The sequence below is a fragment of the Agromyces sp. NPDC058110 genome (assembly GCF_042884735.1).
Lineage (GTDB): Bacteria > Actinomycetota > Actinomycetes > Actinomycetales > Microbacteriaceae > Agromyces.
In genome coordinates this window covers 1-56,923 of record NZ_JBHVTI010000002.1, presented here as the reverse complement: position 1 = coordinate 56,923, position 56,923 = coordinate 1, and the positions used below count along the sequence as shown (strand labels likewise).

49 protein-coding genes are annotated in these 56,923 nt (G+C 72.1%); 17 read left to right on the top strand and 32 right to left on the bottom strand.

Annotated features, from left to right (window positions below):
• Positions 1–86 precede the first annotated feature (86 nt).
• The 3 genes from rpsG to ACFVS8_RS04830 form a co-directional block, all read right to left on the bottom strand.
• A complete protein-coding gene (gene rpsG / locus ACFVS8_RS04840; protein ID WP_022889721.1) occupies positions 87–557 on the bottom strand; it encodes a 30S ribosomal protein S7 in 471 nt (156 codons plus the stop codon).
• On the bottom strand, positions 557–931 hold the full coding sequence (gene rpsL, locus ACFVS8_RS04835; protein ID WP_022889720.1) for a 30S ribosomal protein S12: 375 nt from the start codon (positions 929–931) through the stop codon (positions 557–559). Before rpsL ends, rpsG begins: the two co-directional genes overlap by 1 nt.
• Before the next feature lie 232 nt (positions 932–1,163).
• A complete protein-coding gene (locus ACFVS8_RS04830; protein ID WP_387058325.1) occupies positions 1,164–1,811 on the bottom strand; it encodes a spermidine/putrescine ABC transporter substrate-binding protein in 648 nt (215 codons plus the stop codon).
• Positions 1,812–1,915: 104 nt separating this feature from the next.
• Here ACFVS8_RS04830 and ACFVS8_RS04825 point away from each other — a divergent pair, with 104 nt between their 5' ends.
• Positions 1,916–2,557, top strand: a complete 642-nt coding sequence (locus ACFVS8_RS04825; RefSeq protein ID WP_387058323.1) for a YigZ family protein — start codon at positions 1,916–1,918, stop codon at positions 2,555–2,557.
• A gap of 55 nt (positions 2,558–2,612) precedes the next feature.
• Here the strand turns inward: ACFVS8_RS04825 and ACFVS8_RS04820 are convergent, their stop codons facing one another.
• The 16 genes from ACFVS8_RS04820 to rpoB form a co-directional block, all read right to left on the bottom strand.
• Entirely contained in the window at positions 2,613–3,086 is a 474-nt protein-coding gene (locus tag ACFVS8_RS04820) for a DUF6121 family protein (RefSeq protein WP_387058321.1), read from the bottom strand.
• A gap of 38 nt (positions 3,087–3,124) precedes the next feature.
• Positions 3,125–3,859 (bottom strand): hypothetical protein, encoded by a 735-nt coding sequence (locus ACFVS8_RS04815; RefSeq protein WP_387058318.1) that lies wholly within the window; start codon positions 3,857–3,859, stop codon positions 3,125–3,127.
• On the bottom strand, positions 3,856–4,293 hold the full coding sequence (locus tag ACFVS8_RS04810; RefSeq protein ID WP_387058316.1) for a hypothetical protein: 438 nt from the start codon (positions 4,291–4,293) through the stop codon (positions 3,856–3,858). Before ACFVS8_RS04810 ends, ACFVS8_RS04815 begins: the two co-directional genes overlap by 4 nt.
• A 10-nt stretch (positions 4,294–4,303) precedes the next feature.
• A complete protein-coding gene (locus ACFVS8_RS04805) occupies positions 4,304–6,124 on the bottom strand; it encodes a hypothetical protein (protein WP_387058313.1) in 1,821 nt (606 codons plus the stop codon).
• A complete protein-coding gene (locus tag ACFVS8_RS04800) occupies positions 6,124–6,408 on the bottom strand; it encodes a hypothetical protein (protein WP_387058310.1) in 285 nt (94 codons plus the stop codon). Before ACFVS8_RS04800 ends, ACFVS8_RS04805 begins: the two co-directional genes overlap by 1 nt.
• Positions 6,409–6,518: 110 nt before the next feature.
• Positions 6,519–7,409 carry a hypothetical protein gene (locus tag ACFVS8_RS04795; RefSeq protein ID WP_387058307.1) on the bottom strand — a complete coding sequence of 297 codons (891 nt, stop codon included), beginning with the start codon at positions 7,407–7,409 and terminating at the stop codon, positions 6,519–6,521.
• A complete protein-coding gene (locus ACFVS8_RS04790) occupies positions 7,406–8,020 on the bottom strand; it encodes a hypothetical protein (protein ID WP_387058304.1) in 615 nt (204 codons plus the stop codon). Before ACFVS8_RS04790 ends, ACFVS8_RS04795 begins: the two co-directional genes overlap by 4 nt.
• Positions 8,017–8,595, bottom strand: a complete 579-nt coding sequence (locus ACFVS8_RS04785) for a hypothetical protein (protein WP_387058303.1) — start codon at positions 8,593–8,595, stop codon at positions 8,017–8,019. Before ACFVS8_RS04785 ends, ACFVS8_RS04790 begins: the two co-directional genes overlap by 4 nt.
• Before the next feature lie 63 nt (positions 8,596–8,658).
• On the bottom strand, positions 8,659–10,053 hold the full coding sequence (locus ACFVS8_RS04780; protein ID WP_387058300.1) for a hypothetical protein: 1,395 nt from the start codon (positions 10,051–10,053) through the stop codon (positions 8,659–8,661).
• Between the two features lie 46 nt (positions 10,054–10,099).
• Positions 10,100–10,435 carry a hypothetical protein gene (locus tag ACFVS8_RS04775; RefSeq protein ID WP_387058298.1) on the bottom strand — a complete coding sequence of 112 codons (336 nt, stop codon included), beginning with the start codon at positions 10,433–10,435 and terminating at the stop codon, positions 10,100–10,102.
• 117 nt (positions 10,436–10,552) lie between these two features.
• Positions 10,553–10,840 carry a WXG100 family type VII secretion target gene (locus ACFVS8_RS04770; RefSeq protein ID WP_055860250.1) on the bottom strand — a complete coding sequence of 96 codons (288 nt, stop codon included), beginning with the start codon at positions 10,838–10,840 and terminating at the stop codon, positions 10,553–10,555.
• A 92-nt stretch (positions 10,841–10,932) separates the two neighbouring features.
• A complete protein-coding gene (locus tag ACFVS8_RS04765; protein WP_387058294.1) occupies positions 10,933–15,444 on the bottom strand; it encodes an FtsK/SpoIIIE domain-containing protein in 4,512 nt (1,503 codons plus the stop codon).
• A gap of 3 nt (positions 15,445–15,447) precedes the next feature.
• Positions 15,448–16,761, bottom strand: coding sequence for an RDD family protein (locus tag ACFVS8_RS04760; protein ID WP_387058291.1), 1,314 nt, complete (start codon positions 16,759–16,761; stop codon positions 15,448–15,450).
• Between the two features lie 161 nt (positions 16,762–16,922).
• Positions 16,923–18,188 (bottom strand): hypothetical protein, encoded by a 1,266-nt coding sequence (locus ACFVS8_RS04755; RefSeq protein ID WP_387058289.1) that lies wholly within the window; start codon positions 18,186–18,188, stop codon positions 16,923–16,925.
• 243 nt (positions 18,189–18,431) lie between these two features.
• The gene (locus ACFVS8_RS04750; protein ID WP_387058286.1) at positions 18,432–22,328 is read right to left on the bottom strand and encodes a DNA-directed RNA polymerase subunit beta'; all 3,897 of its coding nucleotides are present in this window, start codon (positions 22,326–22,328) and stop codon (positions 18,432–18,434) included.
• 43 nt (positions 22,329–22,371) lie between these two features.
• A complete protein-coding gene (gene rpoB / locus ACFVS8_RS04745; RefSeq protein WP_387058284.1) occupies positions 22,372–25,860 on the bottom strand; it encodes a DNA-directed RNA polymerase subunit beta in 3,489 nt (1,162 codons plus the stop codon).
• 407 nt (positions 25,861–26,267) lie between these two features.
• On the opposite strand from rpoB, the gene ACFVS8_RS04740 reads away from it, so the two are divergent.
• The 3 genes from ACFVS8_RS04740 to ACFVS8_RS04730 all read left to right on the top strand — a co-directional run bounded on the left by ACFVS8_RS04740 (position 26,268) and on the right by ACFVS8_RS04730 (position 29,023).
• Positions 26,268–27,212 carry a hypothetical protein gene (locus ACFVS8_RS04740; protein ID WP_387058282.1) on the top strand — a complete coding sequence of 315 codons (945 nt, stop codon included), beginning with the start codon at positions 26,268–26,270 and terminating at the stop codon, positions 27,210–27,212.
• 55 nt (positions 27,213–27,267) lie between these two features.
• On the top strand, positions 27,268–28,023 hold the full coding sequence (locus ACFVS8_RS04735) for a spermidine synthase (RefSeq protein WP_387058280.1): 756 nt from the start codon (positions 27,268–27,270) through the stop codon (positions 28,021–28,023).
• 139 nt (positions 28,024–28,162) lie between these two features.
• The gene (locus ACFVS8_RS04730; protein WP_387058277.1) at positions 28,163–29,023 is read left to right on the top strand and encodes a spermidine synthase; all 861 of its coding nucleotides are present in this window, start codon (positions 28,163–28,165) and stop codon (positions 29,021–29,023) included.
• Positions 29,024–29,113: 90 nt separating this feature from the next.
• On the opposite strand, the gene ACFVS8_RS04725 is transcribed toward ACFVS8_RS04730, so the two are convergent.
• From ACFVS8_RS04725 to ACFVS8_RS04710, 4 genes are all read right to left on the bottom strand, one after another.
• Positions 29,114–30,829 carry a glycoside hydrolase family 10 protein gene (locus ACFVS8_RS04725; RefSeq protein WP_387058274.1) on the bottom strand — a complete coding sequence of 572 codons (1,716 nt, stop codon included), beginning with the start codon at positions 30,827–30,829 and terminating at the stop codon, positions 29,114–29,116.
• A gap of 101 nt (positions 30,830–30,930) precedes the next feature.
• Positions 30,931–31,797: a biotin-dependent carboxyltransferase family protein gene (locus ACFVS8_RS04720; protein WP_387058272.1), complete on the bottom strand. Its 867-nt coding sequence runs from the start codon at positions 31,795–31,797 to the stop codon at positions 30,931–30,933.
• Positions 31,797–32,420, bottom strand: coding sequence for an allophanate hydrolase subunit 1 (locus ACFVS8_RS04715; protein ID WP_387058269.1), 624 nt, complete (start codon positions 32,418–32,420; stop codon positions 31,797–31,799). The genes ACFVS8_RS04720 and ACFVS8_RS04715 overlap by 1 nt, the downstream gene beginning before the upstream one ends.
• Entirely contained in the window at positions 32,417–33,178 is a 762-nt protein-coding gene (locus ACFVS8_RS04710) for a LamB/YcsF family protein (protein ID WP_387058267.1), read from the bottom strand. Before ACFVS8_RS04710 ends, ACFVS8_RS04715 begins: the two co-directional genes overlap by 4 nt.
• Before the next feature lie 52 nt (positions 33,179–33,230).
• Between ACFVS8_RS04710 and ACFVS8_RS04705 the strand changes: the two genes are divergently transcribed.
• From ACFVS8_RS04705 to ACFVS8_RS04695, 3 genes are all read left to right on the top strand, one after another.
• Positions 33,231–34,445: a PQQ-dependent sugar dehydrogenase gene (locus ACFVS8_RS04705; protein WP_387058264.1), complete on the top strand. Its 1,215-nt coding sequence runs from the start codon at positions 33,231–33,233 to the stop codon at positions 34,443–34,445.
• Positions 34,446–34,499: 54 nt separating this feature from the next.
• Positions 34,500–34,997: a SprT-like domain-containing protein gene (locus ACFVS8_RS04700; RefSeq protein ID WP_387058261.1), complete on the top strand. Its 498-nt coding sequence runs from the start codon at positions 34,500–34,502 to the stop codon at positions 34,995–34,997.
• 149 nt (positions 34,998–35,146) lie between these two features.
• Positions 35,147–35,824 carry a CGNR zinc finger domain-containing protein gene (locus ACFVS8_RS04695; RefSeq protein ID WP_387058258.1) on the top strand — a complete coding sequence of 226 codons (678 nt, stop codon included), beginning with the start codon at positions 35,147–35,149 and terminating at the stop codon, positions 35,822–35,824.
• Positions 35,825–35,907: 83 nt separating this feature from the next.
• Here the strand turns inward: ACFVS8_RS04695 and ACFVS8_RS04690 are convergent, their stop codons facing one another.
• Positions 35,908–36,582 carry a 2-phosphosulfolactate phosphatase gene (locus ACFVS8_RS04690; RefSeq protein ID WP_387058255.1) on the bottom strand — a complete coding sequence of 225 codons (675 nt, stop codon included), beginning with the start codon at positions 36,580–36,582 and terminating at the stop codon, positions 35,908–35,910.
• An 80-nt stretch (positions 36,583–36,662) separates the two neighbouring features.
• Positions 36,663–38,003, bottom strand: a complete 1,341-nt coding sequence (locus ACFVS8_RS04685; RefSeq protein ID WP_387058253.1) for a hypothetical protein — start codon at positions 38,001–38,003, stop codon at positions 36,663–36,665.
• Between the two features lie 207 nt (positions 38,004–38,210).
• Between ACFVS8_RS04685 and ACFVS8_RS04680 the strand changes: the two genes are divergently transcribed.
• The 6 genes from ACFVS8_RS04680 (at position 38,211) to ACFVS8_RS04655 (ending at position 43,722) form a co-directional block, all read left to right on the top strand.
• Positions 38,211–38,798, top strand: coding sequence for a hypothetical protein (locus ACFVS8_RS04680; RefSeq protein WP_387058250.1), 588 nt, complete (start codon positions 38,211–38,213; stop codon positions 38,796–38,798).
• On the top strand, positions 38,795–39,424 hold the full coding sequence (locus ACFVS8_RS04675; protein WP_387058247.1) for a DUF1684 domain-containing protein: 630 nt from the start codon (positions 38,795–38,797) through the stop codon (positions 39,422–39,424). Before ACFVS8_RS04680 ends, ACFVS8_RS04675 begins: the two co-directional genes overlap by 4 nt.
• 288 nt (positions 39,425–39,712) lie before the next feature.
• Positions 39,713–41,305, top strand: coding sequence for a DEAD/DEAH box helicase (locus ACFVS8_RS04670; protein WP_387058244.1), 1,593 nt, complete (start codon positions 39,713–39,715; stop codon positions 41,303–41,305).
• Positions 41,306–41,504: 199 nt separating this feature from the next.
• Positions 41,505–42,011 carry a GNAT family N-acetyltransferase gene (locus ACFVS8_RS04665; RefSeq protein ID WP_387058241.1) on the top strand — a complete coding sequence of 169 codons (507 nt, stop codon included), beginning with the start codon at positions 41,505–41,507 and terminating at the stop codon, positions 42,009–42,011.
• A 122-nt stretch (positions 42,012–42,133) separates the two neighbouring features.
• A complete protein-coding gene (locus ACFVS8_RS04660) occupies positions 42,134–43,090 on the top strand; it encodes a nucleoside hydrolase (RefSeq protein ID WP_387058238.1) in 957 nt (318 codons plus the stop codon).
• A gap of 110 nt (positions 43,091–43,200) precedes the next feature.
• On the top strand, positions 43,201–43,722 hold the full coding sequence (locus ACFVS8_RS04655) for a nitroreductase/quinone reductase family protein (RefSeq protein ID WP_387058236.1): 522 nt from the start codon (positions 43,201–43,203) through the stop codon (positions 43,720–43,722).
• Between the two features lie 185 nt (positions 43,723–43,907).
• On the opposite strand, the gene ACFVS8_RS04650 is transcribed toward ACFVS8_RS04655, so the two are convergent.
• The 3 genes from ACFVS8_RS04650 to ACFVS8_RS04640 form a co-directional block, all read right to left on the bottom strand.
• Complete coding sequence (locus ACFVS8_RS04650) at positions 43,908–46,106, bottom strand: discoidin domain-containing protein (RefSeq protein ID WP_387058233.1); 2,199 nt, start codon at positions 46,104–46,106, stop codon at positions 43,908–43,910.
• A 26-nt stretch (positions 46,107–46,132) separates the two neighbouring features.
• On the bottom strand, positions 46,133–47,569 hold the full coding sequence (locus tag ACFVS8_RS04645; protein ID WP_387058231.1) for a DUF1996 domain-containing protein: 1,437 nt from the start codon (positions 47,567–47,569) through the stop codon (positions 46,133–46,135).
• Between the two features lie 106 nt (positions 47,570–47,675).
• Entirely contained in the window at positions 47,676–49,928 is a 2,253-nt protein-coding gene (locus tag ACFVS8_RS04640; protein WP_387058229.1) for a discoidin domain-containing protein, read from the bottom strand.
• Between the two features lie 418 nt (positions 49,929–50,346).
• Here ACFVS8_RS04640 and ACFVS8_RS04635 point away from each other — a divergent pair, with 418 nt between their 5' ends.
• On the top strand, positions 50,347–51,387 hold the full coding sequence (locus tag ACFVS8_RS04635) for a LacI family DNA-binding transcriptional regulator (protein ID WP_387058227.1): 1,041 nt from the start codon (positions 50,347–50,349) through the stop codon (positions 51,385–51,387).
• A 78-nt stretch (positions 51,388–51,465) separates the two neighbouring features.
• Here ACFVS8_RS04635 and ACFVS8_RS04630 read toward each other — a convergent pair whose 3' ends face one another.
• Positions 51,466–52,050 (bottom strand): NUDIX hydrolase family protein, encoded by a 585-nt coding sequence (locus ACFVS8_RS04630; RefSeq protein ID WP_387058225.1) that lies wholly within the window; start codon positions 52,048–52,050, stop codon positions 51,466–51,468.
• Between the two features lie 35 nt (positions 52,051–52,085).
• Between ACFVS8_RS04630 and ACFVS8_RS04625 the strand changes: the two genes are divergently transcribed.
• Positions 52,086–52,739: an alpha/beta hydrolase gene (locus ACFVS8_RS04625; protein WP_387058222.1), complete on the top strand. Its 654-nt coding sequence runs from the start codon at positions 52,086–52,088 to the stop codon at positions 52,737–52,739.
• Positions 52,740–52,839: 100 nt separating this feature from the next.
• Here the strand turns inward: ACFVS8_RS04625 and ACFVS8_RS04620 are convergent, their stop codons facing one another.
• Positions 52,840–53,250: a DUF5997 family protein gene (locus ACFVS8_RS04620; RefSeq protein ID WP_387059729.1), complete on the bottom strand. Its 411-nt coding sequence runs from the start codon at positions 53,248–53,250 to the stop codon at positions 52,840–52,842.
• A 125-nt stretch (positions 53,251–53,375) separates the two neighbouring features.
• Between ACFVS8_RS04620 and ACFVS8_RS04615 the strand changes: the two genes are divergently transcribed.
• Positions 53,376–54,092, top strand: a complete 717-nt coding sequence (locus ACFVS8_RS04615) for a LysR family transcriptional regulator substrate-binding protein (protein WP_387058219.1) — start codon at positions 53,376–53,378, stop codon at positions 54,090–54,092.
• Complete coding sequence (locus ACFVS8_RS04610) at positions 54,089–54,832, top strand: glutamine amidotransferase (protein ID WP_387058216.1); 744 nt, start codon at positions 54,089–54,091, stop codon at positions 54,830–54,832. The genes ACFVS8_RS04615 and ACFVS8_RS04610 overlap by 4 nt, the downstream gene beginning before the upstream one ends.
• A 114-nt stretch (positions 54,833–54,946) precedes the next feature.
• On the opposite strand, the gene ACFVS8_RS04605 is transcribed toward ACFVS8_RS04610, so the two are convergent.
• Both ACFVS8_RS04605 and ACFVS8_RS04600 read right to left on the bottom strand, forming a co-directional pair.
• Entirely contained in the window at positions 54,947–55,951 is a 1,005-nt protein-coding gene (locus ACFVS8_RS04605; protein WP_387058214.1) for a sugar phosphate isomerase/epimerase family protein, read from the bottom strand.
• 48 nt (positions 55,952–55,999) lie between these two features.
• On the bottom strand, positions 56,000–56,923 hold a 924-nt coding region (locus ACFVS8_RS04600; RefSeq protein ID WP_387058211.1), incomplete at its 5' end, for a Gfo/Idh/MocA family protein.

The window sequence follows — 56,923 nt, the reverse complement described above, 5'->3', positions numbered from 1 at the left end:
GGGGGTTCCTCCGGATGTTCAGGAACGGAAGGGGGAAGGGGTGGAGCGGATGCCGCGACGCTCGGCCGCGGCATCCGCTCGGCCTGCTACCAGCGGTAGTGGGCGAATGCGCGGTTCGACTCGGCCATCTTGTGCGTGTCTTCACGACGCTTGACGGCTGCACCGAGGCTGTTCGACGCGTCGAGGATCTCGTTGGTGAGACGCTCGGTCATCGTCTTCTCGCGACGGGCCTTCGCGTAGCTCGTGAGCCAGCGGAGGGCGAGGGTGTTGGCGCGGTGCGGCTTGACCTCGACGGGGACCTGGTAGGTCGAACCGCCGACGCGGCGCGAGCGCACCTCGAGGGTGGGGCGCACGTTGTCGAGCGCCTTCTTGAGGGTGGCGACGGCGTCCTGGCCGGACTTGGCGGCCACGTTCTCGAGCGCTTCGTAGACGATGCGCTGAGCGAGGTCCTTCTTGCCGTCGACGAGGATCTTGTTGACGAGCTGGCTGACGACCGGCGAGCCGTAGACGGGGTCTGCGACGACGGGGCGCTTCGGAGCGGGTCCCTTGCGAGGCATTACTTCTTCTCCATCTTCGCGCCGTAGCGGCTGCGAGCCTGCTTGCGGTTCTTCACGGCCTGCGTGTCGAGGGCGCCGCGGATGATCTTGTAACGGACACCCGGGAGGTCCTTCACACGACCGCCGCGAACGAGCACCATCGAGTGCTCCTGCAGGTTGTGGCCCTCACCGGGGATGTAGGCGGTGACCTCGGTGCCGTTGGAGAGCTTCACACGGGCGACCTTGCGGAGCGCGGAGTTCGGCTTCTTCGGGGTGGTGGTGTACACACGCGTGCACACGCCGCGCTGCTGGGGGTTGGCCTTCAGGGCGGGCGCCTTGGTCTTGGTGACCTTGGGCGAGCGACCCTTGCGGACCAACTGCTGAATGGTTGGCACTGCTTCTCCTTGTTGGTGCTGCACGGTGACAGCGTTTGATGGATTTCACATCACGACCCACCGTCCGCGCGAAGCCGCGTGGACATGTGTTGGTGGGTATGCCGTGGGGGCGAGACGCCCTGAATGTGCACGCCGAAGCGCGCACACCCGATCTATGGTAATGCCGCGTAACGTTGCGGTCAAATGAGGGCGGATGCCGCGGGCGGCCGCCCAGCGGTCTCGCAGGCGTCGCTCAGCTCGGCCAGCCCGGTGCGTCGAGCTCCCGATCGAGGTCGGCGAGCATCTCGGCGACCTGCGGCTCGACGAGGCGCTCGATCGCGTTGCCGATGCGGTAGCGGTGCTGCGCGAGCTCGACGCAGATGCGCCGGCCGAGCTGCTTCGCGAACTCGTCGGCGAGGCGCACCTCCTCGCGGAGGGCCTCCTTCTCGTCGGGCGTGAACGGGCGCGGGGCCGGCTCGGCCGCCTCGGCCGCGGTCTCCTGCTCGAGCCCGCCCAGGGTGAACAGGAACGGCTGGTCGGCGACCGGCTCGGGGTCGACGTCGAGGCCCGCGAACTCGGGGTCGAGTCCCTCGCCCGCCCGGTAGGGCCGGCGCGCCTTGCGCTCCTCGGCCAGCCGGATCTCGCGGTGGAGCATCGGCAGGTTGCGCGCCGTGTAGTCGTCGACAGCGAGGTCGATGACGCCCTTCATGCGCATCGAGAACGAGTGCTGCACCGGATGCGGCACGTCGACGTCGAGGCCGGCCGCGGCGAGGATCGGCGATCCGAAGCAGCGCTGGCAGAGGCGCACGCGCGAACGGTGCGTGCCGGGGCGCCACCGCGGCAGCCACTGCAGCCAGCGGTCGACCTCGTGGCTCACGCGCGCCTCGACCGATCCCTCCACGTGGTTCACGATACTGCGCGGGATGCCGCCGCGTCGCCGTCGGGCGAACGGTCGGCACGCGGCGGGCGCAGGTCGGTCGGCCCCTGGTCGGGGAGAATGACGGCATGCACGCGGCATCCGGGACCTACACGACCATCTCGGCGAGCGTGCGGACCGAGCTCGAGATCGAACGGTCGCGGTTCATCTGCGTGCTCGCGCGGGCCACCGACGAGGATGCCGCGCGCGCCGTCATCGCCGAGGTGCGCGCCGCCGAACCGAAGGCCGGTCACCACTGCACGGCGTTCCTCATCGGCCCGCGCGGCGAGCTCGCGCGGTCGAGCGACGACGGCGAGCCGTCGGGAACGGCCGGGCAGCCCATGCTCGAGGCGCTGCGCGGCGAGGGGCTGAGCGACGTCGTCGCGGTGGTCGCCCGGTACTTCGGCGGCGTGCTGCTCGGCACGGGAGGGCTGGTGCGCGCCTACACCGCCTCGGTGCAGGAGTCCGCCAGGGCCGCGACCCGGGTGACCCGGAGCCTCCGCACGACCGTCGAGGTGCACGCGGGCTACGAGCGCGGACCCTCGCTCGAGGCCGAGCTGCGCCGCCTCGGCCACACTCCGCTGCACGTCGAGTACGGCGAGGGCATGCGCATCGACGTCGGGGTTCCGCCCTCGGCGACGGACGCCTTCGTGGCACGCGTCGCCGAGCTCACGGGCGGCGCCGCGCTGGCGGTGATCGGCGGCACCGTGCACGTCGACGACCCGGCCTGACGCGGCATCCGCCGGCCTCGAAGAGCGCCTGACGTCCGACGCCGCGTGACGCCCGTCACTCGTCGTCGTGCTCCCACGGCCAGCGGGGGCGCTGCATGCCGTGCTGCCTGCCACGTGCGACGAGCACCGCGATCGCCGAGACGATCGCGGCGGCGACCGGCACGAGCAGCCCGAACCAGCCCAGCCCGAACAGCACGCCGAACGCGACGCTCCCGAGCACGCCGCCGGTCGAGGTCATGAGGTGCCCGAGAACGGCCACGAGCACCAGGGTCGCCCAGCTCGCGGCGCCGGCGATGACCACCGTCGAGGTCAGCCGTTCGGGCCGCGCGAGGCGGAAGCCCAGCGTCACGAGCAGCGCCAGTGCGGACGCCCCGACCGCGACGGGCACGACGAGCACCCCGACCTGCGGATCGGCCACGACCTCGACGTCGGCCAGCAGGCTCACGAATCCGTAGGCGCAGACCACGAGCGCGAGGTCGAGCGCCGCGGCGAACCCGGCGACGGCCCAGGCGGTGCGGCGGGGATCCATGCCTCCGAGCGTACGCGCCGGTCGCGTCAGCCGACGCGTCAGCCGGCGCGCCCGGCGAGCTCGTCGCGGAGCGAAGGCGCTGCCCGCCACTCCGCCGCCGCGATGATGCGATCGAAGAGCTCGAGCATGAGCGGCTCCAGCGGGCCGAGCACGCTCGACAGGCTGACGAGCGCGACCTCGGCCCGGCCCGGGACCGTCAGCCAGTAGTCGGCGGTGAGGGACTCGGCGGCCTCGGCTCCGCGCTCCGGTGCGGCACCGTGCGCGTCGGCGGCGTCGTCGCCCGCGGGAGTGTCGGGTGCGTCGGGGGTGTCGGTGCCGTCGGGGCCTCGGCGCGTCACGCGTCGGAGCACGATCGAGTCGCCCTTCGCGAAGGCGGTGCCCCCATCGGCGGCGAACGCCGACCAGTGATCGCCGGCGACGTTCGCCAGCGCGCCGACGACGCGGTCGGCGAGCACCGACGGCTCAGCGCTCGCACCGAAGACCGCCGGGAGCGCGTACTCGGTGAGCGTCGAGGCGAACGCGATGCCGCCCTCGTTCGCCTCCGAGACGTGCATCTGCACGGCTCCGCCGCGTGCGGCCTCGTCGATCGCGCGCGAGAGCCGAGCCCGGTGCTCGGCGCGGGTGCGCGCCAGGTCGTCGCGGCGGCCGTACAGCTCCCGCACGAACTCGGCGATCGCCGCCATGCGCGCCTCGGCATCGGCATCGAGCGGCGCGCTCCACCAGGTTCCGGGCAGCGCGAAGTCGAGGCGAGGCCGACGGATGTCCATGCTCATCGGTCGGCGGCGAAGTCGCGCAGCGCCTCGACGAAGATGCTCGCGTACGTGTCGTCGAGCATGACCGCGCCGGCGACGCCGGTCTCCTCGACGACGGCCGTGAGGTCGAGCATCTCGCCCCCGCTGTCGCGCGCGACGATGCGGACGAACTCGTATCCGTCGGGCACGCTCCGCCCGGCCGCCGTGAGCGCGGCCGAGAGGTCGTCGGCCGAGAGTTCGTCGCCGGTCATGACCAGTTCGAGGTAGACGTACCTCGAGAGTCCGTCCTTGCCGCTCTCGACGTACACCTCGCCGAAGGCCGGCGACGCGTCGCGCACCGCCTGCTCGACCGACCGGAGTCCGTCTTCGGGGCTCGACCGGAAGCACGCCGACATCGTCAAGACGACCGAGAGCACGACGCCCCCGACCAGCAGCCCTCGAACCCGCTTCATCATCCTCCGTACCTTACTCATGGAATGCGTACTGGCCCTGTTCCGCGACCGGGCCGAAGAACTCCGAGAAGCCGTCGTCGATCGTGGGGTCGTCGGCCAAGAGGTCCTGCGCGGTCTGGTAGTACGCCTGGTTGTTGTGCGCCTGCGCGGCATATGGCTCGCCAGTCGCCGGGTTCGTGCCCGCCGGCACCGGCACCGAGTAGGTCGACCAGTGATCGGTGTCGGCGGGGCTCGGGGTGAGGTCGAGCTGGTGCACGATGTCGCCCTCGTGCTGCAGCGACACCACCTCGGTCTTCGCCGGGATGTGCATGTCGTCGATCGGCGCGCCGTAGGCGAGCACCGCCTCGAAGTTGAACTCGCTCGAACGGTTCGCCGCCAGGTGACCGGCGAGGATGCCGCCCTGGCTGAAGCCGACCAGCATGACCGGGTCGTTCGGCCCGATGCCCGCCTGCCGCATCGCCTCCATGACCGCCCGCTCGTACTGCGTGCGCACCTCGGGGAACAGCCGCAGCACGATGTTGGTGTCGAGGTCGTTGACCGCGCCGTCGCCGTTCATGTCCTCGCCGAAGAAGACTCCGGCGGCCTGCCAGTCCTGCGTGCTCGGCAGCGTCACCACGTATCGGGCCGGGTCGCCCTCGATGCGCTTGATGTCGACCACGGTCTGCGACTCGCCGCCCATGCTGTCGGCGAAGCCCTCGGCCTTGATGAAGTCGTCCATGCTGTCCATCGAGTCCTGGCGGTTCGCCTGTTCCCACGCCCGCAGCGAGTCGCGGTTCTCGGGGTCGGCCTCGAACGGCTCGACCTTCGGCGTCGGCGCGAAGATCTCGATCGCGACGCGCCACGCCAGCACCAGGCCGATGAGCGTGACCGTGCCGAGCACGAGCGCCCAGAAGAGCGGGCTGCTGAGCAGCAGCAGCACCAGCGAGCCCACGGCGGCGAGGATCACGCCGAGCGCGGCCGCGACGAGGAGCACGAGCGCCGCGGTCACGAGCAGCAGGCCGGCGACGAGCGCGATGGCCACGAACGCGAGGAGCGCCGCGGCAGCCACCACGATCACGAGCGCCGCGATCGCGACGGCCAGCACGATGAGGGCGGCGACGACGGCGAGCCCGAGCAGGAGGATCGCGGCGACCACGACGAGCAGGGTGGCGAGGATCACGGTCACCGCCTCGACGATCGCCTTCACCGCCGAGACCACGGCGGAGGCGATCGCGCGCACGACGTCGCCGATCGCATCGAAGACGGCGCCGATCGTGCCCTTGAGGTCGTCCCAGAAGGAGTCGTTCAGGTCGCTGCCGTCGACGACGTCGCGGATGCGGTCGATCGCGATGCGCGCGGCGCGGTCGCGATCGGCGGCCGCCTCCTCCCAGCGCTGGCGGGCCGACTCGGCGGCGCCCTCGCTGCGACCGAGGTCCGTGCCGACCGACGAGAGCGACCGCTGGAGCGAGCGGAGGTCGGCGGCCGGTGCGTCGTCGGGCAGTGCATCGAGCCGCGAGCGCAACGTGCGCTGCCTCGCCTCGAGCGCCGCCGAGTCGCCCTCCGCGTCCTGAGCGTCGCGGATCGCGCGGTCGGCGTCGTCCTGCGCGCGCTCGAGCGCCGCCGCGTACTCGACGAGCGCGTCGCCCGTCTCGCCGTAGCGTCGCTCGGCGGCCGCGATGTCGCGGGAGAGGCGCTCGGCATCCGCCCGGACCCGGTCGACGGCGACGCTCACCATGGCCGACGGCTCGGCGATGCGATCGAGCGTCGCGACGGCGTCGCGGATCGCGGAGGCCGTCTCGGAGTAGCGCTGGCCTGTACGGCGCAGCACGACGGGGTCACCGGCGAGCGGGTGCATCAGTTCTCCTCACGGGTTGCCAGCGAGCGGTCGAGCTCGGTGAACGCGCGATCGATCTCGCCGAGCACGCCGGCCAGCTTGCCCAGGTTCTCGGCGAAGCCCTGGCGTCGGTCGTCCCAGGTCGAGGCGAACCGCTCGATCGCGTTCGCGAGCCCCGGATGCCCTGCGGCATCGGCCGCGGCCTGTGCGGTGTGCTCGCTCTGCTCGAAGACCCGCTTGATGGCGCGGGCATCGCTCGCCGCACCCCCGATCGCACTCAGGTCGAGGGACACCATGTCGGCCATGCGCATTCGCCTTTCACCCAGCCAGTCGGAACGAGATGCTCGTCGAGGCCGAGACTACGGTCAGGGCCTCGCCGTGGGAATGGGGACCGCTCCCCTGCAGCGGGCAGGAGTCACCCGGCCCAGGCGGACCGGGATCGGACGAGCCGCTCGGCCTCGGCCCGCTCGGCGGCGTCGAGCGTGCCCCGCTCCGCGAGCAGGCGCACGGCCTCGAGCTCCGCGGCGAGCAGCGCGGCCCGCTCGTCAGCCGTGCTCACGCCGTACACGTGGCGACGCCACTCGGTGAGGCGGCGATCGAGCTTCGCGCGATACTGCGGCGACTCGGCGATCTCGGGCGGCAGCGCGGTCGACTCGCGCACCCTGCGACCCCCCGCCCACCGCGGACGCTCCCGGTCGTGGCGGAATGCGAACACCGCGAGCACGAGGCATCCGATGATCGACACGATCTGGATCACCAGGCCGAACAACGCCAGCGGCTCGTACGCCAGCTGGTCGCCCTCGCCGGCGACGACGAAGACCGCGAGCGCCCACACCACCGGGAAGAACACGAACATGCCCGCACCGAAGTTGCCCGCGTGGAACAGCGGGCTCGAGGTGCGCTTCGGCTCGAGCCACACGAAGAGCCCGAGGGCGGCAGCCATGAGCAGGCCCGCGGGCAGCGCTCCCGAGATCGGGTCGAGCGCGGCATTTCCGGTACGCCCGGACAGCACGAGCGCGGGTCCGGAGACCGCGAGGACGACGGCGATCACGCTCCACCAGCGGTACGGGCGGGACGTCTGCTTCGGCGCCGCGTCGGGCAGGGGGCGCACGCGATCGAGTTCGTCGCGCTCGAGCGTCGAGACGACCCCGCCGTAGGCCCTCGCGGCGTCTTCATGCGTCGCGATGAGCGCGATGACCGGGACCCGGTCGAGGGCCTCGCTCGCCGAGAGCTCAGACGGGAGCGCGCGCACCGCTTCGACCAGACGAGCGTGCGCCGCGTCGGTCGGGGCTCCGCGATCGCTCATCGGATGTCGCCGACCGGCGCGGTGGCCGAGCGCGGGTCGATGCCCGCGAACAGCGCGTCGATGTCATCGAGCCTGCGCGTGAGCACACGCGGATCCTCGTCGACCGAGACGAGGTACACCGCCCACTCGCCGGCGATCCCGACCCACTCGGCCTTCGCGAGCACGCCGGGTCCCGCCTCTGCTCCGGCATCGGCGGCCGGAGCCACCGGGGCGAGCGAGAGCCGGCGCACGGCGTCGTCGAACGGCCCGGTGAACGGCTCGAGGGCGGGCTCGATGAGCGTGCGCCCCGCATCGGGCAGCAAGGACGCGGCATCCGTCCCGTCGTGCTCGCGCTGCTGCACGTAGACGTCGACCCACCCTGCGGGATCACCGTCGACGGGGAACCACCAGAACCGCGCACTGACGTGCTCGGTCGGGAACGCGGCGATCGCGGCCGCCTGATCGCGGATCGGGTCGCGGAAGTCCTCCGCCGACTCGCGGCCCTGCGTGACCTCGTCGGCGATCCACTCGGCCCACTCCGCGCCGTCGGCCCACTGCTCGTCGGCGAACGCGACCGGCACCCGGATCCAGCGATCGGGGTCGAAGGAGATCGGGAAGGCCGTCGTCGTCATGCCGCGGTCACCCACTGGAAGGTCGACATGATCGCCTCGCACGTGAAGACGAGCCCCTTGGCGAGCTCGGCCGAGTTCTCGTCGTCGACCGAGAGCACCGAGACCTGGAAGACGAGCGAGCGCCGCCCGTCGCCGCCGGGCACGGGCACGACGTACATGAGCTCGTCGGTCTTCACCGCCGCCGACGCGTCGCGGAACTCCGAGCGGCGGCGGATGAGGTGCATGACGACGTCGGCCGGGGCGACCTCGACCTCGCCGCCCTTCGCGAGGCGGGCCAGCGCGGCCTCCCAGGTCACGCCCGTCGGGAGCACGAACGGCGACACCGCGATCATCGCGGGCAGGGGCACGCCCTCGCGCTCGGGTGCGACGTACACCTCGAACACGCCGCGCTCGCGGATCGAGGACCTGAGCTGCGACAGCATCGTGCGCAGCTCGAGCACGAGGTCGGCACGGCCGGCGCCCTTCATGGCATTCAGCGCATTCGCGGAGACGACGTCGTCGGTGAGCGCGGCCGGCGGCACCATGGTCCACCCGGGAGGGCAGAGCAGCGTGTACGACACCTTCGGTGCGGTCACGCCGGTGAGTTCATCGCGCAGCGAGCTCAAACGGGCCCTCGTCTTTCAGCGTTCAGGTGCAGGTCAGCGGCCGCGGATCGCGTCGACGCCGTCGCCGATCAGGTCGATCGCACCGCCGACGAAGTCGGGCATGTCGGGCAACGGGATCTGCACGGCCTGCAGGGTCTGGTACCCACCGTAACCGGTGTTCCAGAGGTTGAGGCCCTGGCCGGCGAGCGACGGCATCGAGCTGTACTGCGCGGCCCACGTGGCGGCGCGGCCGCCGGTGGGCATGACGCCGCCGCCCGTCCAGGCGGATGCGAGCCGCTGGCTGACCGTGTACGCCTCACCGTCGAAGCGCGAGCCGCCGCTGCGGAGCGCGTTCCACGCGTTGCCGTACCAGGTGCCGCGGGTGCCCCGCAGAATGTCGTCGGCGAGGCCCGAGGCCATGGCTTCGCGGAGTGCCCGGTTGCCGGCGCCGCGCCCCGCTCCGACGACGGTGCGGAGGTCGCGGACGACGGCGTTGCGCCCGATCGAGAGGAAGCCCTTCGCCGTGCCGCCGAAGCCGAGCCCGGCCTTGAACGCCCCGAGGGCTCCCTGCCCGGCCTTGAGGCCCTTGCCGAAGGCACCGAGGAACGGCAGCACGCCCACCAGGTCGAACGCGATGTCCGTCCAGCTCACGCGCTTGGACCCGGCCGCCATCATGATGCAGTGCGCGGCGAGCGCCACGATGCCGGCGATGGTGGCGATCACGAGGAAGATGGGCCCGCCGAGCACGAGGGCGGCGACGACCATGACCGTCGCGACGACCGTCGCGAACGTCGCGATGCCGTCGAGGAGGTCCTCCCACCAGGTGTCGTCGACTCCCGACGCCTCCATGGCGTCTTCAATACCCCCGACGGCCTTGTCGTAGGCGTCGTCCCACGCGGCGAATCCGCTCTCGAAGGACTCCCAGAGGTCTTCGAGCGTGTTCTCGGCGGTCTTCGCAGCGCCCTTCGCCTCGGCGAGGTCGGCCTTCGCGACCGCCTTCTCGTGGTCGCTCGCCTCCTGCTCCCAGACCCACGTGGTGTTGTTGTCGTCGACCTGGCGCTGCGCCTGCCGCTGCTCGGCGACCGCGTCGAGGTGCGCCTGGTGCGCGGCCGTGATGCGCCCGACATAGGGGTCGACCGTGGTGTTGCGGGCGGTGCGCAATGCGCCGGCATACGTCACGAGCACCGGGCCGGTCTTCTCGTAGCGCTTGCCGACCTTGCGGAGCTCGCCCTGCATCTCGCGGGCCGACTCGCGCACCTTGTCGAGGCTCTTCGCCTTGTACTTCTCGCCGTCGCCGAGCTTCTTCAGCTCATCGGCGGTCGCAGACATCCGCTCGCCGATCTCGATGTAGTGGTTGCCGGCCTTCTCGATCTTCGAGGGCGAGCCGTCGAGTTCGGAGAGCAGGAAGTGCCGGTTGGGGGAACGCAGTCCCCCGGCGCCGTAGCTCATCGGGTGCCTCCTCGACTGATGCGGAATCGGATGCCGGTGGCGCGCGTCATCGCGGCTCCCCGGGGGGTGTCGGCGATGGCCCGGGCGACGGCGACGGGGTCGCCAGGGTGCGGTCGGTCTCAGTGAACCCCTCGACGATCGCCTTGAGGTGGTCGTGGATGTTCGTGAGCCCCTCGAGGATGACCTCGCGGTTGCCGTTCCAGCCGCTCTCGAAGTCGCCGACGCGGCTGCGCAGCGTGCCTCGCCCCTGCGGAAGGCCGACCGCGTCCTGCACGTCGTCGGTCGCGTCGGCGATGTTCTCGAACTCGGTGACGAAGCGGCCGAGATCGGACGTCATCGTCTTCAGGTCGTCGAAGTCGAGGTCGACATCGGGACCGGCCATGTGCTCGTTCCTTCCGTTCGGGAGCGTACATCGGGGCGTTCACGCACTCCGGGGAGCGCCGAGGGGAGGACCGGTCGGCCCTCCCCTGCCGCGCGGCGCCCACGGCGCCGCGGATGGTCAGTTGCCGGCGAGCGCCTGGTCGGTGTCCTTGATCGCCTGCATCATCTTGCGGAGCGAGTCGCCCATGTCGCTGATGCCCTCGATCGCCTTCTCGAGACCGGTGGTGAGCTCGGTGTAGCCCTCGCCGAACTTGCCCGACGCGTGCTGCGTCTTGAAGTCGTCGCCGAGCAGGCGGTCGACGTCGTCCTTCAGGCGGCGGAGCACGTCGCCGATGTCCTCGCGACCGCTGTCGAGCTTGCCGGCCATCGATTCCATCTCGCCGTAAGAAGCCTTGAAGTCTGCCATCTTGCTACCTTTCCTTGATGTCTCGGCCCGCCTCGGCGCGCCCTGCCTCCCCCAAGATAGGCGCATCCCGGCGACACGCCCAATGGGGAGGACTACCCACCGAGCGGCTGCTCGCCCACGAGCGGCAGCTGCACGGTCACGAATGCGCCGTTCTCGACGAAGATGCCTCGGCCCTCGGGATACTCGTGTCGCGCGACCTTCGGGAACGGCACCTTGAACAGCGAATCGCCGTCGTAGGTGTCCGGGCGCAGGGCGATGCCGCGGCGGCCCGCCTTGAGCTCGCCGACCAGCCCGTAGCCGGAGCTCAGCTGCGAGACGTCGCCGTCGCCGACCAGGAAGTGGTCGCTGCGGTTGACGGCCTGGAAGAGCTCCTTCAGGGGGCGCTCGGCATCGGTGTCGCCGAACTCGGTCACGTTCTCGACCACGATCATGATGCGGCCAGGGATCGACTCGTCGCCGACGATGCCCGCGAGTTCCTTCGCCAGCGCCCGCGCGTCGTCGATGCTCGTCGCCGACCGACGCCATGGTGCGAACTCGCGGAGCACCGCACGCCGCCCGCCGAAGTGGAACAGCTCGACCGAGGGGTCGAACCGGCGCATCGACGTGACGAGCGCGCGCAGCGCGGTCGACTTGCCGCTCTTCGGCGGCCCGGTGACCACGAACGTGCCGATCGGCTCGAAGCCCTTCGGCCCGAGCACGTCGTCGGAGACGCCGATGACGGGCTGGCCGTCGACCTGGTCGGGCAGTTCGGTCGTCACGAGCGAGGTCGGCAGGGCGCCGATCTCGGATGCCTCGACGGCTCCGCGGGCCCGGAGCGCCGCCGCGAACTCCCGCATGGCGCTCGTCTGCTCGGCGACGTTCGCGGTGCCGCCGATCGCCGCGATCTGCGTCTCGAATCCGTCGACGATGGCGCGCCCGGGGGCGCTCCGCTCGTTGAGCACGTCTTTCGGGGCGCCCAGGATGGCGTAGGCGCCGTCGTCCGACATGCGCAGGATGATGCGCTTCGAGACGTTCGCGCTGACCGCGGTCGGCACGGCGCCGTAGCGGTCGGCCGTGACGACGGCGTGGATGCCGAGCGGGCGGCCCTCGCCGAGCAGTCGCATGAAGATCGCGTAGAACGGCGAACGTGCCGACGTCGCCTCCCACTCCTGCTTGAACGTGCCGAAGCCGTCGATGAGCAGCAGGATGCGGGACTCGTCGGTGCGGCCCGTGATGGCGCGGTACTCCGACAGGGTCGCCGCGTTGACGGCCGAGAACCGCTTGGCGCGCTCGTCGAGCACCGAGCGGATGTTGCGGAGCAGGCGCTGCACGCGCTCGGCGTCGTCGCCGGGCACGATCGAACCGACGTGCGGCAGCTCCTCGATCGCGCGGAGCGACCCCGTGCCGAAGTCGAGGCCGTAGACGACTGCCCGGCCGAGGTCGGGGCGCGCGCCCGCCGCGATCGCGATCGATCGCAGTGCGGTCGACTTGCCGGCGCCGCTCGTGCCGTACACGAGCATGTGGCCGTCGGTGTCGGGTGCGAAGTACATCGGCTCCTGGAGCTGGCGCTCGGGGATGTCGGCGAGCCCCAAGGGGATGCGGGAGTCGCCGTCCTGCGGCAGGGCGCGCAGGTCGACCGCGGTCGCGAGGTCGTCGAGCCACGGCCGACGGGGCGCCGGGATGCGGGCTTCGGATGCCGCGGCGATGAGGTTCTTCACGAGGCGCTTCTGGTCGTTCGGCCCAAGGTCCTCGTCGTGCGTGTCGGAGTCGCCGTCGCCCTCGCCCTCCCACACGATCGCACCGCCGAACCGGAGCTCGGCGACCTTGGCCTGGGCGACCTCGGGGGCGTCGCTGGTCCAGCCGCCGGCGTACCCGGACTGGAACGGCACGAGGCGCCCCGGCCCGGTCTTGGCGATGCCGCGACCCGGGATCGACGGGTCGAAGGTGCCGGCGACGGGATCGCCGACGACGTCGTTCGAGTCGGAGACATCCGCCATGCGCAGCGCGACGCGCAGGTTGGTGTTGGCGCGCAGGTTGTCCTTGATGACGCCGGCCGGGCGCTGCGTGGCCATGATGAGGTGGATGCCGAGCGAACGCCCGCGCTGGGCGATGTCGACGACGCCGTCGACGAACTCGGGCACCTCGCCCGCGAGTGCGGCGAACTCGTCGATGACGAGCACGAGGGCGGGCGGCGTCTCGGGATCCTGACGCTTCTCGAGCTCGAGCAGGTCCTTCGCCTTCTTGCGGTTGAAGAGGTGCTCGCGATGGTGCAGCTCGGCCCGGAGGCTCGTGAGCGCGCGGCGCACGAGGTGCGGGCTGAGGTCGGTCACGAGGCCGACGCAGTGCGGCAGGTCGACGCAGTCGGCGAACGCGGATCCGCCCTTGTAGTCGACGAAGAGGAAGGTGACGCGGTCGGGGCTGTACTCGGCGGCCATGCCCAGCACCCACGCCTGCAGGAACTCCGACTTGCCCGAACCCGTGGTGCCGCCGACCAGCGCGTGCGGGCCCTGCGTGCGCAGGTCGAGCGACATGGCGTCGGGGCTGCCCTGGCCGATGTAGGCCTTCAGCGTGCCCGCTCGCTTCAGCCGCGGTCGCGCGCCTCGGGTGCGGTCGAGGATGGAGTTGTTCTGCCGCCAGCGCTCGACCGCCGTGGAGGGCTGCTCGGCGAGGTCGGTGCCGAGCAGCCGAAGCAGCGAGACGCTGCGCGGGAGGTCGGTCGAGTCGGCGGTCACCGAGCTCGAGTCGACGACGGGCGCGAGCCGCTTGGCGAACACCTCGGCGTACTGGTTCGAGACGCCCTCGATCGCGATGTCGCGGTAGTCCTCGCCCGCGCGCACGTAGCCGACGCGCGCGTGCTCGAGGCCGTCGGCGACATCGACGAAGGTGCGGCACGCGGCGGGGAGCGACTCGACCGTCGGGGCGAGGAAGATCGTGAAGATGCCGGCATCCGCACCCCGCTCGATGACCTGGGTGAGGCGCGGGCGGTCGACGGGGGCGTCGTTCGAGACGATGAGCACGAGCGCGAGGTCGCCGTCGAGCTGACCCGGCGAGGTGCCGGATGCACCGACGCGCGCGCCGAGCGCCATGGTCACGTCGTCCTTGCCGAGCGGTCCGCGACGGCTCGCGGTGCCCGAGAGCCGACCGAGGATCGTCTCCTCGAGGCCGTTGAGCAGGGCCGTTCCCGCCGACTGGCTGTCGGCGAGGGCGAGGTCGGCGAACGGCGACTTCGGGCTCGTGGTGTGCGGCAGCCACTTCATCCACTCGATCTCGCGTGCCCACGCGGGGTCGACGATCGCGGCCGTGACGACCTCGTTCGGCGCGTGCAGGCCGAACATCTGCACGCCGAGTCCGCGCAGCACGTCGGCCGCGAGGTGGCGCGGGCCGGCGATGCCGATGGCGCCGGAGCTCGGCAGCATCTCGACCAGTGGCACCTCGTCGATGAACTCATGCCGGTCGCGCAGCACGTCGACCTGACGCGCGTACCGGGCGATGCCCTTCAGCTCGCTCGACTGCGCGACGGTGTTGCGGCTGCGCGCGCGCCCGACGCCGAGGCGGAGGGCGAGGAAGTTCCAGTGCTCGGGGCGGCGGGTCCAGAGCAGCGGGCCGAGCCGCATGGCCTGCTCGTAGACCGACGCCACCGCTGGCGACTCCTCGTGACGGCGGGCGCGCTCGACCACCGTCTCCTTCGCGAGCTTCTCCTCGAGGTCCTCGATCTGCGTCTCGAACGTGTCGATCTCGAGGCGCAGCTTCTTGCCCTGCTGGGTGCGCTGGCCGATGAAGTTGCCGAGCATCATGAGCGGCGACATCGCGACGATGAGCAGCGAGGTCGCCCGCCCGGTGAACGCGAACATCGCGAAGCCGAGCATGACGGGCGCGACGATCATGGGCCACGGGAACAGGCGCGGCTCGGCCTCGTTCGGCACGGTCGGATGCCGGTGCTCCAGCCCAGGGTATCGCTCCTCCACGCGCGGCGAACGGTTGAACATGAGCGAGCCGCCCCGTTCGAGCACCGGGTCGGCGGCGGGAGCGGCGTCGCTCGCGGCGACGAGGGAGAACGAGATGTCAGTGTCGCCGATCGTGATCTTCTGCCCCGGGATCACGCGCACGCGCTGCACGAGGCCGCCGTCGACGACGAGGCCGTTGGCCGAGTTCAGGTCGACGAGCTCGATCGAGGACTGGTCGACCTCGACGCGCGCGTGGCGCTTCGAGGCGAGGGCGTCGACCAGCACGACGTCGGCCCCAGCGGCGCGGCCGATGATGCTGGCGCCGCGCGGCAGGCCGTACTCGCGCCCGGCGTCGGGCCCGTTGTGCACGCGCAGCACGGCCGCGACGCCGGACTGCGAGCCCTGGGCGCCTGCCGTATGGCCAGCGACGACCGCCGCGTTGAAGCCCGAGCCGATCGCGGCGTCGCCGATGAGCACCTGGGGGTCGAGCACGACCGGCTCGCTCGAGGTGGGCGGCGCGACCGCCAGGCTCAGGCCCGTCGCGCCCCTCAGCCCCGGAGAGGCGGGGTCGTTGTGCGCGATCGCCGAGGCGACGTCGCCGACCGTGGCGGTGGCATCGGTCGTGATGACGAGGTCGACGGGCGCGCCCTGCTGGCGTCGGAGTCCGACTTTGAGCTTCATGCCCTACCTTCCGGTCTCGAGTGCGATCATGAAGCTGCGGCCCCCGACGGTGACCTCGCTGCCGACGGCCAGCGGGGTGCGCACGCCCGCTCGCAACGTCTCGAGGCGGCCGTCGGGGTGACGGGCGTCGGTGCCGTTCGTGGAGCCGCGGTCGGCGATCCAGAAGCCGGAGGCGTCGACGCCGAACTCGGCGTGCACCTTCGAGATGAGCATCGACGGGTCGGCGAGCGGCACGAGCTGGGCGCCCTCGCCCGAGGCGTCGACGGGGGCGCGGCCGATGAGGCCGTACCCGGAGGCCGTCAGGCGGGTGCCGTCGTCGAGGACGAGCACGATGCGGTCGGCGGCCTGGCGGGGCGCGGCCGACGGCGGCACGGCGGCCGCCGCCGTCGGGTCGGCGGGCGGGGGCGGCAGCGGCACGGTCGTGTGCGGGGGCGGCGTCGGCACGGTCGTGTGCGGGGGCGGCGTCGCGGCGGCAGGAGCTGCGGGCTGGGCGGCGGGCGAGGGGGCGGGCGATGCGGCGGGTGCCGCGCTGCCGACGGGCGGCGGGGCCCACTGGCCGGTCTCGACGGAGCCGCCGGCCGAGACCACGCCCGAGCTCGATCGCTGCGACGGGATCTGGAACTCGCCGACCGGGCGGTCGCTCGCGAGCGACGGCGGCTTCGCGGCGCCCGGGTCGGCCGGCGAGCTGAGCAGCCTGCGCGCGTGCCGCATCGCCTTCGCGTCGAACGGGTCGAGACCGCGCCTGGCATCGACCGCGTAGCACCGGCCGATGCGATCGAGCCACGAGCGCCCGCGCTGCTCGGGATCCCAGTTGCCGGACAGGAACATAAGTGCCGGGCCGATCAGGAGCAGCACGACCCAGCTCGCCCAGAGCACGAGCGCACGCAGGGCGATGCGCCAGAAGCCGGCCTTGCCGAAGTCGACCACGCTGACCGAGCGGATGCCGAGGGCGGCCTTGCCGACCGTGACCCCCCGGAGCCCGTGCGTGAGCAGCTGCACGAGGCCGAACACGATCGTGAGTGCCTGCCCGACGAGGATCGCGATGAACGGACCCGCGAGCTCATCGGGCTCGAGTGCGCCGAGGTCGCCGACCGTCTCCGCCCCGGAGGCGACGAGTGCGCCGGAGAGCGCGACGGTGCCGAACACGGTGGGCAGTGCGAGCAGCGCCCAGATCGCGGCGTCGAGCGCGAAGGCCGCGGCACGTCGCCCGCTCGGGGCGGGCACCAGCCCGAGCGCGGCCGCGTAGGCGGGATCGGGTCGTCCGTCGGGACCGAGTCCGGGGGTGGGCTCGTCGTCGACGTGCATCGTGATGCTCACAAGGCTCCTCGGGCGCAGGGTCAACGAGTCAGCAAACCCGAACGCGCGGGAGCTGTCGATGGGGAGTGGTCACCATGGAGGCGTCCGTCTCCGCACAACCCTAAACGAGAGGCGGCGCCGGGCGTGCACGTCGTGCACGACCCCGGCGCCGAGGCATCCGCTCAGCCGGTGACGACGGGGCGCGGCCCCGCGGCGATCTCCCGGTCGTAGGCCTCGATCGCGAGCCGGTTGCGCTCGGTCACCGTGCGGCCGCGCGCGGCGATCCATCCGCCGAACCAGATCGGGATCTCGCGCGCGATGACGCCCGCGATGATCGCGAACGGATCGAGCCAACGCTCGCCGATGAACTTCTGCGCGTCGGCGAAGGTGAGCGTCCAGGCCTGCACGGCGAGCAGCGACGCACCGATGTACGAGAAGTAGACGAGCACGCCCACGAGCAGGCCGAAGACCGCGTAGGTCCACCACGGCCCCCGGTTGATGATCGCCGCGAGCAGCGCGAACCCGACGAACACGGCGACGGTCGGCACCCAGAACAGCGCCCAGTACGGCCCGCCGAGGAACTTCAGGAACTCGTCGGTGGCCGCACCCTGGTCACCGCGGCCGAGCAGCACGAGGTAGGTGACGCCCGCGTAGAGCAGCGCGAACGCGACCGTGCCGATCGCGGCGACTAGCACGCCGAAACCCCGGTTGCCCTTGTTCTTCGGCGGCGTCGGAGCCTGCACGTAGATCGTCTGCGGCACCGAACCCGGTGCGCCGAGCGCCGGCTCGGGCGCGAGGGTCGCAGCTCCCACGGCCGCAGCGGCAGCCGCGGGCTCCGGCGGCACGTAGGTCTCGCGGCGCACGCTGCCTGCGGCGATCGGCTCGGGCAGGGGCTCGGCCGTCGCATCGTGCACGGGCTCCGACGGGGTCACCGCGGGCGCCGACTCGTACAGGCTCGGGTCGAAGTCGTCGGATGCACCGGCCACGGATGTCGCGGCACCCGCGTTCGCGCGCTCGACGGCCTCGTCGAGCCGGGCTGTGCGGGCGGCGTCCGCATCGAATGGCGGCTCGGGCGCCGGCGGTGCGGGCGGAGCCGGGGCGGCCGCGACCGGCTCGGGCTCGGGTGCGGCGACCGGCTCTGGCTCGAGTGCGGCGACCGGCTCGGGTGCCTCGTCCGCTGGAGCGGATGCGACCGGTTCAGGCTCGACGGGTGCGGGCTCTGGCTCCGGCTCGACGGGTGCGGGCTCGGCCTCTGCCTCACGGGCCGCGGGCTCGGCCGTCGACTCGGCGTCGGGCTCGTCGGCCACGGGCGCCTCGCCCGCGGCATCCGCCGTCACGTCGTCATCGACGGGAACATCGGCTGGGGCCTCGTCTTCGGGCACGTGCACGGCGGCCTCGTCGGACGCGGTCGAACCCGTCTCGTCGGGGCCTTTCGTCGTGTCGCTCATGATCGCGCTCCTTCCGGGCGCCACGCACCCGCGGTCGTTGGCTCATGCTAACAACGGGCATCGCGCAAGCCCGGGAGCGCGCGCGGTGCAATTGCGCGGATTTCCGCCCGCGCGGCGGCCGGATGCCCCTCAGGAGCCCCACGGACGCCGTCCAGCGCGCTTCGACACGGCCCGACCGCCGTGAACGCCGAACGGCCCCCGATCCGCAAGGGATCGGGGGCCGTTCGTGGAGCGATTCGCGCCTTAGCTGTAGTTGCCGGGCGTGAAGTCGTCGTTCGAGAAGGCGTCGAAGTCGACGAAGCTCAGGTCGCCCTCGGTGAACGCGGCGTCGTCGGTGAAGATGCGGTTGGGGTACCGCTCCGCCTTCGCCTCGTCGGTCGCCTCGACCGCGACGTTCCGGTACTTGTTCAGACCGGTGCCCGCGGGGATCAGCTTTCCGATGATCACGTTCTCCTTGAGGCCGACCAGCGGGTCGGACTTGCCCTCCATGGCGGCCTGCGTGAGCACGCGGGTCGTCTCCTGGAAGGACGCGGCCGACAGCCACGACTCGGTCGCCAGCGACGCCTTGGTGATACCCATGACCTCCTGACGGGCCGAGGCGGTCTTCTTGCCCTCGGTGATCGTGGCGCGGTTGATCTCCTGGTACTTCGACCGGTCGACCAGCTCACCCGGAAGCAGGTCGGTGTCGCCGTGGTCGACGACGGTGACCTTGCGCAGCATCTGGCGCACGATGACCTCGATGTGCTTGTCGTGGATCGGCACGCCCTGCGAACGGTAGACGTCCTGCACGCCGTCGACGAGGTGCTTCTGCACCTCGCGCACGCCCTTGACCCGGAGGACCTCCTTCGGGTCGACGGCGCCGACGATCAGCTGCTGGCCGAGCTCGACGTGCTGTCCGTCTTCGACCAGGAGGGTCGAACGCTTGAGCACGTTGTACGCGATCGGCTCGTCGCCGTTGTCGGGCGTGAGGATGACCTTGCGCTGACGCTCGGTCTCGTCGATCGTGATGCGACCGGCGGCCTCGACGATGGGCGACGCACCCTTCGGGGTACGGGCCTCGAAGAGCTCCTGCACGCGCGGAAGACCCTGCGTGATGTCGTCGGCCGAGGCCGAACCACCGGTGTGGAAGGTACGCATGGTGAGCTGCGTGCCGGGCTCGCCGATCGACTGCGCCGCGATGATGCCGACGGCCTCGCCGATGTCGACGAGCTTGCCGGTCGCGAGCGAACGGCCGTAGCACTTCGCGCAGACGCCGACGGCCGACTCGCAGGTGAGCACCGAGCGGACCTTGATCGACTCGACGCCGGCCGCGACCAGCTTGTCGATGAGCACGTCGCCCACGTCTTCACCGGCCTCGGCGACGACCTCGCCCTTGGCGTTCACGGCGTCGGCCGCGAGCGAACGGGCGAACACCGAGTTCTCGACGTTCGGGTCGCGGACGAGCTCGCCCGCGGCGTCGACCGTCGCGATCGGGAGCTCGAGGCCCTTGCCGGTGCCGCAGTCCTCCTCGCGGATGATGACATCCTGCGAGACGTCGACGAGACGACGCGTGAGGTAGCCCGAGTCGGCGGTACGGAGGGCCGTGTCGGCCAGACCCTTGCGGGCACCGTGCGTCGCGATGAAGTACTCCGCCACCGACAGACCCTCGCGGTACGAGGAGATGATCGGACGGGGGATGATCTCACCCTTCGGGTTGTTCACGAGACCGCGCATACCGGCGATGTTGCGAACCTGGAGCCAGTTACCACGGGCGCCCGACGTGACCATGCGGTTGATGGTGTTGTCGGTCGGGAAGTTCTCCTGCATGGCCTTGGCGACCTCGTCGGTGGCCTTGGTCCAGATCTGGATGAGCTCCTGACGACGCTCGAGGTCGGTCGTGAGACCCTTCTCGAACTGCGACTGCACCTTCGTGGCGAGCTTCTCGTACTTCGCGACGATCTCGCCCTTGGTCGGGGGCGTGATGATGTCGGAGAGCGCGACGGTGACGCCCGAACGGGTCGCCCAGCGGAAGCCGGCGTCCTTGATGCGGTCGAGGGTCGCGGCGACCTCGGTCTTCGGGTAGCGCTCGGCGAGGTCGTTGACGATCGCCGAGATCTGGCCCTTGCCGGCCTGCTCGTTGAAGAACGGGTAGTCGACCGGCAGCGCCTCGTTGAAGAGGGCGCGGCCGAGCGTGGTCTCCATGAGGAACGGCTTGCCCTCGACGAAGTTCTCGGGAGCCTCGCCCTCGGCGAAGTGCACGCCGTCGAGACGGATGCGCACCTTCGCGTTGAGGTCGAGCGAGATGTCGCCCGGCTTGTTCTGGTCGAACGCGAGGATGGCCTCGGAGATCGACGCGAACGCGCGGCCTTCACCTGCGGCGCCCGGCTTCTCGGTCGTGAGGTGGTGCAGACCGATGATCATGTCCTGCGAGGGCAGGGTCACCGGACGACCGTCGGACGGCTTCAGGATGTTGTTCGACGCGAGCATCAGGATGCGCGCCTCGGCCTGGGCCTCGACCGACAGCGGCAGGTGCACGGCCATCTGGTCGCCGTCGAAGTCGGCGTTGAACGCCGCACACACGAGCGGGTGGAGCTGGATGGCCTTGCCCTCGACGAGCTGCGGCTCGAACGCCTGGATGCCGAGGCGGTGCAGGGTGGGTGCACGGTTCAGCAGCACGGGGCGCTCGCGGATGATCTCCTCGAGCACGTCCCACACGTGCGGGTTCGAGCGCTCGACCATGCGCTTGGCGGCCTTGATGTTCTGAGCGTGGCTCAGGTCGATCAGGCGCTTGATCACGAACGGCTTGAAGAGCTCGAGCGCCATCTGCTTGGGCAGACCGCACTGGTGCAGCTTCAGCTGCGGGCCGACCACGATGACCGAACGGCCCGAGTAGTCGACTCGCTTGCCGAGCAGGTTCTGGCGGAAGCGACCCTGCTTGCCCTTGAGCATGTCGCTCAGGGACTTGAGGGCGCGGTTGCCGGTACCCGTGACCGGGCGACCACGGCGGCCGTTGTCGAACAGCGCGTCGACGGCCTCCTGCAGCATCCGCTTCTCGTTGTTGACGATGATCTCGGGGGCACCGAGGTCGAGCAGACGACGAAGGCGGTTGTTGCGGTTGATCACACGACGGTAGAGGTCGTTGAGGTCGGAGGTCGCGAAGCGGCCGCCGTCGAGCTGCACCATCGGGCGGAGCTCCGGCGGGATCACCGGGACCACGTCGAGCACCATCGCGGCGGGCGAGTTGCCCGTCGCGAGGAACGAGCTCACGACGCGCAGGCGCTTGATGGCGCGGATCTTCTTCTGACCCTTGCCCTCGGCGATCTGCAGGCGCAGGTCTTCGGCCTCGGCCGAGAGGTCGAACGCCTCGAGACGCTTCTTGATGGCCTCAGCGCCCATGAAGGCGGTGAAGTACATGCTGTAGCGGTCCTGGAGCTCGTGGAACACGGCGTCTTCGGGCTTGAGGTCGCCGACCTTGAGGGTGCGGAAGTCCTCCCACACGCGCTCGAGGTGCGCGACCTGCTCGTCGGCGGACTTGCGAACGCCGGCCATCTCCTTGTCGGCGGCGGCCTCGGCGCGCTTGCGCACGTCGGACTTGGCGCCGTCGGCCTCGAGGGCAGCGAGCTCCTCCTCCTTGCGCGCCATGAGCGTCGCGATGCGGGCATCGCGCTGGTCGCCGATGGTCTTGATCTCGAGGCGGATCTCGTTCTCGAGGCCGGGCATGTCGGCGTGACGACCCTCGTCGTCGACGTCGATGACCATGTAGGCCGCGAAGTAGATGACCTTCTCGAGGTCCTTCGGCGCCATGTCGAGCAGGTAGCCGAGGCGCGAGGGGACGCCCTTGAAGTACCAGATGTGGGTCACGGGAGCGGCGAGCTCGATGTGGCCCATGCGCTCACGACGGACGGAGGACTTGGTGACCTCCACGCCGCAGCGCTCGCACACGATGCCCTTGAAGCGCACGCGCTTGTACTTGCCGCACGCGCACTCCCAGTCGCGGCTCGGTCCGAAGATCTGCTCACCGAACAGACCGTCCTTCTCGGGCTTCAGGGTGCGGTAGTTGATGGTCTCGGGCTTCTTGACCTCACCGTAGGACCACTTGCGGATGTCGTCTGCGGTCGCGAGGCCAATGCGAAGCTCGTCAAATGTGGTTGCGTCGAGCAATTTCTCTCCTTGGAAAGTCTCTGTAGTCGTCTACTGGCCAGGCTTAGATCTCGTCGATGTTCGACGACTCGAAGCGCGCAGAGATGTTGATGCCGAGCTCTTCCGCTGCGCGGAAGGCCTCGTCGTCGGTGTCGCGGAGCGAGACCGCGGTGCCGTCGGCCGAGAGGACCTCGACGTTCAGGCAGAGCGACTGCATCTCCTTCATGAGCACCTTGAAGGACTCGGGGATGCCGGGCTCCTGGATGTTCTCGCCCTTGACGATCGCCTCGTACACCTTGACGCGGCCGAGGATGTCGTCGGACTTGATCGTGAGGAGCTCCTGGAGCGCGTACGCGGCGCCGTAGGCCTCGAGGGCCCACACCTCCATCTCACCGAATCGCTGACCGCCGAACTGCGCCTTACCACCGAGCGGCTGCTGGGTGATCATCGAGTACGGGCCCGTCGAGCGCGCGTGGATCTTGTCGTCGACGAGGTGGTGCAGCTTCAGGATGTACATGTAGCCGACCGAGACCGGGTACGGGAAGGGCTCGCCCGAGCGGCCGTCGAACAGCTGGGTCTTGCCCGAGCTGTCGATGAGGCGCTCGCCGTCGCGGTTGGGGAGCGTCGAGTCGAGCAGACCCGCGATCTCCTCCTCGAGGGCGCCGTCGAACACCGGGGTCGCGACCTTGGTGCCGGGCGCGGCCTCGTGTGCTTCCTTCGGGAGCTTCTTGGCCCAGGCCGGGTTGCCCTCGACCTTCCAGCCCTGCTTGGCGACCCATCCGAGGTGGGTCTCGAGCACCTGGCCGAAGTTCATTCGACCCGGGATGCCGAGCGGGTTGAGGATGACGTCGACGGGGGTGCCGTCGGCGAGGAACGGCATGTCCTCGACCGGCAGGATCTTCGAGATGACGCCCTTGTTGCCGTGGCGGCCGGCGAGCTTGTCGCCCTCGGTGATCTTGCGCTTCTGGGCGATGTAGACGACCACGCGCTGGTTGACGCCCGAGCCGAGCTCGTCGTCGTTCTCGGCGGAGAACTCCTTGACGGCGATGATCGTGCCCTGCTCGCCGTGGGGCACCTTCAGGGACGTGTCGCGGACCTCGCGGCTCTTCTCGTTGAAGATCGCGCGGAGCAGGCGCTCCTCGGCCGAGAGCTCGGTCTCGCCCTTCGGCGTGACCTTGCCGACGAGGATGTCGCCGGGGCGGACCTCGGCGCCGATGCGGATGATGCCGCGCTCGTCGAGGTCGGAGAGCAGGTCGGGGCTGACGTTGGGGAGGTCACGGGTGATCTCCTCCTTGCCGAGCTTCGTGTCGCGGGCGTCGACCTCGTACTCCTCGATGTGGATCGAGGAGAGCACGTCGTCCTTGACCAGGTTCTGGCTGAGGATGATCGCGTCTTCGAAGTTGTGGCCCTCCCACGGCATGAACGCCACGAGGAGGTTCTTGCCGAGCGCGAGCTCGCCGTTGTCGGTCGCGGGACCGTCGGCGATGACCTCGCCGGCCTCGATGCGCTCGCCCGCGGTCACGATGACGCGGTTGTTGTACGACGTGCCCTGGTTGGAGCGGTCGAACTTGCGCAGCCAGTAGGTCTGCGTGCCGCCCTCGTCGAGCTGCACGGTGACCGAGTCGGCCGAGACCTCGGTGACGACACCGGGCTTGTCGGCGGTGACCACGTCGCCGGCGTCGATGGCCGCGTAGCCCTCCATGCCGGTGCCGACGAACGGCGAGTCGCTGCGGAGCAGCGGCACGGCCTGGCGCTGCATGTTCGCGCCCATGAGGGCGCGGTTCGCGTCGTCGTGCTCGAGGAAGGGGATGAGGGAGGTACCGACCGACACCATCTGGCGGGGCGAGACGTCCATGTAGCCGATCTCGTCGGCGGGGACCATGTCGACCTCGCCGCCGGCCTCACGTGCGAGCACGCGCTCCTCGGAGAAGTGGCCGTCGGACTTGAGCGGTGCGTTCGCCTGTGCGACGACGACGCCGTTCTCCTCCATGGCGGTCAGGTACTCGATCTCGTCGGTGACCTTGCCGCCGACGACCTTGCGGTACGGCGTCTCGATGAAGCCGAACGAGTTGATGCGCGCGAACGACGCGAGCGAGCCGATGAGGCCGATGTTCGGGCCTTCAGGGGTCTCGATCGGGCACATGCGGCCGTAGTGCGAGGGGTGGACGTCTCGCACCTCGACGCCGGCGCGGTCGCGCGAGAGACCGCCGGGGCCGAGCGCCGAGAGGCGACGCTTGTGGGTCAGGCCCGCGAGCGGGTTGTTCTGGTCCATGAACTGCGACAGCTGCGACGTGCCGAAGAACTCCTTGATCGCGGCGACGACGGGTCGCACGTTGATCAGGGTCTGCGGCGTGATCGCCTCGATGTCCTGCGTGGTCATGCGCTCGCGGACGACGCGCTCCATGCGCGACAGACCGGTGCGGACCTGGTTCTGGATCAGCTCGCCGACCGCGCGGATGCGACGGTTGCCGAAGTTGTCGATGTCGTCGACGTCGAGGCGCAGCTCGATGGCCTGGCCGTTGCGACGGCCGGGCAGCGTGGTGCGCTCGTCGTGCAGGGCGACGAGGTACTTGATCGTCGCGACGATGTCCTCGACCGTCAGCACCGAGTCGGTGAGGGGAGCCTCGAGGCCGAGCTTGGTGTTGATCTTGTAGCGGCCGACCTTCGCGAGGTCGTAGCGCTTCGGGTTGAAGTAGAAGTTGTCGAGGAGCGCACGCGCGGCCTCGGCGGCGACCTGCTCGCCCGGACGGAGCTTGCGGTAGATGTCCTTGAGCGCCTCTTCCTTCGTGAGGATGTTGTCCTTCTCGAGGGTGAGGGCGATGGACTCGTAGCCGGCGAACTGCTCGAGGATCTCTTCGCTCGTGAGGCCGAGGGCCTTCAGGAAGACGGTGACCGACTGCTTGCGCTTGCGGTCGATGCGCACGCCGACCTGGTCGCGCTTGTCGATCTCGAACTCGAGCCATGCACCGCGGCTCGGGATGACGCGGGCCGAGTAGATGTCCTTGTCGGAGGTCTTCTCGGGGGTGCGCTCGAAGTACACGCCGGGCGAACGGACGAGCTGCGAGACGACGACGCGCTCGGTGCCGTTGATGACGAACGTGCCGCGCTGGGTCATGAGCGGGAAGTCGCCCATGAAGACCGTCTGCGTCTTGATCTCGCCGGTGAGGTGGTTCATGAACTCGGCGTTCACGTACAGCGGTGCGGAGTAGGTCTTGCCCTTCTCCTTGCACTCGTCGATCGTGTACTTCGGCGGCTCGAGCTCGGGGTTCGTGAACGAGAGCTGCATGGTCTCGCCGAGGTCCTCGATCGGGGAGATCTCCTCGAAGATCTCCTCGAGGCCGGTGGCCTCGGGCAGGTCCTTGCGGCCGGCCTCGACGGCCTCCTCGACGCGTGCCTTCCACGCGTCGTTGCCGACGAGCCAGTCGAACGACTCGGTCTGCAGGGCGAGCAGGTCGGGTACGGTGAGGGTGTCGGTGACCTTGGCGAACGAGAGACGGCTTGCACCGCGTCCGTTCTTGGGAGTGGGCGTGGTCGCGTTGCGCGCAGCAGCCAAGTGAATAACCTCCATCGGCCCCGTCGGGCCGGTTCACTGTCGGTAGCGGTGAGAGTTGCCCCGAGACGCGTGCCGATGCGCGGGAATGAACCCGGCATGCGAAGCCGACCGCAATATGAAGGCATAGTGGGTCTGGGAGCGCAAAGGTTAACCATATACTTTGCGACTCGCCATGTCCAGCCGATTCTTGATTTGTTCCTCGGTCTCAGGTATAACCCAGCTTGCGGATGCCGCGGCGCACGCCGTGCGCATCCGGAACCCGCTGATCAGGCCCCTGTTCGATGCGCTCCGCGCGGCGTCGGCGGTCGTCGCGAGCTCGCTCGACGCGGGCCGATCCGCTCGCGCGTCGGATGCCCGATGCGGCCCCGTCTCGGCCCTATGCTGACCCCATCGACGAGGAGGTCAGCGTGAACCCGAACGCCCCCGGCCCGCAGGAGCCGAACACCGCACCGACCGACGCGCCCGGCGCGGCGCCGGCCGCCGAGTCGGCCGTCGGCGCGTCGGCGGGCGCACCGACACCGGCGCCGTCGGCCGCCGCGCGGGCGCTGCGGGGCTACCGCCGGACGGCGATCGTCGTGCTCGTCGCGTCGCTGTCAATCACGGCGGTCGTCGGCATCGTGACGCTCCTGAGCGGCGAGTTCGGCGAGGTCCAGGGCCGCGTGCTCGGCACGACCCTGCTCATCGCCGGTGCGAGCATCCTCGCGCTCTGCCACCTGAGCGTGGTGGCACGGCCCGTGCGCGCGGTCGGGTTCGTCGGCCTCGCGGCGAGCGCGGTCGTGCTCGTCATCGGCCTCGTGCTCATCTGGACGCCGTGGTACGACAACGGCGGCGGATGGCCGGCCGACCTCTGGCGGTGGTTCGGCATCACCTCGATCATCGCGGTGAGCCTCGCCCACGCCAACCTGCTGCTGCAGCTCTCGGGCCGGCGCCGCAGGGCCGTGCGCATCGCGCTCGCGGTCACGCTCGCGGCCATCGCGATCGTCGCAGTGATGCTCGTGCTCCCCCTGCTGACCGATTGGGAGGTCCCCGGCGACGACGGGGAGACGTACTGGCGGTGGTTCGGCGTGGTGGCGATCGTCGACGCGCTCGGCACGATCGTGCTCCCGGTCGTCGCGGTGCTCGTGCGGGAGCACCCTGCGCATGTGACGGCAACCGACGCGACGCCCGACGGTGCCCCGGCCGCCGCCGAGGCGGCGCCAGCCGGCGAATCGGGGCCGACCCAGGCATCCGACCCCGACGCCCTCGAGCGGCGCATCGCCGACCTGGCCGAGCGCACCGGACTCGATCGCGCCGCTCTGCTCGAGGCCGCCCTCGACGCGTTCGAGCACGGCCGCGGGGCCGGGCGCGGCTGAACCCGCCGCCCCACCGACATGCCGCCCGACCGCGCTCGCGTGGGACGATGCCTGCATGGCTCGCATCGAGTTCGAGGCCGACGTCTTCAGCCCGCACGGCCTGACGCTGCTGGTCGACGGTTCGGCGCAGTCGCACGTCGACCTCTCCGACCCCACCCGGCTCTTCTTCGAGTACCTGAGGCGCATCGGCCACGTCGTCGACGCCGTCGCCATGCCCGGTGCGCCGATCGCCGTGCTGCACCTCGGCGGCGGGGCGCTGACGCTCCCCCGGTACGTGCACGCGACCCGGCCGGGCTCGATGCAGGTGGTCGTCGACCACGACGCCGAGCTCATCGGCGTCGTGCGCGCCAGGGCGCCGTGGCCCGACTCCGGCATCGAGGTGCGCATCGACGACGCCGCGGAGGCCGTCGGCCGGTCGGCCGGCCGCGGCGAGCGCTACGACCTCGTCGTCGTCGACGTGTACACGCGCCTCGACGCCCCCGCGTTCGTCGACGACCCCGCCTTCCTCGCGTCGTGCCTCGGCCTGCTGCGCGAGGGCGGGGTCGTCGCGGTCAACATCGCGGATGCCGCGGGGCTCGCGCGCCTGCGCACGTCGGCGAGGTCGTTCGCGCGGGCCGATCCGGGCGCCGAGCTCGTCGTGGCGGGCGACGCGCACGTCGTCGACGGCTCAGAGGAGGGCAACACGGTGCTCGTCGCGGCATCCGGCACGATGCCCGCTGCGGTGGCCGCGCGACTCGAGGCCGGCGGGCCGTTCCCCGCGACGGTGCTGGCGGGTGCGAAGCTCGACTTCGCGCTGTGGGGCGCCTGCTGACGGGGCGCACGCCCGAGCGCGCCTGAGGATGCCTCGGGCGCGTGAGGATGCTCCGAACCGTCCTCCGCGGAGCTGAGCGTCCTCCCGCGGGCCGGAGGCGAGCGGCCCGAAGGCGAGCGGGCCGGGGTAGCGTGGCCGTGTGCCAGAAGACTCCTCGCCCGAACGCCGTCTCTCGGTGAGCGGGCATCTCGCCCGGCTCGAGGAGTCGCGCCAGGTGCCCGGCTCGTGGACCCTCGTCGTCGACGGCACGCCGCAGTCCCACGTGGAGCTCGAACGGCCCGACTGGCTCGGGTTCGAGTACGTGCGGCGCATCGGGCACGCGATCGACCTCGTGCGCCCCGAGGGCGAGGCCATCACCGCCCTGCACCTCGGCGGCGGCGCGCTCACCCTCCCCCGGTACGTCGCGGCGACCCGGCCGGGCTCGCGCCAGCAGGTCGTCGAGCTCGAGTCCGACCTCGTCGAGCTCGTGCGCGAGCACCTGCCGCTGCCGCGCGGCGCGCAGGTGCGCGTGCGTCACGGCGACGCGCGCGAGGTGCTCGCGAAGCTGCCTCCGGGCCTCGACGGCGCGGTCGACGTCGCCGTGGTCGACATCTTCTCGGGTGCGCGCACGCCCGCGCACGTGACGAGCGTCGAGTTCTACGAACTGCTCGAGCGTCGACTCGCGCCGCACGGCATCGCGACCGCGAACGTCGCCGACGGCGCCGGGCTGGCATTCGCGAGGTCGCAGGCGGCGACCCTCTCGCAGGTCTTCGAGCACGTCGCGATCGCAGCCGATGCGTCGATGCTGAAGGGCCGACGGTTCGGCAACGTCGTCATGTACGCCTCGCACGCCGAGCTGCCGTTCGCCGGCATGCCCCGGCGCCTCGCGAGCGATCCGGCGCCCGCACGCCTCGTCGAGGGCGACGAGCTGCGGCACTTCATCGCCGGTGCTCCGGCGGTGACGGATGCGACCGCGGTGCCCTCGCCGCCGCCCGCGCGCTCGGTGTTCCTGAAGCGCTGACCGCCGTCACGGGCATCCGCCCGCCCGACGCACGTGCACCGGGCGGACGGACCGGCCTCAGCGCACGTGCGCCGGGCGGACGGACCGGCCTCAGCGCACGCTCGCCGGGCGACTGGGCGCCGACTCGTTCCAGACCCGGTCGAGCGCGGTGACGACGTAGGTGTAGCGGGTGCCGGCGACGGCCGAGGTGTCGACCCACTCCTGACGCACCGCGTCGGCCGCGCGCACGGTCGCGACGAGGTTCGCCGCGGCATCCGTGTCGACCGTCGCCGCCCGGCCCTCGACGCGGTAGATCGCGAACGACGTCGCGCGCCGGTTCGGTCGGATCGCGTCGAGCCAGACGAGGTGCGCGCCGTCGCCCGACCGGTGGGCCAGCGCGAGCACGGGCGCGTTCACGGGTGTCGCGGGCAGCCACGGCATGGCCGGTACGATCGCGGGTGCCGTGTAGTGGCGGTCGCGCACGATCGACATCGACCCCTGGGGGTCGGCCGGCACGTGCTTGGCCGAGAAGTAGACGTTGCCGTGCACGGGCGCGCGCTCGGCATCGACCTGCCGGTCGAAGTCGAGGTGGTTCGAGAGCTCGGCCGGGTCGGTGAACACCCCCGAGGTCACCTTGTAGAGGGCCTCGCCGATGTAGAGGTGCGTGCCGGAGGCCTCTGCCACGTCGGCCCACCACGGGACGAGCGCCGCGTAGTCGGCGACCGCGAGTCCGAACTGCCAGTAGATCTGGGGGTTGATGTAGTCGAGCCATCCCTCGAGCACCCATCTGCGGGTGTCGGCGAACTGCATGTCGTACGACTGCGACCCGCCGGTGGCCGAGCCGTTCGGGTCGGTCGAGGCGTTGCGCCAGATGCCGAACGGGCTGATGCCGAACTTCACCCATGGCTTGGCCGCCTTGATGCGCTTCGAGATCGACTCGACGAAGGTGTCGACGTTGTGGCGGCGCCAGGCGGCGATGTCGTCGAACCCGGCGCCGTGCGCGACGAAGGTCGCGGCGTCGGGGATCGTCTGCCCGGCGACGGCGTAGGGGTAGAAGTAGTCGTCGAAGTGCACGCCGTCGAGGTCGTAGTGCTCGACCGAGTGCATGATCGCCTGCTGGATGTGCTCCTGCGTCTCGGGCAGGCCCGGGTCGAAGTAGAGCTTGCCGCCGTAGGGCCAGATCCAGTCGGGGTGCACGCGGGCGGGGTGCTCGGGCACGAGCTTCGACGGGTCGGCCTGCATCGACACCCGGTACGGGTTGTACCAGGCGTGCAGCTCGAGGTTGCGGCGGTGCGCCTCCTCGACGATGAACGCGAGCGGGTCGTACCCCGGGTCCTGGCCCTGCACGCCCGTGAGGTACTGCGACCAGGGCTCGAGCGGGCTCGGCCAGAACGCGTCGGCCGTGGGCCGCACCTGCACGAAGACGGCGTTGAGGCGGAACTGCTCGGCCACGTCGAGCCAGTGCAGGAACTCCGCGCGCTGCGCGTCGGCGGTGAGCCCGGCGGCCGAGGGCCAGTCGATGTTCACGACCGACGAGATCCACATGGCGCGCAGTTCCCGTTTTCTCGGACCCGCCTCGGCCGCGGTCCCCGACCCGGCCTCGGCGGCGTGGGCGGGCGAGGGCGCGAGGGTGCCGATCGTCACGGTGAAGGCGGAGGCCGCTGCGCCCGCCGCCGCGAGGGTGAGGAAGCCGCGTCGGCCGACGAGCGCCGGCTCGCGTTCGGCCGCCGGGTCCGTACCGACGGCACCGGGCGGCGGTGCGATCGCCCGGTCGTTCGGGGTCGTGTCGGCCTTCGCTGCGGCGTCGGTCGTGGGTTCGAGGTGCATCGTCGTCCTCCATCGGTCACGTTGCGGAAGATACTTCCAGCTTTTCTGACCGATGTGAAGAGTTGCTTCCAGACCTTACTTCCAGACGGATGCCGCGGGCCTCACGCGTGCCGGAACCGGACCGCCTGCCCCGGCCTCAGCTGGGCGACCGCGTCGAGCGAGGCGGGCGCCACGATGGCGATCACGGGGTAGCCGCCGGTGACCGGGCGGTCGGCGAGCAGGATCGTGGGCAGGCCGTCGCCCGCGACCTGCATCGATCCCGGCACGGTCGCCTCGCTCGGCAGCTCGCCGGGCACGAGGCGTTCGAGCGGCTCGCCGAGCAGGCGGGCGCCGATGCGGTCGGCCTGCTCCGAGATGCGCCAGGCCCCGTCGAACAGGGCGGCGTGCGCGGCATCCGTGAACCAGTCGGTGCGCGGGCCGGGCAGCAGGCCGAGCACGACCGTGCCGTCGGTCGGAGGGAACGCGGCCTCGTGATCGAGGAGGGGCACGGATGCCGCGGGCTCAGCGCCGATGGGCAGCACGTCGCCGGCCCGAACGGGAGCGGGCCCGAGCCCCGCGAGCGTGTCCCGCGACCTCGACCCGAGCACGGCGTCGACGTCGAGGCCCCCGCGCACGGCGAGCACGTACCGGACGCCGCGCGTCGCGACGCCGAGCTCGAGCACCGACCCCGGCAGCGCCCGAGCTGCCGTGTACGGAGCGATGCGACGGCCGTCGAGCCGCAGGTCGCCCCAGGCGCCCGCGACCGCGAACCACGTCTCGGCGTCGAACCGCGCGCGCAGGCCGCCCATGACGACCTCGAGCCCCGCCGCCGAAGCGGGGTTGCCGACGAGCCGGTTCGCGAGGGCGAGCGCGCCGCGGTCGAGGGCGCCCGACGACGAGACGCCGAGGTGCGCGAACCCCGGGCGGCCGAGGTCCTCGACGAGCGCGAGGGCGCCCGGCTGCTCGACGGTGAGCGCGGATGCGGCCATCAGACGGGCTCGAACCTGACCCGGCGGCCGGGCGCGAGGGCGGCCGGGTCGTCTGACGCCGGGTTCCACAGCGTCGCGTCGGTGCGTCCGAGCAGCCGCCACCCGCCCGGGCTCTGGCGCGGGTAGACGCCGCCGAACGCGCCGGCGACGGCCACCGCCCCCGCGGGCACGCGCGGCCGCGGCGCCTCGAGCCGCGGCACCTCGAACGGCCACTCGTCGCTCACCAGGTATCCGAACCCCGGCGCGAAGCCGCCGAACGCGACCCTCCAGCCGATGCCGGAGTGCCGCGCGACGAGCGCCTCGGCCGAGACGCCGAGAAGCGCCGCGGTCGCCGCGAGGTCGTCGCCGTCGTAGACGACGGGGATGCGCACGACGTCGGCGTGCGCGCCGGCGAGCCGGGAACCGGCCTCGGCCGGGATTCGGCGCACCCAGGTCGCGGCGGACTCGAGGGGCATGCGCTCGGGGTCGACCGCGACGAGCAGGGTGCGGGCGGCGGGCACGAGCTCGACCACCCCTGCGGGCCTGGCCTCGTCGAGCGCGTCGTGCAGGGCGAGCACCTCGTCGAGGGAGTCGCACTCGACGAGCAGCGCGGCCTCGCCGCTCGGCAGCAGTCGCCGGGTCATGCGAACGCCTCGATCGTCGCACCGGCGCGCTCCAGCGCCGCACGCACCGCGCGCGCGATGGCCACGGAACCTGGGGTGTCGCCGTGCAGGCACAGCGAGTCGGGAGCGAGCTCGACGCGGCTGCCGTCGTCGGCGCGGATGCCGCCGGTCTCGACGAGCTCGAGCGCGCGATCCGCGGCCGCGGCGGGGTCGTCGATCACGGCGCCCGGCTCGCCGCGCGGCACGAGCGAGCCGTCGGCCGCGTACCCGCGGTCGACGAAGGCCTCGCGCGCGAACCGCAGCCCCGCGGCATCCGTCGCCCGTTCGATCTCGCTCGTCGGCGGGCCGAGCACCGGAAGGGTCGGGTCGTACGCGGCGACGGCCTCGACGTAGGCGCGGGCGGCCGCGGCGTCGGAGGCGAGCCGGTGGTAGAGCGCGCCGTGCGCCTTCACGTACCGCACCCGGGTGCCCGCCGCCCTCGCGACGCCGTCGAGCGCCCCGAGCTGCACGAGCAGCTCGGCCGCGATCTCGGCCGGGCTCGTGTCGAGCGCCCGGCGCCCGAACCCCGCGAGGTCGCGATACCCCGGATGCGCCCCGAGCGCCACGCCCTCCCGGGCGGCCGACGCAGCGCTCCGAGCCATCGTGAGCGCATCGCCCGCGTGGAACCCGCAGGCGACGTTCGCACTCGTCACGACGCGGAACATCGCCTCGTCGTCGCCGACGCGCCACGCCCCGAAGCTCTCGCCGAGGTCGCTGTTCAGGTCGATCGTCGGCTGCATGCGTTCCATTCTGCCGGTTCCCTTCCCGCGGGGCGCGGCCCAGACTGGAGGGGTGCGTTCCGGGTGGAGGGGTCGCGCGGTCGGCGCCACGGCGAAGGCGACCGCCACCCTGACCGCGCTCGCGGCGGCGCTCGCCCTCGCCTCGTGCACGGCGCCGGCGACACGCACGGCCCCGCCGTCGAGCCCGCCCGGCTCGCCCGCGCCGTCGACGTCGAGCCCCGCCGCACCATCGCCGACGCCGACGCCGACGCCGTCGGCGGCTCCGGTCGTCATGGTGCCGACCGGCGTCGTCGAGACGATGGCCGAGGGGCTCCAGGCGCCGTGGTCGATCCTGCGACTGCCCGGCGGCGGCACCCTCGTGAGCGAACGCGACACCGCGCGCATCGTGGAGGTGAACGCCGACGGATCCCTCCGCGTCGTGGCGACCGTCGCCGACGTCGTGACCGGCGCCGAGGGCGGGCTGCTCGGCCTCGCGCACCTGCCGGCCGAACGCGGCGCCTCCGCGTTCGTGTACGCCTACTTCACCGCGGCCTCCGAGAACCGGATCGTGCGGATGCCGCTGGCGGGCGAACCCGGCTCCTACACCCTCGGCGCACCCCAGCCCGTGCTCACGGGCATCCCGCGCGGCGACGCGAACCACCAGGGCGGGCGCCTCGCGTTCGGACCCGACGGGCTGCTCTACGCGACGGTCGGCGACGGCGGACGTCGCGACCCCGCCCAGGACCCGGCCTCGCTCTCGGGGAAGATCCTGCGCATGACGCCCGAGGGGCAGCCCGCGCCCGGCAACCCGTTCGGCTCGCTCGTCTACTCGATGGGGCACCGCAACCCCCAGGGCCTCGCGTGGGACGCGACGGGCGCGATGTGGGCCGCCGAGTTCGGCCAGAACACATGGGACGAGCTGAACCGGATCACGCCCGGCGCGAACTACGGCTGGCCGATCGTCGAGGGGCAGGGCGGCGTCGAGGGGTACGTCGACCCAGTGCTGCAGTGGCCGACCTCCGAGGCGAGCCCCAGCGGGCTCGCGGTCGTCGGCGACACCCTGTTCCTCGCAGCCCTCCGCGGCGAGCGGCTCCTCGCCGCGGCCCCCGCGTCGAGCGGCGTGGCTCCGCCGACCGCATGGTTCGCGGGCGAGTTCGGCCGACTGCGCGACGTCGCGCCCGGACCCGACGGCGAGCTCTGGGTGCTCACGAACAACACCGACGGCCGCGGGTCGCCCGTGGCGGGCGACGACCGGCTGCTGCGCGTGCGGCTCGCGCCGGCCGGCTGACGCCCGCGGTCCGAACCTGCCGCGCATGCGGCATCCGGGACTATTCTCAGAGCCATGGCGGATCTCGATCGGGTGCGACGGTGGGCCGAGGCCCTCATCGTGCTGCACCTCGACGAGCAGGTCTGGAGCTTCGCCTTCGACAACGCCAAGAAGCGGGCCGGGCTCTGCAACTACACCTCGAAGCGCATCTCGGTGTCGCGCTACCTCGCCGCCAAGTACGACGACGACGAGATCCACCAGATCCTGCTGCACGAGGTCGCGCACGCCATGGCCGGCCCCCGCGCCGGACACGGCCCGAAGTGGCGCCGCACTGCGGCCGAGATCGGCTACGTCGGCCGACGGACCCACGACGGCGAGGTCGCCCACGAGCTCGCGCCGTGGGTCGGGCGCTGCCCGGCCGGCCACGAGCACTTCCGCTACCGCCGGCCCACCCGGCCGCTCAGCTGCGGCGTCTGCCACCGCGGATTCGACCGCGCGAACCTCATCGTGTGGCACCGCAGGGAGATCACCGCCGCCGTGCGCCGACGGGCCGCGAGCGCCGCCGCGGACTGAACGCCGGCCGGGCGCGGGCCGCGCGTCGACCGTGCGCACGTCGGACGCCGGCCGTGCGCACGCTGCGCGCGGGCTGGACGCCCGACGGCCGCCTGGAACGTGAGCGGATCGCGACCTCGGGGCCCCCGCGGGCCCGCTAGCATTGCCGGGTGCCCGTCTCAACCGTGTCGATCCCCGTCGGACAATGGCTCGTCTCCCCCGAGGGCGTGCGCTGGTGGTTCGACTCCGGTTCGTTCGCGCTCGACTTCGCCGTGACCGGCGCGCTCGGCGAGCCCGACGGTCGCTCGACCGCGGCCCACGGGCCCGTGGCCGGGCAGCCCGCGAACGAACGGCTGCATGCGCCCGACGACCTCACCGAGTGGCTCCGCGAGCGCTTTCCGGTGCAGGTCGGCTCGGCCCGTTCGCGCGACCTGTTCGACGCGGTCTCGCTGCGCGACGCGATCGTGCGCATGGCCCGCGCCGCGGCCCATGGCGACGAACTGCGCGGCGGCGACGTCGACGTCGTGAACCTCTACGCGGCCACGCCCGACATCCCGCCGTCGCTCGGCGGCGGCACCCGCCAGGCCGGCCGCTCGGTGCACACCGTGCCGCAGGCGCTCGCCACGATCGCGCGCGACGCCGTCGACGTGTTCTCGGTCGAGAACGCCGGTCGCCTGCGCGAGTGCGACGGGCCCGACTGCCACATGGTCTACCTCGACACCTCGCGCGCGGCCACCCGGCGCTGGTGCTCGATGCAGCGGTGCGGCAACCGTGCGAAGGTGCGCGCCCACCGCGCGCGCAAGGCCAGCGCGAACGGGCGCGTCGAGCTCGACCAGACCGCGGCCTGACCCGGCGCGCGACGCGATCCGTCGCGTTCGACGCGAGCTGGCGTCTCGCGATCCGTCGCGTCGCGCGCGTCGGTCTCGGCGGCCTACGCCCCGAAGACGCCGTCGCGCAGCACGGGCACGACGTCGGTCACGTCGCGCTGCGTCGCCTGGCGCACCTCGTCGCGACGGCCGTCGGCCGCGAGCCCGGCCCCGGTGCCCGCCGCGCCGATCAGGTGCACGGCGGCGTGCCGCAGTCCCTCGAACGCGGCGCAGGCGACCGCCGCCTCCGGCGAGGTGTGGTCGATGCCGAGCCGCACGAGCGCGTCGATCACGGCACCGGCCGTGAGCTGGTCCTCGATCGCGAACCGGATGCCGCCGGCCGGCGCCTCGTCGGCCCGCTCCCCCGCCTCAGTGGCCCGTTCGCCCGCCGCCACGACGGCGACGAAGAGGCGTTCGCCGCGCGACTCCTGCAGCGCGAGGATGCGTCGGGCCACCGCCTCGCGGTTCCGCAGCGACGCGGCGAGCACGACGACGTCGTGGCCGGCGAGCTCCCGGGCGAGGTCGGCCGCCTCGGTGGCCGCGACATCCGGTGCGGCCTCAGCGCCAATGGCGAGTGTCGAACCCCGCTCGGCGGCGAGCACGGCCTGCGTCGTGACGAGCAGCGCGTCGACGAGCACGACGACGTGGGCACCGGGCAGGATGCGTCGGGCACCGCGCAGACCCCAGTCGAAGCGGACCTGGTACTTCGCCTGCCCGAGGGCGTTCGTCGAATCGCTCACCGCGTCAGGCTAGCGCCGTCGCGCGCCTGGCCTGAATCGGCGGCCGGTTCGTGACGCCGTGCGGCGGACCGGCCAGCCGGTCAGCGCCCCATCGCGTCGTACGCCGCGAGCGCCTCCGCGTCGCTCGCGCGAGACGTCGCGCGCCTCGCGGCATCGAGCGCCGCGACCGGGTCGGGCTCCTGCCGCGCGATCACGAGCTGGCGTTCGGCCTCGGCGAGGCGCGTGCGCGCGTCGGCGCCGACCCGACGCCCGCCGTGCGCGATGGCCTCGTTCGCCGCGCGGAGCTGGCTCTCGGCGATCGCGAGCGCCCCGCCGAGCGCTCGGGTCGCCCCGTCGAGCCTCGACTGCGCGGCCCTCGCGGCCGCCCGCGCCGCGTCGAGCCGGTCGAGGGCGATGCGCAGGCGGTCGCGCGCCGCGAACGGGTCGCCCGCGCGCTGCGCCCGGGAGGCGAGCACGTCGTTCGCCTCCGCGATCGCGGTCACGAGCGCGGCGCCGTCGGCGGCGGCCGGCCGGGCGACGGCGCGGCCGTCCGTACCCTGCCCCGACGTGGCCGGTGCGCCGGTCGCGTCGCGCACGGCCTCCTCCCGCACGGCCCCGTCGCGCTCGGCGCGGGCGGCGGACGCCTCGAGCTCGAGCCGCTGCGCGAGCTCGGCCTCCGCCGAAGTGGCCGCCGCGAGCTCGGCCTCGACGGCCCCGGCCGCGACGATCGCACGTTCGGCCCGATCGAGCGCCTCGGCCGCTCCGGCGCTCGCGGCCGCGGCCGGGCGCGCCGTCGCGATCGCCGCGGCGGCCTCGGCCAGCCGATCGTCTGCCGCGGCGAGCGCGAGGTCAGCCCGCTCGAGGTGGCCGTGGGCGCCGCCGAGCGCCGACGGGGCGTACCGACGCGCGAGGCGCTCGAGCGTCGCGGCGGCCTCGCGGCGACGCACCGCGAGTTCGCGCGCCCTGGCCTGCATGACCGGGCCCTCGATGCTCGCCCCGTGCTCCGCGCGACGCCTTGCGGCGAGCGCGGCATCCGAGTCGGCGAGCGTGCGCAGCGCCTGTTCGCAGAGGTCGATGATGCGCGCGCTCCACGTGCGACGCTCGGCGGCGGTGTCGGGATCGGCGTCGTCGAGGCGCTGCTGCAACAGGAACGCCTCGCGCAGCCACCGCGCTGCCGAATCCACCGACGCGCGGGCCGTTCGCGCCGTCGCGTCGTCGAACTGGGCCTCGGCGAAGGCGACCTCGGCCTGCCCCTCGCGCACGGCCGTGTCGGCGCGCACGATGAGCGACTTCGCCTCGATCTCGAGCGGCCGCGATGCGGCGAGCGCCGCCTGCTCGCGCCGGTGCCCGAGGTGACGGAAGCCGAGCACGGCGCCGACGAGCGCGGCCACGGCGACGCCGGCCACGACGAGCGAGGGCACCCACCAGAGTCCGTCGGCCATGCGCGGGAGTCTAGGCGCTGGGAATGCGAGGATCCCGTGCACGGAATTCAGGAGATGTCGACCTCGGACGTGCGCTCCACAGCCCCTGCGGCAGGATCTCCTGAATTCCGTGAACGACGGCCGCGCCCGACCGCCCCGGCGACGCGGCACGCCGTGAATGCGGCGCAGGTGCTTGGCTGCGGCATCCGTCGGTCCTAGGGTCGGCTCATGCGGGTCATGCTGAAGCTCGAGCTCGACTGCACGCCGGACGCCGCCTGGCGGGCGCTGCACAGCCCCGCCGTGCTGCGCGAGGTCGTCGCGCCCTGGCTCGACTTCGCCTCGCTCGAACCGGGTGGCCTGCCGACGGCGTGGCCCCAGGGCCGGCATCGCCTGCAACCGTTCGCCTTCGGCGTGCTTCCCGTCGGCGAGGAGGTCGTCGACCTCAGCCACCCCGGCGGCCTGCCGCCCGGCGTGCGCATGCTGCGCGACGGCGGCGGCGCGCTCACCGGCCCGTTCGCCCTGTTCGAGCGGTGGGACCACCGCATGGCCGTCTCGGCACTGCCCGACGGCCGCACCCTCTACCGCGACCGGTTGCGGTTCGACGCCGGGCCGCTCGGCGCGCTCGCGTGGTATCCGACGTGGGCGTTCTGGCAGTGGCGCGGCGCCCGCCTCACCCGACTCGCCCCGTCGTGGGCGTTCGACCCGCCCGGAACAGCGGATGCCGCGGCGGCCGCCCCGACCGGCGACGGGCCGCCCGAGGCATCCGCCAGTCCTGAAGCCCACCCGGATGCCCGGCCAGAGGGGAGCCCCGCATGACCACCTCGAACCCGTCGCTGCAGCTCGCGGACTGGCGTCGCCGGGTGTTCGGCCTGTACGCGGGCGTGCGTCAGCTCAGCGCGCACGACCCGGCCGCCGGCCACGAGCTCTGGAAGTCGGGGCGCGACGAGCTCTTCGCCGGCCACCCGCAGTCGCCGCTGCTGCCCGACGACCGTTCCTCGTTCACCGGGCTCACCGTCGCCCGCTACGACCCCGACTGGCGCTTCGAGCTCGAGCTGCGGCGCCCCGACGAACCGCAGAAGCTCGTCGTCGAGAGCGCGACCGACGGCCGGATCCGCTTCTCGCTCGCCGGCACCGTTCGCGTGCCGTACCTCGGCACGCTCGACGTGTGGCGGCTCACCCAGTATGCGGGCGGCCTGTTCCTGCCCGTGAAGGACAAGCTCGCGGGCATGCCCGGCGGCACCTACGGCGGCGGACGCTACCTGCTCGACACCGTCAAGGGCGCCGACCTCGGCGCCGGCGCCGGACTCGACACCCTCGTCGTCGACTTCAACTTCGCCTACAACCCGTCGTGCGCCTACGACCCGTCGTGGTCGTGCCCGCTCGCGCAGCCCGGCAACGTGCTCCGCGAGGAGGTCCCGGTCGGCGAGCGGCTGCCCCGCTGAGCTTCCGCCTCGGCCCGAGCCGCACCGGACTCACAGCCTCCGCCCCGCGGCATCCGCTATGCTCGTCGATGGTGTGCGCGACGAACGCGCCGCCTGCGTCGTAGAAACGCTTTCCGGGCAGGGCCTCGTCACGAGGGCGCCCGTTGACTCTCATACGGCGAACGGATGCGCCGACCGGCGCCTTCGCCACTCCCACCGCCGGGACGAGAACCGCCGCCGCGCGCCGCAGACTGCGAGCGCTGTGCGACGCCCATCACCGCGCGGTGCACCATGCCCCGAAAGGCACCAGTGACCGACACCTCCTTCGCCGCACTCGGCGTTCCCGCACCGATCGTGCAGGCCCTCACCGCAGACGGCAAGACCGACCCGTTCCCCATCCAGGTCGACACCCTGCCCGACACGCTCGCCGGACGCGACGTGCTCGGCCGCGGCAAGACCGGCTCGGGCAAGACCCTCGCGTTCTCGATCCCGATGGCCGCGCGCCTCGGCGGCGAGCTCGCCGGCGGCAAGCGCCGCGCCGGCCGCCCGCTCGGCCTCGTGCTCGCGCCGACGCGCGAGCTCGCGACCCAGATCGACGCCGTGCTCGCCCCGCTCGCCGAGGCGTACGGCATGAAGACCACCACGATCTTCGGCGGCATCAACCAGAAGCGCCAGGTCGACGCGCTCCGCGCCGGCGTCGACATCGTCGTCGCCTGCCCCGGCCGCCTCGAAGACCTCATGAAGCAGGGCTTCGTGACCCTCGACGCCGTCGAGATCACCGTGCTCGACGAGGCAGACCACATGGCCGACCTCGGCTTCCTGCCCGTCGTCACGCGCATCATGGACAAGACCCCCCAGTCGGGCCAGCGCCTGCTGTTCTCGGCGACCCTCGACAACGGGGTCGACAAGCTCGTCAAGCGCTTCCTCCACAACGAGGTGCTGCACTCGGTCGACGAGGCCACCTCGCACGTCGCCGCCATGACCCACCACGTCTTCGAGGTCGACGACGTCGACGCGAAGAACGAGCTCATCACGGCCCTCGCCTCGGGCACCGGCCGCCGCATCCTCTTCATGCGCACCAAGCACCACGCCAAGAAGCTCGCGAAGAAGCTCACCGAGCAGGGCATCCCCGCCGTCGACCTGCACGGCAACCTGTCGCAGCCGCAGCGCGACCGCAACCTCGCCGCCTTCGCCGACGGCTCGGCCAAGGTGCTCGTGGCCACGGATGTCGCGGCGCGCGGCGTGCACGTCGACAACGTCGAGCTCGTGATCCACGTCGACCCGCCCATGGAGCACAAGGCGTACCTGCACCGCTCGGGCCGCACCGCCCGCGCCGGCAGCGAGGGCGACGTCGTCACGATCTGCCTGCCCGGCCAGAAGCAGGACCTCAAGACGCTGCTGCGCAAGGCCGCGATCCAGGTCGTGCCCGAGCGCGTGACCGCGAAGTCGCCGCAGGTCGTCGCGCTCATCGGCGAGGTCGCGGCCTATGTGAAGCCCGCTCCCCGCGCTGCCGTGCAGCAGCAGGGCGGCGGACGCTCGCAGGGCGCCAACGCCCAGCGCAAGCGCGCCGCGCGCGAGGGCGCACCCGCCGCCACTGCAGGCAACGGCGGCTCGGCGGGCGGCGGACGCCGTCGTCGCGGACGCGGCACTGGCTCCGGCGCGGCCGCCGCCCCGGTCGAGGCCGGGCAGGGCGCCCAGCGTCGCGACCGCTCCGGCCGTCACCCCGAGGCCAAGGCCAACGCGCCCAAGCAGGGCCAGGGCCACAGCCGCGGCGCCCAGACGACGGGCGCGCAGCGCGGGGCATCCGGCGGCTCGACCCGCTCGGCCAAGCAGCCGCTGCGCGTCGGCAGCCTCGTCTCGCCGAACCGCAACGCACGCACCAACCGCCGCGCGCAGGGCTGACGCCCGCGCGACACCGCCGGACGGCCCCGACGAGCGTGTGCTCGCCGGGGCCGTTCCCGTCGGTCGGGCAGATGCGCGGGTTCCCCGTCGGCCGCGCAGGCACGCGCCGGCGGTCGCCCGATTGTCACGGGTGGACAACGAACCGGCGGACCGATCGTCTCGATTTGTCGACCGCCGCACGCTGGCTTAGCCTCTGGGTATGAGCACCGAAGTCGTTGCCGAAGCCCTTGTGATCCGTCCGGTCCGCGATTCCGACGCCGAAGCCCTGGGGCGCGTGCACGCCCAGTGCTGGCACGAAGACTACGACCAGCTGGTCGACCAGGCCACCCTGGCGAACCTGTCCCCCCGCCGCATGGCCGAACTCTGGGCCCACCGCCTCGGGCAGAACGAGGAGCACACCTACTTCGCCGCCCTCGTCGACGGCGAGATCGTCGGCTTCGCCGGCGCCGGCCCAGCACGCGACGACGACGCGCCCCGCGCGCACGAGCTGTTCTTCATCCACCTGCTCGACTCGCACCACGGCCACGGCATCGGGCAGAAGCTCTTCGACGCCACCGTGGGCGACGAGGCCGTGACCCTCTGGGTGCCGTCCGCGAACACGCACGCGATCGGGTTCTACGAGCGCAATGGCTTCACCGCCGACGGCGCCTCGCACGACGAGCCGTTCCTCGGCGAGACGATCCACGAGATCCGGATGGTGCGCTGACGCGGCGCCTCTCGGCTCGGCCCGTGCGATCGGCTCGGCGGGCGCGGTCGGCGGGCGCGGTCGGCGGGCTCGGCCGTGGTCGGCTCGTACGGCGTCGCATCCGTCGCCGCTAGTCTGACGTGATGCCCACTCCCGTCATCCTCGATGTCGACACGGGCGTCGACGACGCCCTCGCCCTGCTCGTCGCAGCGCGCCATCCCGATCTCGAGCTGCTCGGCGTGAGCTGCGTCGCCGGCAACGTCTCGCTCGACCGCGTCGTCGAGAACACCCTGCGCGTGCTGGCCGCCGCCGGCCGGTCGGACGTGCCCGTCGCCGCCGGCGCGCAGCGCCCGCTCATCGAGTCGCCTCGCGCCGCGACCGTGCACGGCACGGACGGCCTCGGCGGGGTCGAGCTCGCGCCCTCGCCACGGCAGGTCGAATCCGAGCACGCGGTGGAGTTCCTGCGCCGCACGATCCTCGCCTCGACGGAGCCGGTCACGCTCGTCGCCCTCGCGCCCCAGACCAACCTCGCACTGCTGCTGCGCATGCATCCCGAGGTCATCGACCACGTCGATCGCCTCGTCTTCATGGGCGGGTCGGCCTCGGTCGGCAACGCGACCGCCGTCGCCGAGTTCAACGTCTGGCACGACCCCGAGGCGGCGGCGATCGTGCTCGACTCCGGGGTGCCGGCGTACATGTACGGCCTCGACGTGTTCAACGCGGTCGCGGTCGAGGAGTATCACGCCGCCAGGCTCGCGGCGTCCGACGAGCCGCTCGCGCGGGTCGTCGGGGCACTGCTCGGCAATCGCGTCTCGAGTTCGCACGGCGGCGAGCCCGAGTACAGCGGCCTCATCGGCGATGCGGGCGCGGTGTGCTCGCTGGTCGACCCCGACGCACTCGGCACGCGCCTGCTGCCGGTGCACGTCGAGCTGGCCGGGCGCGCCAGGGGTCAGACCGTCGTCAACCTGCGCGGGCGGCCGGGCGAAGACCTGGCCCACGGCCTCGTCGTCGACCGGGTGCCGGTCGAGGTCGCGCTCACGGTCGACGCGCCGCGGCTCGCGGGCGTGTTCCTCGATTCGCTCGGGCTGCCGCGGTCGTAGCGCCGGCCGATGGTGCCGGTCGGACTCGGCCGATCGGCCGATTGACGCGGCCGGGGCGCACGACGATCGTGGAGTCGGCCCGATCGATCCCGGGCGGAGGGCGGTTCACGATGCACGAGGAGCAGGTCGATCCGGGCCGCGTGCCGACGTCGGGGCAGCCGTCGCCCGCCGGCGCGCCACGCCCGCCCCGCATTCCGCCGCGCTGGTTCGTGCGCACGGCCTGGGTCGTGCACCGCGGCATCTACGCGGTGACGCGCGGGCGGCGCGGCCTCTGGCCGCCGAGGCCCGATCGATGGGGCACGATGCAGCTGACCACGACGGGCCGTCGCACCGGGCGCGAGCGCGCCGTGATCGTCGCGTACTTCGAAGACGGTCCGAACCTCGTGACGCTCGCGATGAACGGTTGGGCCGAGCCCGACCCCGCCTGGTGGCTCAACCTGCAGCACGAGCCGGATGCGCGGGTCGTGCTGCCGAGCGGCGCGCGCGAGGTGCGAGCGCACGCCGCGAAGGGCGTCGAACGCGAACGCCTCTTGGCGGCCTGGCAGACCTTCGGCGACGACGTCGACGCGCACGCCTCCCGTCGCCGCCGCGAGACCGCGGTCGTCGTGCTCGAGCCCAGGGCGACGCGCTGACGCGCCGACCCCCGCCCCGTCGATCCGAATCGCCGTCAGCACCGCACACATCTCCGCTCACAGCCCCGCACACGGCCCCGCCACCGATCGCCGCATCGACGCAGCCTCGCCGCGCCGAGGCATCCGCCCGGACATCAGAATCGGGCGGCGCGGGGTCGCCGCGCCGCCCGATCCTCTGGTGCTGGTCAGTTGAATGCGACCAGGTAACTCGGGATCGTGGCCGTCCCGCTCGCCTCGCCGCCGATTCCGTTGACGACGTGGCGGATGATGCCGTTGCCCCCGAGCGACACCGTGAGCAGGTTGCGCAGGCGCACGCCGGGCACGGCCGGCGCCTCGATCCCGCTCTCGGTGACGATGGACGGGTCGACGTTGTTGTACGAGTACACCCCGACGCCCCAGGCCTGGTGGTCGGTGACGCCGTCGCCGACCTTGTAGCTCGCCCAGCCCTGCTTCGAGCCGTTCATCCACGCCGCCTGCGACGGCGGGTCGTAGGCGAGCTCGCTCTGGTAGAACACGGTGCGACCGCGTTCGCCGTTCCAGACGGTGTTGTGCTGCTGGTAGTGCTCGACGAACAGGCCGTACGCCGTGACGTCGTCGCCGTTCACGACGAGCCCCCGCTTCGCGGTGTTCTGGTCCCAGCCGATGCCGTCGCCGTGATCGCCGCGCCACGACCAGATGTGGTCGATGATCGTGTCGTCGCTGTGCACGACGAGCGCGTCGTCGACCTTGCCCGCCACCGCGCCGCCGACGCGCAGGAACACGTCGTGCAGGGCGATCGGGTCGTCGGAGTGGTCGGCGGATGCCCCGGGCTCGCCCACCTCGAGCAGCACGGGCGCGTGCTCGGTGCCGGCGTCGAAGAGCACACCGGCGATCGAGACGCCGTCGACGTCGGCGACCCGCATGGCCGTCGTACCTCCGTCGTTGACGATGGTCGCGTAGCCGAGGCCCAGCACCACCGTGTCGGGGCGATCCACGTCGATGGACTCGTCGACGTGGTAGACGCCCGGCGTGAGCAGCAGGTGCAGGCCCTGGTCGAGCGCCGCGTTGATGCGCTCGGCCGAGTCGCCCGGCTTCGCCACGTACACGTCGTCGAGCGGGATCGACGTGCCGGGCGTCGGGCCGTCCTCCCACGTGGTGCCTTGGGTGTCCTCGGCGAGTTCGGGCACGAAGATCGCCCAGTCGTCGCCCGCCCAGTAGAGGTACGGCTTCTCCCGCGTCACCGGGCTCGTGTCGAGCACGGTGTGCGACGGGTTCGGGAAGCTCGGGGGCGGCGAGCCCTCGACGCCCGAGAACACCATGTTCCAGACCGAGCCCTCCCAGGCCCCGAACGAGGAGTCCCGGCTCAGCCACTGCTGCTGGGAGTACGAGCGCACGGTGCCGTCGACCTTCGAGTCGGCGATGAACCCGCCGCTCGACCAGCCGTAGCTCGAGGGCGCGAGGCTCAGGTCGCCGAGCACGTGCACGCGGCGCATCGGCGCCGCCTGCGACACGGCCCACCGCGCCTCGCCGGTGTGCGGGGCGATCGAGAGGTTCTCGACCGAGCGCCAGAAGTTCTGCGTCGCGTTGCCGCCGAACCACTGGGCGTCGACCCACACGCCGCCGTTGATGCGCACGTCGTCGGGGTTGCGCCCCGCACCCGAGATCGAGGTGTCGAACCCGATGTGCGCGTGCACGTCGTAGGTGCCCGGCTTGAACAGGAACTGGTCGCGCCGCTGCCCGAACTGCGCCGTCTCCTGCGCCTGGAAGGCCGCGTCGAGCTCGGCCTGGATGGTCGAGTCGGGCGTGGCGTCGTCGTAGACGTGCACGTTCGGCCCCAGGTCGCCGCCGCCCTCGATGAGCTCGGGCGGGTCGGTCGGCTCCGGCGTCGCGGGCGGCGTGGTCGGCGGGGTGGTCGGCGTGCCGCCGGGGATGCCGAACACGCGGGCCTCCCAGAGCGAGTAGCCGTACCCGGTGCCGCGCTTCGAGAAGTCGAGCCGCACGTAGCGCCCGTCGCCGTCGAGCGGGACCGACTGGGTGCCGCCCGTGCCGCCGACGACCTGCCCGACCTGCGACCAGGTCGACCCGTCGGTCGAGGCGAGCACGCGGAAGTCCGCGCCGTACGCCGCCTCCCACACGAGTTCGAGCCTGGTGAGGTCTGCGACCTCTCCGAGGTCGATCTGCAGCCACTGCCCGTCGGCGAACGTGCTCGACCAGCGCGTGCCGAGGTCGCCGTCGACGGCGGCCCTCGCCGGCGTGTAGTCGGCGTTCTCGACAGTCGAGGCGGTGACCGGATGCCCCTGCGAGAGCAGTTCGGGCTCCGCCGCCGCCGCGGGCGCGACCGCCGCGAGGCATCCGCCGGCGAGCAGGGCGGCCGCGGTCGTTGCCACGAGCGCGGACCGGGACATCCGCCCGCCCCGCGACATCCGCGGGCTCATCGTGCACCGCCCGGGAGCGTCTCGGGAAGCAGCGCGAAGTTCTCGTCGAGCACTCCGCCGCGGTGCGGCTTGTACTGGTCCCACCCGCTCGGGTTGCACTGGAGGCCGCCGTTGATGCAGTGCTCGACGAGCCGCTGCAGCACCTCGGGCTCCCACGCGTTCACGAAGTCGTAGTGCCACGACTGGTCGCTCCCGCTCGAGAGGTGCACGTCGGACATGTCGCCCGAGACGGGCCACGCGATCTTGAACTCGATCATCGGCACGGCGATCGGGTGCGACATCGGGCACTGCCCGTTCACCGGGTAGGCCATGTGCGGCCCGTGCCCCATCTCGGCCGCGGCCTGCGGCGTCAGGTGCATGCCGTCCCAGCACGACGGGGCCTGGTAGCGGATGTTGAGCTCGGTGCCCGGGTCGCAGTGGTCGGGGATCTCCCAGCTCTTCGACACGCCGCCGCACTCCCAGCCCTCGACCGCGCCGGGCGCGGTGCGGAACGAGTCGACCGTGGCCTTCATGTCACCGGCCACGAAGCGGAGGCCCTGCGGGAAGGGCTGCACGGCCTGGTAGTCGTCGACGCCCGACTTGTAGTAGATGGTCATCGGGATGTCGGGCTCGATCGCGGTCGTGCCCTTGTAGAGCGTCGGGAACCAGTACGACGAGTGGTCCTGGGGCACCGTGCACGTGGAGTCCGTGTTCGCGAAGAGCGACTCGGGCGTCGTGAACGCGTTCGTCGAGCGATTGCCGACGAACGTGTGCAGGTGCGATGCTCCCGGCTTGCCGGGGAACACGATCGGGTCGTCGGGGAGGAAGTGCGAGAAGGTGCAGTTCGCCTGGAACTCGTGGTGCGTGACCTCGTCGTTCCACACCGGAGGATCCCCGGGGTCGACGACGTCGCCGTCGCCGTAGACCGAGAACTCGTGGAGCGAGTACCCGTACCCGGTGGCGCGGTCGGTCGCGACGAGCTGCACGTACCGGCCGCTGCCGGTGAACTCGAGCTGCTGCACGCCGCCCGTGCCGGCGGTCACGGCCGCCACGGTCGACCAGGACTGCGCATCGTCGGAGACCTGCACGGTGAACGCGGTCGCGTAGGCCGCCTCCCAGTCGAGCACGACGCGCTCGAGCGGATGACTCGCGCCGAGGTCGATGCGGAACCACTCGTCGTCGGTGGCGTTCGACGCCCACCGCGTGGAGCGGTCGCCGTCGACGGCGAACCGGGGGCCGAGGTTGCCGGCCTCCGAGCTGGATGCCGCGGTCAGGGCGCCGCGCGAGAGCAGCGTGCCCGGCGCGGCTGCCGCGGCCTGCGCGGCGATCAGCGAGCCGGCGGCCACGGCGAGCGCGGCGAGTCCGGCGAGGGCTGCGGCGAACGCGCGGGGTCGCCGCACGGGCGAGCGCCCGTCTGCCGCGTACGAGGGGGGTGGTGCGAGCGTGTTCATCATGGGAGTTCCTTTCTTTCGGGCGCGCCGAAGCGCACCGGAGTGCGGAGAACGGAGCGGGGCGGGTCCGCGGCGGCGGCCAGGGGGAGGGAGCCGCCGCCGCGAGGGCTCAACTGGTGCGGTAGATGCCGGCCTCGAAGATCGAGAAGCCCCAGTCGGTGCCGCGTTCGGTGAGCTCGAACCGCACGTAGCGTGCGGTGGCGGGGGCGACGAACTGGTCGATGCCGCCGTCACCGCCGGTCACGGTCTTGAGGTCGGTCCAGTTCGTGCCGTCGTTCGAGGTCTTCACGGTGTAGGACTTGGCGTACGCCGCCTCCCACGTGAGCTGGATCGTGTCGAACGCGGTGGGCTGGCCGAGGTCGACCTGCAGCCACCCGGTGGGCGCCCATTCGCTCGACCACCGGGTCGCCTGGTCGCCGTCGAATGCACGACCGGGCGAGTAGTTGTCGCCGTAGGTCTGGAACGAGGAGGCCGTGGCGGTCTTGCCCTGCGCCACGTTGACGCCGGCGACCTCGGGCGCCACGACCCGGAACGACCGGGTCTCGACGCCGACGTTGCCCTGGCCGTCCTCGACGTACACGTAGGCCTTCCAGACGCCGAGCTTCTGCGGCGCCGTGATCGTGATGCGGTCGCCGGCGCGCTGGTGCTCGACGAACTGCACGCCACCGGCGCCGTCGATGTACTTCGAGTTCACGAACGCGACGTACTCGAGCGGGTCGTTCTCGGGATCGGTCACGTCGAGCGTGAACGTGAACGGCTTGCCCGCCTCGATCGAACCCGAGTCGGGGATCTCCATGTCGGTGATGCGCGGCGGCCGGTTGTCGTCGGCCGCTGAGCCGCCCCACATCTCGGCGACGCTGTAGTAGCCGAGGCGCTTGTTGCCGCCGGGGATGACGTTGAACCACACCCCGCCGAAGTCGCCTTCGAGTCCGAAGTGGAAGAAGGTCGCTCCGAGCGCGACGCCGTCGTGCTCGCGGAGGCAGCGCCAGGAGTCGACGAGCGCCTCACCCTTCTGGATGTCGGTCGGCTCGTCGGGCACGCCGTTCGCGTCGTCGGGAACCTCCCACTCGCCGGCTGCGCCGCCCTCGGTGACGATGTAGGGCTTGTCGTAGCCGCCGTCCTTCCAGGTCTGCTCGATGTTGCACACGTCGCCGTAGGAGTTCACGGCGAGCAGGTCGAGCGCGGGCGTGTTGGCCTTGTAGTACGGCCAGGCACCGGTCCAGGCGTCGGTCGAGGTGACGGGGTGGTTCGGGTCGGCCTGCTTGATGGCGACCGCGACCTCGTTGACGTAGGCGGCGTAGGCGTTGCGCTGGGCCTCGAGCACGGCGCCCGAGTAGCAGTTCTGCAGGCCGAGGAGCGATTCGTTGCCGACGTTCCACATGAGGGTGGCGGGGTGCGACTTGTAGACGCCGACCCAGTTCAGGATGTCGGCCTTCGTGGTCGCCTTGTAGTTCGCGTCGGTCGTGTAGTCGATGCATCCGCCCGACCCCGGCCCGCCGCCCGGCAGCAGCCAGAAGCCGTTGATGACGCGCACGCCCGCCTGGGCGGCGGCGTCGAGGAGCTGCTTCGTGTCGGCTCCGGTGCCCCAGGTGCGCGTGGTGTTCGCGCCCATCGCGGTGAAGTCGTCGAGGTACTGGGGCGCCTCGCCGAACGCCGGACCCCACGTGAAGCCCTTCACGGTGTACGGCTTGTCGTTCACGGTGAGCTTCCATGCGCCCGAGGTGCCGGTGACCTTCACGACGCTCGGGCCGGTGAAGGGACCGGGCTCGTTGGGGTACCCGGGGTCGGGCAGACCGGGGTCGCCGGGATCGGTCGTGTCGGTGGGGTCGGTGCCGCCGCCGGGGGTGCCGTAGACGGCGAACTCCCAGAGCGAGTAGCCGTAGCCGTTCGCGCGCTGGGTGCCGAGCATGCGCACGTAGCGGCCGTGGCCGTCGACGTCGAGCGACTCGCTGCCGCCGGGGCCGTTCGCGACCGTGCGGATGGTGGACCAGCCGCCGGTGCCGGTGTCGGAGACCTGGATCTCGTACGCCTTGGCGTAGGCGCCCTCCCAGGTGAGGTCGACGCGGTCGATGTCGGAGACCTGGCCGAGGTCGACCTGCAGCCACTGCGGGTCGCTCCACTGGCTCGACCAGCGGGTCGCGGGATTTCCGTCGACGGCGGCGGATGCGGGGGTGTAGTCGGCGCTCTCGACCGAGGACGCCGTGGCCGGCTTGCCCTGCGAGAGGTTCACCGGGGCGGCCGCGGCGGGCCCGATGGGGCCGGCGAGCGCCGACGCCACGATCGCGGCGGCGATGGCGGCTCCGATCGCGAGGCGCCTCGCGGGCCGCGACCCGGTCGGTGCGGCGGGGGGATGGAGGATCACAGCTCGAACTCCTTCACGCCGATCCGCGCGGGATCGGCTGGTCGTCTCGTCGTTGAAACGCACCGCTGGGCACTCGTGATGCTCGGACAGCGCTCTTACACCAGAGCCCCGAGTATTCCTCGGCGTCTTGTCCCCTGTCAAGGGGGCATTCGGAGGCTCGATCGTCGACCTCACGAGGTGCGGTCGGTTGCGCGATTCGGCCTTTTTCCGCGTGATCACTGGGATCGCGGCGAAGGAGCCGTGCACGAACGGCGCACCGAGCCGGCTTTGGACCGCGCCGGGATCTCGCTCTCCCGACTCCCCGATGTTCTCGGCCGAAAGGCATGATCTCGGTCGAAAGTCGGGAACGGTTCCCAAAACACGCTCACACGCTCCCAAATTCGGAACGCCGATCCGAGATCGATGCTACGGTCGAGCGATGGAGCAGTCCCCGACTTCACGCCCGACCCTCGACGACGTCGCCCGCGTCGCCGGCGTCTCCCGCGCGACCGTCTCGCGCGCGCTGCGCGACACCCGGCGCGTCGCGCCCGAACTCAAGGAGATCGTCGGCCGAGCGGTCGCCGTGACCGGCTACGTGCCGAACCGCGCCGCCAGGTCGCTCGTGAGCGGGCGCACGGGCACCGTGGTCGTCGCGATCTCGGGGTCCGACGCCGACGACGTCGACGGAGCCCGCGTCGACCTCTTCGACGACCCGTTCTTCAGCCGGGTCATCAGCGGCATCGTCCGTTCGCTCCGCGACCTCGACACGCAGCCGCTGCTGCTGCTCGCCGAGAGCGACGAGGACCGCGACAACGTGCTCGCCACGGTCAAGCAGGGGGCCGCCGACGGTGCGCTGCTGATCTCGACGCGCGCCGACGACCCGCTCCCCCGCGCGTTCGCGGCGGCGCGTCTGCCCGCCGTCGTGTTCGCCCGGCCTGCGGGCGACGCCGCACTCAGCTTCGTCGACATCTCGAACTTCGACGGCGGCAGGCTCGCGGCCGAGCGCCTGCTCGAACGCGGCCGCCGCAGGATCGCGCTCATCACCGGTCCGCTCGACGTGCAGAGCGCCGAGGCTCGGGCGAGGGGCTTCCGCGAGACCCTCGCGCGACACGGGCAGGCCTTCCCTCCCGTCGCGCGCGGCGACTTCACGATCGAGAGCGGCGAGCGCGCCATGGCCGAGCTGCTCGACGCCGCGCCCGACCTCGACGCCGTCTTCGCGTCGAACGACCTCATGGCGCTCGGCGCCATCCACGAACTGCGGGCCCGCGGCATCCGGGTGCCCGACGACGTCGGCGTGGTCGGCTTCGACGACTCGGTCGTGGCGACGATCTCGCGGCCCATGCTCACGACCGTGCGTCAGCCGATCGAGGAGATGGCGGCCGAGATGGCCAGGCTGCTCGTGGCGCAGCTGAAGGCCGAGCAGCCGTCGCCCACATCGACGATCTTCGACCTCGGTCTCGTGGTGCGCGGCAGCGACTGAGCCGTAGGCGGTCGCCGACGAGGCAGCCTGCGACCGAAGCCGACGGCGAGCACGCGTCGCGGCCCAGCCTCGCCGTGGTCAGCGCAGCGCGCCCACCGAGGCGAGGGCCTGGCGCACGAGCAGTCCGCGGCCGCCCTCCATCTCATCGGCGACGGCCTGGGTGGCGGCTTCGGTGGGCGTCATCCACGTGACCTCGAGCGCGTCCTGGCGCGGCTCGCACGTGCCGGTCACCGGCACCACGAAGGCGAGCGACACGGCGTGCTGACGGTCGTCGGTGAACGGCGAGATGCCGGGCAGCGGGAAGTACTCGGCGACGGTGAACGGCACGGGGCTCGCGGGCAGCAGCGGGAACGCCATCGGCCCGAGGTCCTTCTCGAGATGGCGGAACAGCGCGTCGCGCACGGTCTCGCCGTACATGACCCGGCCCGACACGAGCGTGCGGGTCATCTCGCCGACGGCGTTCGCACGCAGCAGCACCCCGACCTCGGTGACCTGGCCGAGCCCGTCGACCCGCACCGGCACGGCCTCGACGTAGAGCAACGGCAGGCGACCGCGGATCTCGGCGAGCTCGAGATCGCTCAGCCAGCCCGGGTTCGTGTTGGGCGTCGGCGCGCCCGTCGGCTCGTCGCCGTTCCAGTCGGGATCGGGGGTGCGCACGCTCATGCCTCGATTCTGCCCCACGCCGCTAGCGTTGAGGCATGACGCGTGTGCAGATCGACGATGAGGCCGTGCTCTGGTCGGCTTCCGGTGCCGACCGCGAAGGGCGGCCGCTGCTCGTGCTCCTGCACGGCTACAACTCGAACGAGGGCGACCTGTTCGGCCTCTCCCCCTACCTCCCGCTCGAGCCGGTCGTCGCGTCGGTGCGCGCCCCGATCGACGCGGGGTACGGATACGCGTGGTTCCCGCTGCTCGCGCAGGGCGTCGACGAGGCCGTCGAGGGTGCGGATGCCGCGGTCGACGCGCTGCTCGACTGGCTCGACCGCGCGGCGGCGGGCGTGTCTTCCGTCGGCCTGCTGGGCTTCTCTCAGGGCGGCGCGGTCTCGCTCGAGCTGCTGCGACGCGCGCCCGAACGCTTCGCCTACGTCGTGAACCTCGCCGGGTTCGTGCTGCCCGGCGAACGCGACGGCGACGGCGACGAACGGCTCGCCGATGCGCTGCCGCCCGTGTTCTGGGGTCGGGGCACCGCAGACCAGGTGATCCCGGATGCCTCGGTCGAGCGCACGCGCGCCTGGCTGCCGTCGCACTCGACGCTCGACGAGCGCATCTACGAGGGAGTCGGACACTCGGTCTCGGAGCGCGAGCTCGCAGACGTCGCGGCGTTCGTGCGCACGCAGGTGGCACCCGGCGCCTAGCGCGGCCGCGTCGCAGCGCCGTGATGTCGCGCGAAACGTCGCGACCGGTGCGTCATGACGACCGTTCGTGCGACCTCGCGGGCTCCGGCGCGTCTCGGCGTCAGACGCCCGAGCCGGCTCCCCCGCCGCCGGGCTTGCGGCCCTCGGCCGCCCAGCGCGCGGCGCGCTCCTTGTCGCGCTCGGCGACGCGGATCTTCTCGGCGCGCACCTCGGCCTGCGTGGCGCGCTCCTGCACGAGCCAGGCGGGCGGCGCCTCGAGCAGCGCCTTGATCTCGGCGGTGGTCAGCGGCTCGGTCACGCCGCCGCGCGCGAGGCCCGAGTTCGAGACGCCCAGCTTGGCCGCCACCACGCTGCGCGGGTGCGGGCCCTCGCGGCGCAGGGTCTCGAGCCACTCGGGGGCGTCGGCCTGCAGCTTCGCGAGCTCGTCGCGCGTGACGGGGCCGGCGCGGAACTCCTCGGGGGCGTGGTCGAGCAGGATCCCGAGCTTCTTGGCGGCGGTCTCGGGTTTCATCGACTGGGAGGCGTTCACCCTGACACGTTAGCCGGTTCGCCTGTGCGCGGCATCCGTGCGCCCGTCCGACACGGTCGGTCGCGATAGCCTGTGGTGGGCGATCCCGCGCGACAGGAGGGGGCGAGATGACCCTGCAGCTGCGCTACGTCGCCGGCGTGAGCCCCGCGAAGTGGCTCCGGGTGTGGGCCGACCGCCGACCCGACCTGCCGCTCGTCGCGCAGCGCGTCGATGAGTCGGCCCAACTCGACGGCGTGCACGAGGCCGAGGTCGACCTCGCGTTCGTGCGCCTGCCGGTCGACGCCTCCGGCCTGCACGTCATCCCGCTCTGGGAGGAGCAGCCGGTCGTCGTGCTCGCGAAGGACCACGCGTTCGCCGAAGAGGCGTCGCTCACGCTGGCCGACCTCGCCGACGAGCCCCGCGCCCCGGTGCAGGACGACCCCGCGATGACGATCGAACTCGTCGCGGCCGGCACCGGCCTCGCGTTCGTGCCGCACGGCGTGGCCCGCCTGCACGCCCGCAAAGACGTGGTCGCCGTGCCGGTGACCGACGCGGAACCCACGCGCATCGCCCTCGTCTGGACCCTCGAGCGCGACGACGCCGACATCCAGGAGTTCGTGGGCGTCGTGCGAGGGCGCAAGGCGCAGAGCTCGCGCGGCCAGGCCTCCGACGAGCCCGTGCTGTCGCCCGCGAAGGCCGCGAAGAAGGCCGCCGCCGAGCGCCGTGCGGCCGAGGCGGCGAAGGGCGGCAAGGGAGGCAAAGCCTCGAAGTCCGGCAAGCCGGCACGTCCGGCCCCACGCACGGGCGCCGGAGCCAAGCAGCGCAGCCGCCGGAGGGGCCGATGACCGCCGACCGCCCGTTCCTCTTCCTCGCGGCGCGCCCCGAGATCGAGGCCGTCGGGCCCGAGTACGAGTCGGTCCGCCGTGCCATGGGGCTCGACGCCGGCCGGCTCGAGCACCTGCGCCTCGACGTCGAGTCGCTGCCCTCGGCCGATCTCTCCGGGTACGCCGGGGTCGTCGTGGGCGGCAGCCCCTACAACGTCACCACCGCCGACGAGCACAAGCATCCCGTGCAGCGCCGCGTCGAAGACGACCTCGCCCGGGTCGCCGAGGCCGCGCTCGAGGGCGGGCATCCGCTGCTGTTCACCTGCTACGGCATCGGCGTGCTCACCCGGCTGCTGGGCGGCGAGGTCGGCACCCGGCACGGCGAGGACGCCGCCGCGGTCGAGATCGCGCTCACCGACGCGGGCGTCGACGACCCGCTCACGAGCGCGCTGCCCCGCACGTTCCAGGCGCTCGTCGGCCACAAGGAGGCCACGGAGCGCCTCCCCGAGGGCGCCGTGCTGCTCGCCTCGTCCGAGGGCTGCCCCGTGCAGGTGTACCGCGCCGGCGCGAGCCGCGTGTACGCGACGCAGTTCCACCCCGAGGTGACGGCGCACGACTTCGTCGCCCGCGCGAACGTGTACCGCCACCACGGCTACTTCCCGGCGAGCGAGCTGCGCGCCGTGAGCGAGCGGCTGGCCGCGGCATCCGTCACCGAACCGCAGCGGCTGCTGCGCCGCTTCGCCGAACTCGCCGACGCCTGAGCCCGCCCGTCGGCCAGCCGCGGTAACCGCCCCGACGCGAACGCACGGCCACCGCCCGAACAGACGACGACGGCCGCACGGCGTCCCGTGCGACCGTCGAAGTTCTCGTGCCCGCTACCTCGTGCTGAACGCCGCGTCGAACGCTGCTTCGGACGGCACGTACGACGCGAGTCGGCGCACGAAGCCGAGCGCCTCGGGGGCGCCGACGAGCCGGTCCATGCCGGCGTCCTCCCACTCCACCGACGTCGGGCCCTCGTAGCCGATCGCGTTCAGCATGCGGAACGCGTTCTCCCACGGCACGTCGCCGTGCCCGGTCGAGATGAAGTCCCAGCCGCGACGAGGATCGGCCCACGGCAGGTGCGACGACAGCCGACCGTTGCGGCCGTTGTCGAGGCGCTTCTTCGTGTCCTTGCAGTGCACGTGGTAGATGCGGTCCTTGAAGTCCCACAGGAACGCGACGGGGTCGATGTCCTGCCAGACCATGTGCGACGGGTCCCAGTTCAGGCCGAACGCCTCGCGGTGCCCGATCGCCTCGAGCGCGCGCACCGTCGTCCAGTAGTCGTACGCGATCTCCGACGGGTGCACCTCGTGCGCGAACCGCACGCCGACCTCGTCGAACACGTCGAGGATGGGGTTCCACCGGTCGGCGAAGTCCTGGTAGCCCGCGTCGACCATCTCGGCCGTGGCGGGCGGGAACATCGCGACGTACTTCCAGATCGACGACCCGGTGAACCCCGTGACGGTCTTCACGCCGAGCTTCGCGGCCATGCGTGCCGTGAGCTTCAGCTCCTCGGCCGCACGCTGGCGCACGCCCTCCGGGTCGCCGTCGCCCCACACCCGGTCGTTCAGGATGTCGCGGTGTCGCTGGTCGATCGGGTCGTCGCAGACCGCTTGCCCGTGCAGGTGGTTCGAGATCGTCCAGACCTTCAGGCCGTTGCGCTCGAGGATCTCGAGCCGGTTCGCCACGTACTCGGCGTCGTCCCACCGCGACACGTCGAGGTGGTCGCCCCAGCAGGCGACCTCCAGGCCGTCGTACCCCCATTCGCCGGCCAGGCGCGCCACCTCCTCGAACGGCAGGTCGGCCCACTGGCCGGTGAACAGCGTGATCGGTCGCGCCATCGCGATACCCCTTCGTCTCGATTTCGTGTCGTCGTGCCGCGCTGCGGCTCAGCCGGCGGCGACCCAGAGGCCCTCGGCGGCCGAGCTCTGCTCGACCGCGTCGAGGACGCGCTGCACGTGCAGTCCGTCGGTGAACGACGGTTCGGGCGCGGTGCCCCCGTCGATGGCGACGACGAGGTCGCGCACCTGGTGGGAGAACCCGTGCTCGTACCCGAGCATATGACCGGTCGGCCACCACGACCCCGTGTACGGGTGGCCCGGCTCGGTCACGAGGATCCGCCGGAATCCCTGCTCGGTGGCGGGCTGCGTCGCGTCGTAGAACTCGAGTTCGTTCAGGCGTTCGAGGTCGAATGCAAGGGCCCCCTTCGACCCGGAGACCTCGATGCGCAGGGCGTTCTTGCGCCCCGTGCGGAACCTGGTGGCCTCGAACGACGCGAGCGCACCCGACGTCAGACGCCCGGTGAACAGCGCGAGGTCGTCGACCGTGACCTCGCCGCGCTCGGTCGACGCGCTGCCGGACAGACCCGAGGAGTGCTCCAGCAACGGACGTTCGGCGACGATCGTCTCGATGAGGCCGCTCACGCGCTCGATGTGCTGACCGGTGACGAACTCGGTCAGGTCGATGGCGTGGGCCCCGATGTCGCCCAGCGCTCCGGAGCCCGCGAGCTCCTTCTTCATGCGCCACGTGAGCGGCGCCTCCGCGTCCATGAGCCAGTCCTGCAGGTACTCCGCCCGCACCTGGCGGATGTCGCCGAGCCTCCCCTCGGCCACGAGCTGCCGCGCGAACACGACCGCCGGCACGCGACGGTACGTGAAGCCCACCATCGAGCGGATGCCGCGTGCGGCCGCCCGTTCGGCGGCCTCGGCCATGGCCTCCGCCTCGGCGACGGTGTTGGCGAGCGGCTTCTCGCAGAGCACGTGCTTGCCGGCCTCGAGGGCGGCGATCGCGATCTCCGCATGCGTGTCGCCCGG

Bases quoted from the DNA above. Each gene is read 5' to 3' on its own strand.
- ACFVS8_RS04665 (WP_387058241.1), top strand. From the start codon at position 41,505: ATGAGCACCGAAGTCGTTGCCGAAGCCCTTGTGATCCGTCCGGTCCGC.
- ACFVS8_RS04660 (WP_387058238.1), top strand. From the start codon at position 42,134: ATGCCCACTCCCGTCATCCTCGATGTCGACACGGGCGTCGACGACGCC.
- ACFVS8_RS04820 (WP_387058321.1), bottom strand. From the start codon at position 3,086: ATGGATCCCCGCCGCACCGCCTGGGCCGTCGCCGGGTTCGCCGCGGCG.
- ACFVS8_RS04810 (WP_387058316.1), bottom strand. From the start codon at position 4,293: ATGATGAAGCGGGTTCGAGGGCTGCTGGTCGGGGGCGTCGTGCTCTCG.
- ACFVS8_RS04735 (WP_387058280.1), top strand. From the start codon at position 27,268: ATGGCTCGCATCGAGTTCGAGGCCGACGTCTTCAGCCCGCACGGCCTG.
- ACFVS8_RS04815 (WP_387058318.1), bottom strand. From the start codon at position 3,859: ATGAGCATGGACATCCGTCGGCCTCGCCTCGACTTCGCGCTGCCCGGA.
- ACFVS8_RS04775 (WP_387058298.1), bottom strand. From the start codon at position 10,435: ATGGCCGGTCCCGATGTCGACCTCGACTTCGACGACCTGAAGACGATG.
- ACFVS8_RS04680 (WP_387058250.1), top strand. From the start codon at position 38,211: ATGCGGGTCATGCTGAAGCTCGAGCTCGACTGCACGCCGGACGCCGCC.
- ACFVS8_RS04685 (WP_387058253.1), bottom strand. From the start codon at position 38,003: ATGGCCGACGGACTCTGGTGGGTGCCCTCGCTCGTCGTGGCCGGCGTC.
- ACFVS8_RS04755 (WP_387058289.1), bottom strand. From the start codon at position 18,188: ATGAGCGACACGACGAAAGGCCCCGACGAGACGGGTTCGACCGCGTCC.
- ACFVS8_RS04605 (WP_387058214.1), bottom strand. From the start codon at position 55,951: ATGGCGCGACCGATCACGCTGTTCACCGGCCAGTGGGCCGACCTGCCG.
- ACFVS8_RS04630 (WP_387058225.1), bottom strand. From the start codon at position 52,050: ATGAGCGTGCGCACCCCCGATCCCGACTGGAACGGCGACGAGCCGACG.
- ACFVS8_RS04610 (WP_387058216.1), top strand. From the start codon at position 54,089: ATGACCGCCGACCGCCCGTTCCTCTTCCTCGCGGCGCGCCCCGAGATC.
- ACFVS8_RS04795 (WP_387058307.1), bottom strand. From the start codon at position 7,409: ATGAGCGATCGCGGAGCCCCGACCGACGCGGCGCACGCTCGTCTGGTC.
- ACFVS8_RS04770 (WP_055860250.1), bottom strand. From the start codon at position 10,840: ATGGCAGACTTCAAGGCTTCTTACGGCGAGATGGAATCGATGGCCGGC.
- ACFVS8_RS04635 (WP_387058227.1), top strand. From the start codon at position 50,347: ATGGAGCAGTCCCCGACTTCACGCCCGACCCTCGACGACGTCGCCCGC.
- ACFVS8_RS04650 (WP_387058233.1), bottom strand. From the start codon at position 46,106: ATGTCCCGGTCCGCGCTCGTGGCAACGACCGCGGCCGCCCTGCTCGCC.
- ACFVS8_RS04615 (WP_387058219.1), top strand. From the start codon at position 53,376: ATGACCCTGCAGCTGCGCTACGTCGCCGGCGTGAGCCCCGCGAAGTGG.
- ACFVS8_RS04780 (WP_387058300.1), bottom strand. From the start codon at position 10,053: ATGAGCTACGGCGCCGGGGGACTGCGTTCCCCCAACCGGCACTTCCTG.
- ACFVS8_RS04700 (WP_387058261.1), top strand. From the start codon at position 34,500: ATGGCGGATCTCGATCGGGTGCGACGGTGGGCCGAGGCCCTCATCGTG.
- ACFVS8_RS04720 (WP_387058272.1), bottom strand. From the start codon at position 31,797: ATGGCCGCATCCGCGCTCACCGTCGAGCAGCCGGGCGCCCTCGCGCTC.
- rpsG (WP_022889721.1), bottom strand. From the start codon at position 557: ATGCCTCGCAAGGGACCCGCTCCGAAGCGCCCCGTCGTCGCAGACCCC.
- ACFVS8_RS04625 (WP_387058222.1), top strand. From the start codon at position 52,086: ATGACGCGTGTGCAGATCGACGATGAGGCCGTGCTCTGGTCGGCTTCC.
- ACFVS8_RS04790 (WP_387058304.1), bottom strand. From the start codon at position 8,020: ATGACGACGACGGCCTTCCCGATCTCCTTCGACCCCGATCGCTGGATC.
- ACFVS8_RS04620 (WP_387059729.1), bottom strand. From the start codon at position 53,250: ATGAAACCCGAGACCGCCGCCAAGAAGCTCGGGATCCTGCTCGACCAC.
- ACFVS8_RS04805 (WP_387058313.1), bottom strand. From the start codon at position 6,124: ATGCACCCGCTCGCCGGTGACCCCGTCGTGCTGCGCCGTACAGGCCAG.
- ACFVS8_RS04675 (WP_387058247.1), top strand. From the start codon at position 38,795: ATGACCACCTCGAACCCGTCGCTGCAGCTCGCGGACTGGCGTCGCCGG.
- ACFVS8_RS04715 (WP_387058269.1), bottom strand. From the start codon at position 32,420: ATGACCCGGCGACTGCTGCCGAGCGGCGAGGCCGCGCTGCTCGTCGAG.
- ACFVS8_RS04825 (WP_387058323.1), top strand. From the start codon at position 1,916: ATGCACGCGGCATCCGGGACCTACACGACCATCTCGGCGAGCGTGCGG.
- ACFVS8_RS04710 (WP_387058267.1), bottom strand. From the start codon at position 33,178: ATGCAGCCGACGATCGACCTGAACAGCGACCTCGGCGAGAGCTTCGGG.
- ACFVS8_RS04800 (WP_387058310.1), bottom strand. From the start codon at position 6,408: ATGGCCGACATGGTGTCCCTCGACCTGAGTGCGATCGGGGGTGCGGCG.
- ACFVS8_RS04645 (WP_387058231.1), bottom strand. From the start codon at position 47,569: ATGATGAACACGCTCGCACCACCCCCCTCGTACGCGGCAGACGGGCGC.
- ACFVS8_RS04655 (WP_387058236.1), top strand. From the start codon at position 43,201: ATGCACGAGGAGCAGGTCGATCCGGGCCGCGTGCCGACGTCGGGGCAG.
- ACFVS8_RS04765 (WP_387058294.1), bottom strand. From the start codon at position 15,444: ATGAAGCTCAAAGTCGGACTCCGACGCCAGCAGGGCGCGCCCGTCGAC.
- ACFVS8_RS04725 (WP_387058274.1), bottom strand. From the start codon at position 30,829: ATGCACCTCGAACCCACGACCGACGCCGCAGCGAAGGCCGACACGACC.